The organism is Ahrensia kielensis DSM 5890 (assembly GCF_000374465.1).
Taxonomy (GTDB): domain Bacteria; phylum Pseudomonadota; class Alphaproteobacteria; order Rhizobiales; family Rhizobiaceae; genus Ahrensia; species Ahrensia kielensis.
Genome location: NZ_KB894528.1, coordinates 920,449 through 978,119, shown reverse-complemented (window position 1 = coordinate 978,119; position 57,671 = coordinate 920,449). Strand labels below are relative to the sequence as shown.

At 47.8% G+C, this 57,671-nt stretch carries 55 protein-coding genes (2 of these 55 only partly in view); 32 read left to right on the top strand and 23 right to left on the bottom strand.

All coding sequences use genetic code 11. The features are described from left to right. From mobA to moaA, 6 genes are all read right to left on the bottom strand, one after another. A protein-coding gene (gene mobA, locus C504_RS0104930; protein ID WP_083923138.1) for a molybdenum cofactor guanylyltransferase MobA crosses the window boundary here: on the bottom strand, nucleotides 1-237 show its 5' end (the start). 390 nt of this gene lie to the left of the window's left edge; 237 of the gene's 627 nt are visible here — the first part of the coding sequence; its start codon is at nucleotides 235-237; its stop codon lies beyond the left edge, outside the window. Continuing rightward, a complete protein-coding gene (gene fdhD / locus C504_RS0104925; RefSeq protein WP_018688196.1) occupies nucleotides 230-1,117 on the bottom strand; it encodes a formate dehydrogenase accessory sulfurtransferase FdhD in 888 nt (295 codons plus the stop codon). The genes mobA and fdhD overlap by 8 nt, the downstream gene beginning before the upstream one ends. Nucleotides 1,118-1,156: 39 nt before the next feature. Beyond that, a complete protein-coding gene (locus tag C504_RS0104920; protein ID WP_018688195.1) occupies nucleotides 1,157-2,368 on the bottom strand; it encodes a multidrug effflux MFS transporter in 1,212 nt (403 codons plus the stop codon). A gap of 105 nt (nucleotides 2,369-2,473) precedes the next feature. Then, nucleotides 2,474-3,382, bottom strand: coding sequence for a DMT family transporter (locus C504_RS0104915; RefSeq protein ID WP_018688194.1), 909 nt, complete (start codon nucleotides 3,380-3,382; stop codon nucleotides 2,474-2,476). Beyond that, a complete protein-coding gene (locus C504_RS0104910; RefSeq protein WP_018688193.1) occupies nucleotides 3,383-4,306 on the bottom strand; it encodes a DMT family transporter in 924 nt (307 codons plus the stop codon). 152 nt (nucleotides 4,307-4,458) lie between these two features. Further along, nucleotides 4,459-5,484, bottom strand: coding sequence for a GTP 3',8-cyclase MoaA (moaA, locus tag C504_RS0104905; protein WP_018688192.1), 1,026 nt, complete (start codon nucleotides 5,482-5,484; stop codon nucleotides 4,459-4,461). Between the two features lie 102 nt (nucleotides 5,485-5,586). Between moaA and C504_RS0104900 the strand changes: the two genes are divergently transcribed. Continuing rightward, the gene (locus C504_RS0104900; RefSeq protein WP_026317229.1) at nucleotides 5,587-5,940 is read left to right on the top strand and encodes a gamma-butyrobetaine hydroxylase family protein; all 354 of its coding nucleotides are present in this window, start codon (nucleotides 5,587-5,589) and stop codon (nucleotides 5,938-5,940) included. After that, nucleotides 5,937-6,554, top strand: a complete 618-nt coding sequence (locus C504_RS0104895; RefSeq protein WP_018688190.1) for a pyridoxamine 5'-phosphate oxidase family protein — start codon at nucleotides 5,937-5,939, stop codon at nucleotides 6,552-6,554. Before C504_RS0104900 ends, C504_RS0104895 begins: the two co-directional genes overlap by 4 nt. A gap of 24 nt (nucleotides 6,555-6,578) precedes the next feature. On the opposite strand, the gene C504_RS0104890 is transcribed toward C504_RS0104895, so the two are convergent. The 3 genes from C504_RS0104890 to C504_RS0104880 form a co-directional block, all read right to left on the bottom strand. Then, nucleotides 6,579-8,180, bottom strand: coding sequence for a fumarate hydratase (locus C504_RS0104890; RefSeq protein WP_018688189.1), 1,602 nt, complete (start codon nucleotides 8,178-8,180; stop codon nucleotides 6,579-6,581). 185 nt (nucleotides 8,181-8,365) lie between these two features. Further along, entirely contained in the window at nucleotides 8,366-9,403 is a 1,038-nt protein-coding gene (locus tag C504_RS0104885) for a fatty acid desaturase (RefSeq protein ID WP_018688188.1), read from the bottom strand. Between the two features lie 115 nt (nucleotides 9,404-9,518). Next, entirely contained in the window at nucleotides 9,519-10,199 is a 681-nt protein-coding gene (locus tag C504_RS0104880; RefSeq protein WP_018688187.1) for an HAD family hydrolase, read from the bottom strand. Between the two features lie 168 nt (nucleotides 10,200-10,367). Here C504_RS0104880 and rpiA point away from each other — a divergent pair, with 168 nt between their 5' ends. The 11 genes from rpiA (at nucleotide 10,368) to gltX (ending at nucleotide 21,347) form a co-directional block, all read left to right on the top strand. Continuing rightward, nucleotides 10,368-11,069, top strand: a complete 702-nt coding sequence (gene rpiA, locus C504_RS0104875) for a ribose-5-phosphate isomerase RpiA (RefSeq protein ID WP_041951494.1) — start codon at nucleotides 10,368-10,370, stop codon at nucleotides 11,067-11,069. Nucleotides 11,070-11,112: 43 nt separating this feature from the next. Beyond that, a complete protein-coding gene (locus tag C504_RS0104870; protein ID WP_018688185.1) occupies nucleotides 11,113-11,658 on the top strand; it encodes a DUF2059 domain-containing protein in 546 nt (181 codons plus the stop codon). Between the two features lie 106 nt (nucleotides 11,659-11,764). Then, the gene (gene gor / locus C504_RS0104865; RefSeq protein WP_018688184.1) at nucleotides 11,765-13,156 is read left to right on the top strand and encodes a glutathione-disulfide reductase; all 1,392 of its coding nucleotides are present in this window, start codon (nucleotides 11,765-11,767) and stop codon (nucleotides 13,154-13,156) included. Continuing rightward, on the top strand, nucleotides 13,156-13,773 hold the full coding sequence (locus C504_RS17225) for a gamma-glutamylcyclotransferase family protein (RefSeq protein WP_018688183.1): 618 nt from the start codon (nucleotides 13,156-13,158) through the stop codon (nucleotides 13,771-13,773). Before gor ends, C504_RS17225 begins: the two co-directional genes overlap by 1 nt. A 123-nt stretch (nucleotides 13,774-13,896) precedes the next feature. Beyond that, nucleotides 13,897-15,276 carry a class II 3-deoxy-7-phosphoheptulonate synthase gene (locus tag C504_RS0104855; RefSeq protein ID WP_018688182.1) on the top strand — a complete coding sequence of 460 codons (1,380 nt, stop codon included), beginning with the start codon at nucleotides 13,897-13,899 and terminating at the stop codon, nucleotides 15,274-15,276. A gap of 71 nt (nucleotides 15,277-15,347) precedes the next feature. Continuing rightward, on the top strand, nucleotides 15,348-15,740 hold the full coding sequence (locus C504_RS0104850) for a GFA family protein (RefSeq protein ID WP_018688181.1): 393 nt from the start codon (nucleotides 15,348-15,350) through the stop codon (nucleotides 15,738-15,740). A 4-nt stretch (nucleotides 15,741-15,744) separates the two neighbouring features. Continuing rightward, the gene (locus tag C504_RS0104845) at nucleotides 15,745-16,101 is read left to right on the top strand and encodes a diacylglycerol kinase (RefSeq protein WP_018688180.1); all 357 of its coding nucleotides are present in this window, start codon (nucleotides 15,745-15,747) and stop codon (nucleotides 16,099-16,101) included. A gap of 76 nt (nucleotides 16,102-16,177) precedes the next feature. Then, nucleotides 16,178-16,975 carry a DODA-type extradiol aromatic ring-opening family dioxygenase gene (locus C504_RS0104840; RefSeq protein ID WP_018688179.1) on the top strand — a complete coding sequence of 266 codons (798 nt, stop codon included), beginning with the start codon at nucleotides 16,178-16,180 and terminating at the stop codon, nucleotides 16,973-16,975. Between the two features lie 48 nt (nucleotides 16,976-17,023). Next, nucleotides 17,024-18,703: an NAD+ synthase gene (locus tag C504_RS0104835; RefSeq protein WP_018688178.1), complete on the top strand. Its 1,680-nt coding sequence runs from the start codon at nucleotides 17,024-17,026 to the stop codon at nucleotides 18,701-18,703. Continuing rightward, nucleotides 18,704-19,921: an MFS transporter gene (locus tag C504_RS0104830; RefSeq protein WP_018688177.1), complete on the top strand. Its 1,218-nt coding sequence runs from the start codon at nucleotides 18,704-18,706 to the stop codon at nucleotides 19,919-19,921. Nucleotides 19,922-19,967: 46 nt separating this feature from the next. After that, nucleotides 19,968-21,347 (top strand): glutamate--tRNA ligase, encoded by a 1,380-nt coding sequence (gene gltX / locus C504_RS0104825; RefSeq protein ID WP_018688176.1) that lies wholly within the window; start codon nucleotides 19,968-19,970, stop codon nucleotides 21,345-21,347. Here gltX and C504_RS0104820 read toward each other — a convergent pair. The 4 genes from C504_RS0104820 to dgcA all read right to left on the bottom strand — a co-directional run bounded on the left by C504_RS0104820 (nucleotide 21,265) and on the right by dgcA (nucleotide 26,652). Further along, nucleotides 21,265-22,341, bottom strand: coding sequence for a DUF2865 domain-containing protein (locus tag C504_RS0104820; protein WP_169385081.1), 1,077 nt, complete (start codon nucleotides 22,339-22,341; stop codon nucleotides 21,265-21,267). The genes gltX and C504_RS0104820 overlap by 83 nt on opposite strands. Nucleotides 22,342-22,483: 142 nt before the next feature. Further along, complete coding sequence (locus tag C504_RS0104815) at nucleotides 22,484-24,796, bottom strand: NADP-dependent malic enzyme (RefSeq protein WP_018688174.1); 2,313 nt, start codon at nucleotides 24,794-24,796, stop codon at nucleotides 22,484-22,486. Between the two features lie 89 nt (nucleotides 24,797-24,885). Further along, nucleotides 24,886-25,662 (bottom strand): SDR family oxidoreductase, encoded by a 777-nt coding sequence (locus tag C504_RS0104810; RefSeq protein ID WP_018688173.1) that lies wholly within the window; start codon nucleotides 25,660-25,662, stop codon nucleotides 24,886-24,888. 15 nt (nucleotides 25,663-25,677) lie between these two features. Further along, nucleotides 25,678-26,652 (bottom strand): N-acetyl-D-Glu racemase DgcA, encoded by a 975-nt coding sequence (gene dgcA / locus C504_RS0104805; RefSeq protein WP_018688172.1) that lies wholly within the window; start codon nucleotides 26,650-26,652, stop codon nucleotides 25,678-25,680. A gap of 111 nt (nucleotides 26,653-26,763) precedes the next feature. Between dgcA and C504_RS0104800 the strand changes: the two genes are divergently transcribed. From C504_RS0104800 to C504_RS0104785, 4 genes are all read left to right on the top strand, one after another. After that, nucleotides 26,764-27,966, top strand: a complete 1,203-nt coding sequence (locus C504_RS0104800) for an MlaE family ABC transporter permease (protein ID WP_041951493.1) — start codon at nucleotides 26,764-26,766, stop codon at nucleotides 27,964-27,966. Then, complete coding sequence (locus C504_RS0104795) at nucleotides 27,967-28,788, top strand: ABC transporter ATP-binding protein (RefSeq protein ID WP_018688170.1); 822 nt, start codon at nucleotides 27,967-27,969, stop codon at nucleotides 28,786-28,788. Nucleotide 28,789: 1 nt separating this feature from the next. Further along, nucleotides 28,790-30,166: an MCE family protein gene (locus tag C504_RS0104790; RefSeq protein WP_018688169.1), complete on the top strand. Its 1,377-nt coding sequence runs from the start codon at nucleotides 28,790-28,792 to the stop codon at nucleotides 30,164-30,166. Nucleotides 30,167-30,228: 62 nt separating this feature from the next. Then, entirely contained in the window at nucleotides 30,229-30,843 is a 615-nt protein-coding gene (locus C504_RS0104785; protein ID WP_083923137.1) for an ABC-type transport auxiliary lipoprotein family protein, read from the top strand. A gap of 77 nt (nucleotides 30,844-30,920) precedes the next feature. On the opposite strand, the gene C504_RS0104780 is transcribed toward C504_RS0104785, so the two are convergent. After that, nucleotides 30,921-35,540: an apolipoprotein A-IV repeat region-like domain-containing protein gene (locus C504_RS0104780; protein ID WP_018688167.1), complete on the bottom strand. Its 4,620-nt coding sequence runs from the start codon at nucleotides 35,538-35,540 to the stop codon at nucleotides 30,921-30,923. A 311-nt stretch (nucleotides 35,541-35,851) separates the two neighbouring features. Between C504_RS0104780 and C504_RS0104775 the strand changes: the two genes are divergently transcribed. From C504_RS0104775 to folK, 5 genes are all read left to right on the top strand, one after another. Continuing rightward, the gene (locus C504_RS0104775) at nucleotides 35,852-36,235 is read left to right on the top strand and encodes an Hpt domain-containing protein (RefSeq protein ID WP_081774001.1); all 384 of its coding nucleotides are present in this window, start codon (nucleotides 35,852-35,854) and stop codon (nucleotides 36,233-36,235) included. Between the two features lie 118 nt (nucleotides 36,236-36,353). Further along, nucleotides 36,354-36,674, top strand: a complete 321-nt coding sequence (locus C504_RS0104770; protein ID WP_018688165.1) for a 2Fe-2S iron-sulfur cluster-binding protein — start codon at nucleotides 36,354-36,356, stop codon at nucleotides 36,672-36,674. Between the two features lie 28 nt (nucleotides 36,675-36,702). Continuing rightward, complete coding sequence (folP, locus tag C504_RS0104765) at nucleotides 36,703-37,578, top strand: dihydropteroate synthase (RefSeq protein WP_018688164.1); 876 nt, start codon at nucleotides 36,703-36,705, stop codon at nucleotides 37,576-37,578. Next, the gene (gene folB / locus C504_RS0104760) at nucleotides 37,578-37,937 is read left to right on the top strand and encodes a dihydroneopterin aldolase (RefSeq protein WP_026317225.1); all 360 of its coding nucleotides are present in this window, start codon (nucleotides 37,578-37,580) and stop codon (nucleotides 37,935-37,937) included. The genes folP and folB overlap by 1 nt, the downstream gene beginning before the upstream one ends. Then, nucleotides 37,927-38,445, top strand: a complete 519-nt coding sequence (gene folK, locus C504_RS0104755) for a 2-amino-4-hydroxy-6-hydroxymethyldihydropteridine diphosphokinase (RefSeq protein WP_026317224.1) — start codon at nucleotides 37,927-37,929, stop codon at nucleotides 38,443-38,445. Before folB ends, folK begins: the two co-directional genes overlap by 11 nt. Here the strand turns inward: folK and C504_RS0104750 are convergent. From C504_RS0104750 to C504_RS0104735, 4 genes are all read right to left on the bottom strand, one after another. Continuing rightward, nucleotides 38,438-38,971 (bottom strand): hypothetical protein, encoded by a 534-nt coding sequence (locus C504_RS0104750; protein WP_018688161.1) that lies wholly within the window; start codon nucleotides 38,969-38,971, stop codon nucleotides 38,438-38,440. The genes folK and C504_RS0104750 overlap by 8 nt on opposite strands. Nucleotides 38,972-39,057: 86 nt before the next feature. Continuing rightward, nucleotides 39,058-40,170, bottom strand: a complete 1,113-nt coding sequence (locus C504_RS0104745; RefSeq protein WP_018688160.1) for a YcjF family protein — start codon at nucleotides 40,168-40,170, stop codon at nucleotides 39,058-39,060. Further along, the gene (locus C504_RS0104740; RefSeq protein WP_026317222.1) at nucleotides 40,167-41,615 is read right to left on the bottom strand and encodes a YcjX family GTP-binding protein; all 1,449 of its coding nucleotides are present in this window, start codon (nucleotides 41,613-41,615) and stop codon (nucleotides 40,167-40,169) included. Before C504_RS0104740 ends, C504_RS0104745 begins: the two co-directional genes overlap by 4 nt. Before the next feature lie 98 nt (nucleotides 41,616-41,713). Then, entirely contained in the window at nucleotides 41,714-42,220 is a 507-nt protein-coding gene (locus tag C504_RS0104735; protein ID WP_026317221.1) for a SixA phosphatase family protein, read from the bottom strand. A gap of 195 nt (nucleotides 42,221-42,415) precedes the next feature. Between C504_RS0104735 and dksA the strand changes: the two genes are divergently transcribed. Further along, nucleotides 42,416-42,835: an RNA polymerase-binding protein DksA gene (gene dksA, locus C504_RS0104730; RefSeq protein WP_018688157.1), complete on the top strand. Its 420-nt coding sequence runs from the start codon at nucleotides 42,416-42,418 to the stop codon at nucleotides 42,833-42,835. A 60-nt stretch (nucleotides 42,836-42,895) separates the two neighbouring features. Here the strand turns inward: dksA and C504_RS18275 are convergent, their stop codons facing one another. Further along, on the bottom strand, nucleotides 42,896-43,723 hold the full coding sequence (locus tag C504_RS18275) for a flagellar biosynthetic protein FliO (RefSeq protein ID WP_018688156.1): 828 nt from the start codon (nucleotides 43,721-43,723) through the stop codon (nucleotides 42,896-42,898). A gap of 156 nt (nucleotides 43,724-43,879) precedes the next feature. Here C504_RS18275 and cckA point away from each other — a divergent pair, with 156 nt between their 5' ends. Then, the gene (gene cckA, locus C504_RS0104720) at nucleotides 43,880-46,456 is read left to right on the top strand and encodes a cell cycle histidine kinase CckA (protein ID WP_026317220.1); all 2,577 of its coding nucleotides are present in this window, start codon (nucleotides 43,880-43,882) and stop codon (nucleotides 46,454-46,456) included. A 72-nt stretch (nucleotides 46,457-46,528) separates the two neighbouring features. On the opposite strand, the gene C504_RS18710 is transcribed toward cckA, so the two are convergent. From C504_RS18710 to C504_RS0104700, 4 genes are all read right to left on the bottom strand, one after another. Then, on the bottom strand, nucleotides 46,529-46,684 hold the full coding sequence (locus C504_RS18710; protein WP_018688154.1) for a hypothetical protein: 156 nt from the start codon (nucleotides 46,682-46,684) through the stop codon (nucleotides 46,529-46,531). A gap of 148 nt (nucleotides 46,685-46,832) precedes the next feature. Beyond that, the gene (locus tag C504_RS18500; protein ID WP_018688153.1) at nucleotides 46,833-46,940 is read right to left on the bottom strand and encodes a DUF2474 family protein; all 108 of its coding nucleotides are present in this window, start codon (nucleotides 46,938-46,940) and stop codon (nucleotides 46,833-46,835) included. Then, nucleotides 46,940-47,941 (bottom strand): cytochrome d ubiquinol oxidase subunit II, encoded by a 1,002-nt coding sequence (gene cydB, locus C504_RS0104705; protein WP_018688152.1) that lies wholly within the window; start codon nucleotides 47,939-47,941, stop codon nucleotides 46,940-46,942. The genes C504_RS18500 and cydB overlap by 1 nt, the downstream gene beginning before the upstream one ends. A gap of 11 nt (nucleotides 47,942-47,952) precedes the next feature. Then, the gene (locus C504_RS0104700; protein WP_018688151.1) at nucleotides 47,953-49,362 is read right to left on the bottom strand and encodes a cytochrome ubiquinol oxidase subunit I; all 1,410 of its coding nucleotides are present in this window, start codon (nucleotides 49,360-49,362) and stop codon (nucleotides 47,953-47,955) included. Between the two features lie 275 nt (nucleotides 49,363-49,637). On the opposite strand from C504_RS0104700, the gene C504_RS0104695 reads away from it, so the two are divergent. The 8 genes from C504_RS0104695 to C504_RS0104660 all read left to right on the top strand — a co-directional run. After that, entirely contained in the window at nucleotides 49,638-50,405 is a 768-nt protein-coding gene (locus tag C504_RS0104695) for a DeoR/GlpR family DNA-binding transcription regulator (RefSeq protein WP_018688150.1), read from the top strand. Nucleotides 50,406-50,483: 78 nt separating this feature from the next. Beyond that, nucleotides 50,484-52,034 carry a glycerol-3-phosphate dehydrogenase gene (glpD, locus tag C504_RS0104690; protein WP_041951492.1) on the top strand — a complete coding sequence of 517 codons (1,551 nt, stop codon included), beginning with the start codon at nucleotides 50,484-50,486 and terminating at the stop codon, nucleotides 52,032-52,034. 12 nt (nucleotides 52,035-52,046) lie between these two features. Further along, on the top strand, nucleotides 52,047-53,126 hold the full coding sequence (locus C504_RS0104685; RefSeq protein WP_026317219.1) for an ABC transporter ATP-binding protein: 1,080 nt from the start codon (nucleotides 52,047-52,049) through the stop codon (nucleotides 53,124-53,126). Between the two features lie 2 nt (nucleotides 53,127-53,128). Beyond that, nucleotides 53,129-54,202 carry an ABC transporter ATP-binding protein gene (locus tag C504_RS0104680; protein ID WP_018688147.1) on the top strand — a complete coding sequence of 358 codons (1,074 nt, stop codon included), beginning with the start codon at nucleotides 53,129-53,131 and terminating at the stop codon, nucleotides 54,200-54,202. 2 nt (nucleotides 54,203-54,204) lie between these two features. After that, nucleotides 54,205-55,092: a carbohydrate ABC transporter permease gene (locus C504_RS0104675; RefSeq protein WP_018688146.1), complete on the top strand. Its 888-nt coding sequence runs from the start codon at nucleotides 54,205-54,207 to the stop codon at nucleotides 55,090-55,092. An 86-nt stretch (nucleotides 55,093-55,178) separates the two neighbouring features. Further along, complete coding sequence (locus tag C504_RS0104670; protein ID WP_026317218.1) at nucleotides 55,179-55,988, top strand: carbohydrate ABC transporter permease; 810 nt, start codon at nucleotides 55,179-55,181, stop codon at nucleotides 55,986-55,988. A gap of 12 nt (nucleotides 55,989-56,000) precedes the next feature. Further along, entirely contained in the window at nucleotides 56,001-56,282 is a 282-nt protein-coding gene (locus tag C504_RS0104665; RefSeq protein ID WP_018688144.1) for a DUF2160 domain-containing protein, read from the top strand. 67 nt (nucleotides 56,283-56,349) lie between these two features. Beyond that, nucleotides 56,350-57,671, top strand: the 5' portion of a protein-coding gene (locus C504_RS0104660) for an ABC transporter substrate-binding protein (protein WP_018688143.1). 400 nt of this gene lie beyond the right edge of the window; 1,322 of the gene's 1,722 nt are visible here — the first part of the coding sequence; it begins with the start codon at nucleotides 56,350-56,352; the stop codon falls past the right edge of the window.

Sequence of the window (57,671 nt, the reverse complement as noted above, 5' to 3'; positions counted from 1 at the left end):
CGGGCCTTGAAAGTTAGCAAGCGTGTCTGAAAAGCAAGGTGTAGAGCCAATGTTAAAACGGGGATCCTCCGAATTGGTGTTGATGGCAATATCTTTGACTTGAGCTTCCAATTTGTGATGCACAGCTTGAAGGATTGTTACATCGCCAAGTTTCAAAAGGGATTTATCCCCGCCGCCCATGCGCGTTGAGCGACCACCAGCAATAATGACGCCCGTGATGTTTTCAAGTTCAATCATCTTTGCTGCCTTTGCGCCCATGTTCCGCGGCTTCATGGGCAACTGATGCTAGGTCCAGATCACGGATAATGCGTTGATGACCTGCAAGTGCTGTAAATCGCTTGCCGCGTGCACGCCCGATGAGCGTCAGTCCAGCACGCTGTGCAAGCTCCACGCCCCAAGCTGTAAAGCCTGAACGCGAGACGAGAATAGGGATTTTCATCATCACTGTTTTAATCACCATTTCAGAGGTGAGGCGGCCCGTGGTGTAGAAGATTTTGTTCTCCGCGGGCTCGTTGTTCAAATGCATCCAGCCTGCAATTTTATCGACCGCATTATGACGGCCGACATCTTCCATATAGACCAGTGCTCGCCCGTCTTGGCAGAGCACGCAGCCATGAATAGCACCAGCGCTTAAATATAGGCTGGGCGTCGTGTTGATGGTCTTGGTCAACTGATAAAGGTCAGATGTTTTTAAACGCGCTTCAGGGTTGAGGGCGACATCATCAAACCCATCCATTATGTCGCCAAATATGGTGCCTTGAGCGCAACCAGATGTGCGCACTTTCTTTTTTAAAACTTGTTCGTAATTCGTCTGGCGCTTTGTGCGCACGACCACGACATCCAAATCATCATCATACTCAATGCTGGTGATTTCATCATCTGGTTTGAGCATGTTCTGATTGCGCAAATAGCCGACAGCCAGAAGATCTGGGTGGTCGCCAATTGTCATCATTGTCACGATTTCCTGCGCATTCAGGTAAAGCGTGACCGGTTTTTCAGTCACCACATTGACGGTAACGGGTAGGCCGTTTTCATCATATCCCGAAACATGGGTCGATAGACCTTCAGCTTCAGGGTTAGGCGCTAGCAAATACTGATTTTCATCTGACGTGTTCATGACACTTATATGCCTGAAGATGAGGGCTGACTTCAAATGCTAATTTGCTTCGTATCGGCGCGACATACGCGCCGCCATCAAGGTGATAATTAATGCGGCAAGTCCAAAGCCCACCAATAGGGCGCAAAGCCCATAAGGAGAGCCTGTTTCGCCAACAACGATGCCGCCAATAATCGATGCCAAACCACCGCCGCCAATTTGCAATGAACCGAGCAGACCGGATGCAGCACCAGCTGCTTCTGGTCTCACCGATATGGTCGCAGCCGTGACATTAGGCAGTGTCATGCCATTGCCAAGGCCGATTAGCGAAAGCGGTACGAACAACATCCAGGCAGCAGGTTCTGCCGACAGGTAAAACAAAAGAAGAGAGACGACCGGCCCGATAAAGCTGAAAATAGCACCAAGGGACATCATTTTTTCGAGGCCAACGGCTTCAGAATATCGCCCGGCGATTCCGTTGCCGAATGCATAACCAAGGGCACATAGGGAAAAGTACATTCCATATTCAAAAGGTGTTTGCCCGAAGAATAAGCTGGATACAGCTGGGCCACCGCCAAGGAAAGAAAAGAAGACAGCTGACGTAAACGAAGCCGAGCCGACAAATAGCCAAAATATCGGCATTGTTGCGAGCGAAATATAGCCCTGTATCTGATTGCTGGCGCTTTGGCCGATATTTGTGTTTGTCTCAGGTAACAAAATTAAAGTTGCCAAAAGGGCAATTAAACCAAATGAAGTGAGTAAGCCAAAGGACCATCTCCACCCTGCGACACTGTCTATGTAACCGCCAATAGCAGGGCCAATCATGGGCGCGACTGCCATGCCCATTACGACATAGCCAATCATGCTGGCTGATTTTTCACGTGGATAAACATCGCGCACAATCGCGCGCGATAGCACCATACCTGTTGCACTTGCTGCTTGAATTATACGGCCAATTAGAAATGATGAAGCATTGTCTGCCAGTAGGCAGATGGTGGAGCCGACGAGAAACAAAATAAGCGACCCTACAAGGACGGGCTTTCGTCCGTATTTATCTGACAATGGGCCAGAGAAAAGCGAGATTGCAGCTGTGGCTAATAGGTACATCGATAGGCCCAGCTGCACCGTTGCATAAGGTGCATCAAGATCGAGAGCGATGCTTGGCATAGACGGAACGAATATGTTGATCGCTAAAGGACCGACCGCTGCCAGAACGACCAATATCCAAATTTTTGGCTTTGCTGCCTGATAAATGTCTGCGGAAATCGTCATTGTAGCCTCATGAATAGTACGAGGTCTTAACTTGATGACCCGATACGCTTTGTGTTGTCGCTCTATAGAACTTGTATTGATTGAACGTTATTGATTGCGCTTACATTACTGGGGTTGAGGGTTTAGCTTTTTGAGCTCAAGCGCCCGTATGCGTTCGCGGTAGATCGCATAAATGCCAGAAGCGATAACCAATATTGATCCAATTATCATCATTAGATCTGGGCGCTCTTGTAGGAAGAAATAGCCAATAAAAATTGCGAAAATCAAACGGGTGTATCTAAACGGAGCAATCGTCCCCATCTCTCCTAGTCTGACCGAGTGAACGATACAGTAATAGCCCGCAGGACCGACGAGGCAAGCGGTAAAAAGATACCAAAAGGTTGCGCTATTAATGGGTTGCCATCCGCCCTGAAATTCCATCAGAAAATATGACGGTATCGCTAATGTCAAAAAAGCTATTGCAGACACGACTGCTGTTGAAATGTTGACATCAACGCGCCGTGTTGCCAAATCGCGCAGTGATATGCCGGCAACACCTATAAGGGCGAGAATAGATGCTGCGTTAAAACCAGCCATCCCTGGGCGAATAATAATGATGACGCCGGTGAATCCTATTAGAATAGCCGTCCAGCGACGCCAGCCGACAGGTTCTTTTAAGAAAATTGCAGCGCCAAGGGTTACCATGAGTGGGGTTGCTTGCAAAATTGCCGAAGCATTGGAAAGCGGCATGCGGGTTAGTGCTGTTACAAAGGCAAACGCAGCAATAACTTCACCCAAATTACGCAACACAACGGGTGTTTTGAGCAGTTTAGTTGTGAATAATGTTTCGTTCTGCAGGCGTGCAATAATTGCAAATGAAATAAAGCCCGCAAGTGAAAGAATGAAGAGTATTTGACCTACATCCAGCTTGAGAGAGGAAAACTTTATCATGGCATCTTCGACAGCAAAAAGTGCCATAGACACAACCATTAGGATGATTGCGCGAAGATTATTCTGAATGAGGGCCAATGCCATTTAAGTTCCTCGACCGCCGGGGATTTGGGTTGCTGATTTGCTGATGGCTTGAACGCTTCGGTTGCGTTGATGCTCACGAAAGATAGCGTAAAGGCCGCTGCCAACAACAATGATACTGCCGATAATCGTCCAAAAATCAGGCAGGTCTTCGAAAATTAGATAGCCCAGTAATATTGCCCAAAGTAGAGCGGCATATCGGAAAGGGGCGACAGTTGCGATGTCTCCATCGCGCATTGCAAGAACGATAAAATGATAGCCAACGAATAAAAAACCTGCTGCTATTATAAGCGTGCCCAGTGTTTTTATTGTCATTGGCTGCCAGCCGCCAAATGGGACAATTAATACAGCGCCAAGCAGTGTGACTGCTGCCGCAGCCAGTAACGAGACATAAAAAGGTGATATGTCTTTGTCGAGCATGCGTGTGACAATGTCTCTGCCTGCTGCCAGCACAACAACCACCAACATAACAAGTGAGTAGATATTAAAACCATCAAGGCCCGGGCGAATAATGATCAAGACGCCGGCGAAACCGATCAAGATTGCTGAGACCCTGCGCCAACCTACTGGTTCATTTAAAAACAGAAATGCGCCCAATGTGACAACCAAGGGCAAGGATTGCATGATCGCAGAAGCATTTGCGACAGGCAAATTTGAAAAGCCAATCAAAAAGAATGTGGTCGCCACAGCTTCTAAGACCACACGCAAAAGCATAGGCACACTTGTGGCTTGTCTAACGGTAATGCGTTGTTTCTTATAGATGATTAGTGCGGCGAGCAAAGCAACCATCATTAAGCCACGCACAAACATGACCTGACCTGCATTTATTTCATCGGACAATGTTTTGACGATCACATCATTAATAATGAAGCCGGACATCGCCAACGCCATAAATGCGGCGGCCTTATAATTTGTGGATAGGGTCATATTGATTGTCTTATTTGGATTGATGATATCGCGTTATCATCAAGATGAAGAAACACATAGTGCACTTTGGCTAATCGCGCGCTTCAAGCCGCCTCGGGTCAATTTTATTCGGCCTTTTGTGATTACTTGCCAAGACATACGCCGTTGCAACTTTAGCCACCGGTTACACTCATATGGCGCGATACAGATGGCCGTTTTGTTGTCCGGTCAATAATGAAATCATGCCCTTTTGGTTTGCGACTAATTGCTTCGTCAATTGCTTGGCTGACAAGTTCGTTGCCCTCAGATGCGCGTAGCGGTGTGCGCAAATCAGCGGCATCATCTTGGCCAAGGCACATATAAAGCGTGCCTGTGCATGTGAGGCGTACACGGTTGCAACTCTCGCAGAAATTATGCGTCATGGGCGTGATGAAGCCAATGCGTCCGCCGGTTTCAGCCACTTCAACATAGCGGGCGGGGCCGCCGGTTTTATAGGCGATATCGTTCAGGGTGAATTCCTGCTCTAAATCGCTGCGCACTTGTTTGAGTGGTAAATATTGATCTGTTCGATCTTCATCGATTTCACCCATTGGCATTGTTTCAATGAGCGTGAAATCCATATTATCCATGTGTGCCCAGCGCATCATATCAACGATTTCCATGTCATTGACGCCCTTAAGCGCAACGGCATTGATCTTGACTTTGAGGCCAGCGCTGCGTGCAGCTTCAATGCCGGTCAGCACGCGGTCGAGTGCGCCCCAGCGGGTGATCTTTTTGAATTTGTCACCATCCAGCGTATCCAGTGAAACATTGACACGTTTGACGCCATTATCAGCCAATTGTTGTGCGTATTTGGCCAGTTGGGAACCGTTGGTTGTGAGTGTTAGCTCATCCAGCTCACCTGATTTTAAGTGCCGCGACAATTGCTCAATGAGATGCATGATATTTTTGCGCACTAATGGCTCACCGCCTGTAAGACGCAATCGCTTCACACCCTTGTTGATGAAGGCTGTACAAAGTCGATCAAGCTCTTCAAGCGTTAAAAGCTCTTTCTTGGGCAGAAAGGTCATATGCTCTGACATGCAGTAGACGCAGCGAAAATCACAGCGGTCTGTCACTGAAACGCGCAAATAATCGACCATTCTGCCGAATGGATCAATCATTTCTGGTCCTGTTGTGCTTGCTGTCATTGTTTTCATGTCCTAACGCATATCAGGTGACTGTTGGCTGTAAAGGTCTGTTGGTCAACTCAACTTGCGGTGTTTTTTTGACACTGACACAATAATTAACGGATGCTTCCCATGAGCGAAATATGGCCGACTGAACTAAGGGTTTCAAGCGATAGAAAGCTGCTTTCTGTTCGCTTTGACAATGAAAGCGCATATGATCTTCCTGCAGAGATGCTTCGTGTGATGTCCCCATCGGCAGAGGTGCAAGGTCATTCGCCCGAACAGCGCAAGCTGATGCACGGCAAAAAAGACGTGGAAATTATGAAGATGGAGCCAGTTGGTAATTATGCTGTGCGGATTGTCTTTGATGATATGCACGATACGGGTATTTTTTCTTGGACTTATCTGGCCGAACTTGGCGCTAACAAGCAAGAAAAGTGGTCAGAATATTTAAATGAACTGGCAGAAAAAGGGCTAAGCCGATGAGTTTTGAAGCAGTCAAAGATGTCGCTACGCTTGAAGAATTATACGGCGTTCCGGGCCAAGCATCACAGGTTAAAGTGGCACATTCATTGACCGCTGAATATAGGGCTTTAATTGAAGCTTCTCCGTTTTTTGCCCTTGCAACGGCAGGGCCAGAGGGGCTTGATTGTTCGCCGCGCGGAGAGCTTGGCGGCGCATTTATTATTCATGATGATAAGACGATTATCATTCCTGATAGGCGCGGCAATAACCGCATGGATAGTTTGCGCAATATTGTGCGTAATCCCGAAATTGCGATGTTATTCTTGATCCCTGGCTCGCTGACAACCATTCGTTTGAATGGAACGGCCATTGTTACGACAGATGAAGAACTTCTGAAATCAATGGAGCGTGATGGAAAATTACCACGCTCTGCCGTGGTCGTCAGTCTTCGCGAAATTTACACGCAGTGCGGACGTGCTGTCCTGCGGGCAGGGTTATGGGATCCGGAGACCTATGTTGATCCGGCGGCCATTCCATCGACAGGTGATGTGCTGAAAGCACAAACGCAAGGCGCCTTTGAGGGCAAGGCATATGATGAAGAATGGGCTGGCCGCGCAGAAAAAACGATGTGGTAAAAGCTTTTGATATAGAGTTCAGAATTACATTCCGAACTCTTTGAAAAAGTCATTTCCTTCGCCATCGATGACTATAAAGGCAGGGAAATCCTCAACTTCAATTTTCCAGATCGCTTCCATGCCGAGTTCTGGATATTCCACAACTTCGACTTTTTTGATGCAGTCCTGCGCCAATCTTGCCGCTGGGCCGCCAATCGATCCTAGATAAAAACCACCGTGGGTTTTGCATGCCTCGCGCACTTGGCGTGATCGATTGCCTTTAGCAAGCATCACCATTGAGCCGCCAAAACTTTGGAACTGATCGACATAAGAATCCATGCGTCCCGCCGTTGTTGGGCCGAAGGAGCCGGAAGCCATGCCATCTGGCGTTTTGGCTGGGCCTGCATAATAGATCGGGTGGTTTTTGAAATAATCCGGCATATCTTCGCCTGCTTCAAGCCGTGCACGGATTTTTGAATGCGCCAAATCACGGGCAACGATGATGGTGCCGGTTAGAGAAAGGCGAGTCTTTACAGGGTGTTTGGACAGTTCTTCAAGAATTTGATTCATCGGCTGCGCAAGATCAATTTTGACCACAGCACCGCCCAAATGTTCTTCATCTACATCCGGCATATATTGTGCTGGGTTGGTTTCCAGCTGCTCGATGAATACGCCTTCTTTGTTGATTTTGCCAAGCGCTTGTCTATCTGCTGAGCAGGAAACACCAAGGCCAATTGGCAATGAAGCGCCATGCCGCGGCAAGCGGATAACGCGGACATCATGGCAGAAATACTTGCCGCCAAACTGTGCGCCAATACCCATCTTTTGAGTCATCTCATGGATTTCTTTTTCCATTTCCAAATCGCGATAGGCATTGGCTTCTTCGGAGCCTTCAGTCGGCAACTCATCTAAATAATGCGTCGATGCGAGCTTGACCGTTTTCAGGTTCATTTCGGCCGATGTGCCGCCAATAACGATTGCAAGGTGATAGGGCGGGCACGCCGCTGTGCCGAGCGTTAGAATTTTCTCACGCAAGAATTCTGTCATGCGGTCATGCGTTAGGAGCGATGGCGTGCCTTGATAAAGGAAGGTTTTGTTGGCTGACCCGCCGCCCTTGGCTACGAATAAAAATTCGTACTCATCAACGCCTTCCTCATAAAGGTCGACCTGTGCAGGAAGGTTGTTCTTTGTGTTTTTTTCCTCATACATCGACAAGGGCGCTAGCTGTGAATAGCGCAGGTTTTTCTTCTCATAAGCGTCACGCACACCGCAGCCGAGCGCATCTTCATCGCCGCCTTCGGTCCAAACGTTCCGGCCTTTTTTGCCCATAATGATTGCGGTGCCAGTATCTTGGCACATCGGCAATACGCCGCCAGCGGCAATGTTGGCGTTTTTCAAAAGGTCATAGGCAACGAAATGATCGTTTTCGGTGGCTTCTGGGTCTTCGAGAATTGAGGCCAGCTGCTTTAGGTGGCTGGGGCGCAATAGGTGATTGATATCGGAAAAAGCTTGTTCTGATAACAAACGTAGCGCTTCGGTTTCGACTACCAAGGTTTCCGTACCACGAAAATTGTCAACCGAGACAAATTTGTCTGTTAGCTTGCGCCATTGAGTGGATCGTTTACCCAGCGGGAAGAGCTTGCTCATCTGTTTTTCCTAAAGAATTACGATTGTTTGGTTTGTAAGGATTTGTGCGAAAATCGCAATCGCTCGGATATAGGATTTTCTGCTAAGATTGCGCATTTGGGCAGCAAAGCTTGTCTTTATGGACCTAATCCCAATCCCTAAAAAAGCGGCCCATGAAGGGCCGCTGATTATTCAGTTTCTGCTTGTTATGCTGATCTTGCTTCTGCAAAAGTGACGAGGCGTCGTTTGTCCTCATCCCACAATTGCAGGTTGATGCATTTCAAGCTTTCTAGAAATGTTAAACGGCGAATATCTGCCAAAGCGGGATTATCATTTAACACCTGTGTCAGGCGGTAAAACGGAATGCGGCTATATAGATGGTGCACATGATGGATGCCAATATTGGCTGTTAGCCATCTGAATACCGGCGGCAAATCATAATGTGAACTGCCATAGAGCGCAGCTTCATGAAGCTGCCATTCATCGCCGCTTTCCCAAACCGTCTCTTCAAACTGGTGTTGAATATAGAAAAGCCAAACACCAATGGCGGCCGCCATTGCCGTTGTTGCAAAGAAGATAGTGAAAAATTCAGCAAGGCCCATCGCATAAATGAGGACCGCAGCAATAACGGCAATAGCGACATTCGTTCCCATGGCGCTTACCCAGTATTTTGCACCAGCGGTAAAGAACTGGAACGGCAAACGGTTGTCGAGCATGAAAATATAGACAGGTCCAATAACAAACAGAACCAATGGATTGCGATAGGCACGGTACTGTAAACGTCCCCAAAATCCGCGCTCAGAAAACTCTTTTACAGTCAGCGTTTTAATGTCGCCAATGCCGCGATTGTCCAAATTACCTGAGGAAGCGTGATGCAAAATATGGCTTTGGCGCCAAACATCGTATGGCGTGAGCGTTAGAACGCCAAGGGCACGGCCAACCCAGTCGTTTAATTTCTTGTGCCTGAAAAATGCTCCGTGGCCGCAATCATGTTGGATAGCAAAAAGGCGCACGAGGAAAAAAGCGGCAGGCACGCAAATCAAAACTGAAATTATGGGGCTAATCGAGAACGCAAACCACGCCGCAAGCCACAAACCGATAAACGGCACCAATGTCCATGCTATTTCAAGTGTTGAGCGACCGTGATGCGGGTCTCTATATTTTGCGAGTGTTCGCATCCAGTCAGCAGCTGGTTTTTCGCCATTGTCGACGTCAAACGTCTCTGCACTCGGTCGTTTATTCATATCTTAAGCCCAATTAATTTTGCACTTGATGAACGGCTGAAACAATAAGTGCAATAGACGAATGGTCACAGTTGCGTTTTATCCAGAGTTAAAACCATGAAAAAAGATGGCTTATTTACTTGTTTATCAACGATAAAACCATTTCCGAGTTCATTTCGTTAAAGTGTGAAATTATCTTTTCAGGCTGATAATCTTCAACGGGCGTGTCGCAGTAGCCAAAATCAACCGCAATGACGGGAATCAACGCCGCTTTGGCTGTTGAAAAATCCGTTGGTGTGTCTCCGACCATAATTGACTGTTTGGGGGCTGCGCCTGCCATTTCGATTGTTTTTAGAAGATGATCTGGGTGCGGTTTTCGCACGGAAAATGTATCTTGGCCTGTAATGGCTTCAAACCAATGGTCCATGTTTAAGGCTTTTAGAAGCTTTTTTGCGAGCATTTCTGTCTTGTTGGTACAAACTGCGAATTGAAAGCCAGCTTCTTTAAGGTCCATCATTGCATCCAAGAGACCGTCGAAAGGTTTGGAGTTGCCAGGCATGTTTTGTGCGTATTTTGCAATGAAGTCTGCAACCAGATTATCGAGTTTTTCAGGATTTATATGTTTTCCTGCCATTTGATACGTGCGCGCCAGCATGACACGGCTTCCAAAGCCCACATGTGCACGCATTTCATCCGTATCTACGGCATCCAATCCTTCAGCCGCGATTATTTCGTTAAGCGTGGCAAGAAGGTCAGGAGCCGTGTCGATAAGTGTTCCGTCGAGATCGAACACAATCAGCGGCGAGGGCTTGTTCATAGTTGGTCCTAATGTAACTCTTTTGAAGCTTTAGCTCTTTGACTAATGTAATGTTTGTAAAATTGAAAAGCTATTTGATGTCTTTATAAGGTGTTTTGGCGGTTGGCGGGGTGAATTGCACATGTTATCGGACAATTTGACCTATTATATGAATGAGTGCTGAAATATATGTCCCAACAATCCATGAAAATTGAAGCTGCGCGTGCTGCGCTTGAATATGTTGAAAGTGGTATGCGCCTTGGTATTGGCACTGGCTCAACCGCAGAGGAGTTTGTGAAACTTCTGGCTGAGCGGGTCAATGATGGCCTTGAAATCATTGGTGTTCCAACGTCTGAACGCACGGCCAAGCTTTGCACAGAGCTTGGTGTGCCGCTGTCCTCTTTAGATGAAACGCCGCAGCTTGATCTGACAATTGATGGTGCCGACGAGCTGGACGCGAATCTATCGCTTATAAAAGGCGGGGGCGGTGCATTGCTGCGCGAAAAAATCGTTGCTTTTGCATCTAAGAAAATGATCGTGATTGCGGATGGCAGCAAGGTTGTGGAAAAACTGGGTGCTTTTCCTCTGCCGATTGAAGTCAATATTTTTGGATTGGCAGCGACCAAACAGGCTGTGGAAGATGCCGCTAGTAGATTGAACCTTGTTGGCACGATTAAAATTCGCGAAACCCGCGATGGTGATGAATTTAAAACCGATGGTGGCCATTTGATCCTTGATGCATCATTCGGCCACATTTGCGACCCAGAGGCGTTATCAAATGCGTTGCATGCGATACCAGGTGTTGTTGAACATGGGCTGTTTATTGGCCTGGCTGATGTTGCTGTGGTTGCTCAGGAAAACGGTATTGAGATTAAAACGACTGCATTGTGAACATAACAATGCAGATGGAACAGAGTTATAGGAGTTGGGTAGAATGAAGATAACCAAATGGATTAAAGGTGGCGTACTCGCTATTGCCGTGACAGGCGCAACGATGACAGCATCCATGGCTCAAGAAGTTACTGAAAGCCACTTGGAGGCTGCGCGTAAAGCGATAACGGCTATTGAAGCAACTGCGCGTTTTGATGAGATTCTACCGAATGTAGCTTTGCGTATTACAAGTCAAATGATTGGGAATAATCCTGATTTGGAAACGCAAATTAATGAAATTGTTGACACAGAGACCTTGGCGTTGGTTTCGCGGCGTGCTGACTTGGAAAAAGAAGCTGCGCTTGTTTATGCCAAGTCAATTTCTGAAGCAGATTTGAATGCTATTGCTGCGTTTTATTCATCTGATGCAGGCAAGGCTTTGTTGAATAATGGCGCTATATTGGCCCGTGAGGTTCAACAAGCTGCTGCCGTTTGGCAGCGCGGTATCGAGCGTGACTTGCTAGAAAATGTGAACGAGAAACTTAAAGAAGTCGCGCCGCGCTCGGTTGACGATAAAACCGATGATGCAGCCGAGACTAAGACTGAATAATGCGTGTAATAAACTAAGAGTGATCGTTAATCGGTCCGCTTAGACCTTGTGAAAAGCTGCTTGTAACGCGATATGTTGCAGGCAGCTTTTTTATTTGGATAATATTATGTCTGATTTTGATTTCGACTTCTTTGTAATTGGTGGCGGTTCTGGTGGAGTGCGTGCCGCAAACCGGGTGAGTGCGCTAGGGAAAAAGGTTGGTTTGGCCGAAGAGTACCGCATGGGCGGTACTTGCGTCATTCGCGGCTGTGTTCCCAAAAAACTTTTTGTTTATGCCTCACATTATCCAGAATATTTCGAAGATGCTGCTGGTTATGGCTTTAGCGTTGGTGAGACGTCTTTCGATTGGAAGGTGCTCATGGCTAAAAAAGACGAAGAGATTGCACGGCTAGAAGGACTTTACCGTAAAGGTCTTGAAGGCAATGATGTTGAGATTTTTGACAGCCGCGCGGTTCTTAAAGGACCGCATGAGGTTTATCTTGAAGCCAGCGGCAAGACCGTCACAGCTGCACAAATATTGGTGGCAACTGGTGGCAGCGCGAACACTCATAATGATTTGGATGGACATGAGCATTGCATCACTTCCAATGAGGCGTTGCATCTGGAAGAATTGCCTAAGTCAATTATCATCGCAGGCGGGGGCTATATTGCCGTCGAGTTTGCTAATATTTTCCATGGCTTGGGTGTCGAAACCACGTTGATTTATCGCGGCGTCAAGATTCTTGGCGGTTTTGATGATGATTTGCGCGATCATTTGCAGCAAACGATGATCGACAAAGGCATAAAGGTGATTTTGCATGAGGTCTTTACGAAGGTCGAAAAACGCAGTGACGGGAAGCTTGATGCAACCTTGTCTGGCGGTGATGTGCTGACTGTGGACCAGATTATGCTTGGGTTAGGGCGTCACCCTAATACCAAAGGTCTTGGATTGGAAAATGCAGGCGTAGAAATCAATCAGAAAGGCGCGATCATCGTTGATGATTATTGCCGTACAAATGTGCCACATATTTGGGCCGTGGGCGATGTGATTGACCGCGTTCAATTGACACCGGTTGCTATTCACGAATCCATGTCTTTGCTCCAGACTGCGTTTTTGAATAACCCAACAAAACCAGACTATGATACAATTCCAACGGCAGTGTTCTCACAGCCAGAGATTGGAACTGTTGGTTTGAGCGAAGAGCAGGCGGTTAAAAAATACAGCGCACTTGAAGTGTACAAAACCACATTCCGACCGATGAAAAACATTTTGCCGGGCCGTGATGAAAAAATGATGATGAAGCTCATTGTTGATGCTTCAACACGCATCGTTGTTGGCGCTCATGTGATTGGTCCGGATGCAGGCGAAATGGCTCAATTGCTCGGCATTTCATTAAAAGCGCGTTGTACCAAAGATGATTTTGACGCGACGATGGCCTTGCATCCATCTGCAGCAGAGGAATTTGTGACAATGTATGAGCCAACTTACCGTATTAAAGATGGTGAACGTGTAGGCTAATGATGGAGTGGGAAGCACTTGTTGAACGGGCACGCGGCGGTGATCTGATTGCTTATTTTGGGTATGGCTCGCTCGTAAATCCGGCAACACACCGTACCAATGTTCTGCATTATGAACGCGCGCAGTTGCGTGGTTTTAAGCGTAGTTGGCAGGAAAGGCCGGATGTTGGCACAGAGCCAGTTGCTCTGCTTAGTTCAGCGCCGTCATCGCGTGATGATTTGTTGGACGGTTTGCTGGTCTTTGATTTTAGCGAGAATTTACCTTTGCTCGATGAGCGAGAGTATGGCTATGACCGCCTTAGCGTGACGCCTGAGGATTTGAAGCTATATGATGATAAGGCTCTGCCTGAGATACCGCTTTATGTTTATTCAGGTAGATTGCCGCAAAAAGTCGACGCGCCGCATTATATTTTGCAGAGTTATCTTGATGCCGTAATGCAAGGGTATTTGCATCAATATGGTGAAGAAGGCGTCCGTAATTTCGTGGAACGCACGGCGCGGTTTGATACCAAACTTTTTGCAGACCGCGCATCGCCGCGTTATCCGCGCTATGTTTCTTTGTCAGAGAGTGAGCAGTATTTGTTTGATCAAGTGACCTCATTCATGAGCACAGTTTAAGAACTATCGTTAAAGATACAGGTCTTTCTAAGTCGAATTGCGGGGTGACATAACCATTGGTTATGTTTTATAGGGTCGCAAGTTAATGCCGCATTGGGCGGCGCATTATTAGGTTATAAGATTATGGCAGACAATTGGACACCCGACAGCTGGCGCAGCAAACCCATTTTGCAGGTGCCTAACTATCCGGACCATGCGAAACTTGAAGTCGTTGAAAAGCGCCTTTCATCGTTTCCACCACTTGTTTTTGCAGGCGAGGCACGCTCGCTGAAAAGCCACCTTGCGGATGTTTGCGAAGGCAACGGATTTCTCCTTCAGGGCGGTGACTGCGCTGAATCATTTGCTGAACATGAAGCAGATAATATTCGCGATTTCTTCCGTGTTTTCCTTCAAATGGCGGCAGTGCTGACTTTTGGCGGTTCTAAGCCTGTTGTAAAAATTGGCCGAATTGCAGGTCAGTTTGCCAAGCCACGTTCATCGGACATTGAAAAGAAAAATGATGTGGAATTACCGTCTTACCGCGGCGATATCATTAACGGCATCGATTTTGATGAAGCTTCGCGTATTCCTGATCCAGAACGTCAGATTATGGCATACCGCCAGTCTGCAGCTACATTGAACTTGCTTCGCGCTTTTGCACAGGGCGGTTACGCAAATCTAGAAAATGTGCATCAGTGGACGATGGACTTTGTTGCTGGTAGCCCGCAAGGCGCACGTTATTCAGAACTCGCTGATCGCATTTCTGAGACGATGCAATTCATGTCGTCAATTGGCATCACAGCGGAAAATCATTCTAAGCTTCGTGAAACAGAATTCTTCACGAGCCATGAAGCTCTTTTGCTTGGTTACGAGCAAGCGATGACACGTACCGATTCGACATCTGGGGATTTCTACACCACGTCTGGTCATATGATTTGGATTGGCGACCGTACGCGCCAGCTTGATCATGCGCATGTTGAATTCTGCCGCGGTGTTAAAAACCCAATCGGTTTGAAATGCGGTCCATCGCTTGAAACAGATGATCTTTTGAACTTGATCGATCGTTTGAACCCTGAAAACGAGGCTGGCCGTTTAACACTGATTGCCCGTTTTGGACATGATAAGGTTGAGCAGCATTTGCCACAGCTTATTAGAGCTGTTGAAAAAGAAGGCAAGAAAGTAGTTTGGTCATGTGACCCGATGCATGGAAACACAATTTCTGCAGGCGGTTATAAAACGCGTCCATTCGACCGTGTGCTTGGTGAAGTTCAGTCTTTCTTTGATGTTCACCGTGCAGAAGGTACTTATGCTGGTGGCATGCATGTCGAAATGACTGGCAAAAATGTTACCGAATGTATGGGCGGCGCTAAAGCAATCACGGAAGCTGATTTGCAAGATCGTTACCACACGCATTGTGATCCGCGTCTGAACGCTGATCAGGCTTTGGAATTGTCATTCCTCGTTGCTGAGCTTTTGAAAAAAGATCGTGATAGCGGCACATCGAAAGTGGCTGTTAACGGCTGATACAGTCGCATATTAAACGAATTTATAAGGCCGCAGCTGTTATTCTGCGGCCTTATTTGTTGGAGGTTTTTATGGCTAAAGGTTCATGCCATTGCGGCGCTGTTTCATTTGACGTTTCAGGCGAGCTGCGCAAAGTGATTTATTGCCATTGCGAACAATGCCGCAAGCAAACAGGTCACTTCGTTGCGGCGACCAGTGCGGCAGACAAAGATATTGAGATTCATGGCGGTGAGAGCCTGACATGGTATGCAGCGTCAGAAACCGCTAAACGCGGATTTTGTTCACATTGCGGATCGGCGCTTTTTTGGAAGAGTAATGGCAGCGATAAAACGTCAATAATGGCTGGTAGCCTTGAAAAGCCAACGGGCTTGGTTGCAGATCGTCATATCTATGTTGCTGATAAAGGTGATTATTATGAAATCTGCGATGGCCTGCCTGTTTTTGCGCAATCGGATTTGATCTAGTTTAATGTTGCGACTTGTATCTGCGTTGAAAAATTCTTGGGCTGGTTTGGTGCATTTGCTTCACCATGAGACAGCGTTCAAACAAGAATGCATCATTCTTGTCGCTGCTGTTCCTGCTGCTTACATCATTGCAGCTAGTTTTCAGCAGTATGTTTTACTGATTCTTATGTTGGTCTTTATCATTATTGTTGAAGTGCTGAATACTGCGGTTGAAGCGGTTTGCGATGCCTTGAGCACTGATTTTGATGCTAATATCAAGATTGCGAAGGACTGCGGTTCGCTTGCCGTTTTGCTCTCTGTTTTGATGGCCGCAACGGTGTGGGGCTTTGCTGCCATAGAGTGGCTATTGCGATTTAGTTGACAATGTGTCGTGAAAACCACGGCTTGTGTGAACGATCCTCGCCGCACATTATCTCCTGACTAAGGAGAAAAGTGTGATGTCTAATGAATATCCCGATGCTCTATTTATTTCGCACGGTGCGCCGGACCTTGTTTTGGCTGATACCGCCGCTGCTCGTTTCTTAAAAGAGTTCGGCGCCAATGCAGCAAAACCTAAAGCCTATGTGGTGGCCAGTGCTCATTTTGAGGCTGATCAAGTTTTGTTGTCAGGCGATGCTGAGCCGGAAATGATTTATGATTTTGGTGGTTTTGACCGACGGCTCAACGCCATGGTTTATGCTGCGCCCGGCTTTCCAAGTTTGGCGTCAGATATGGCGCAAGCATTGATAGAAACTGGCTATGATGCGCATGCAATAGATAATCGTGGTTTTGATCACGGCACTTGGGTGCCAATGATGCTCCTCAACGAAGCTGCAGATGTGCCTATTGTTCAAATATCTGTTGCGCCAAATCGCGATGCAAGATGGCATTTCGAATTGGGTAAAGCACTGCGCGCAGCGCTTTCAGATAATATTGCAATCATTGGTTCTGGCTCATTTACCCACAATCTTCGTGCGGTTTTTGGAGCAAATGGTCTGGCAGATCGGAATGCCATTGCGCCTGCATGGGTGACAGAGTTTGAGAATTGGATGACCGAACGATTGGAGAGCGGCGATATTGAAGCGCTTTTGGATTACCGCAATCAAGCACCTTATGCCGAAGAGAATCACCCGACTGAAGAACATATTGCGCCACTTTTTGTTGCTCTGGGCGCTGGTCGTTCGGGCAAAGCCGTGATGTTGCATGAAAGTCATGAGTTTGGGGCGCTGGCGATGAACGCATTTGCGTTTAATTAGGCTCTGGACCCGATTGCACGTCTTTAAAAGCCGCGCTACATCAGCTTTATGGAAAACAATTCGACCCTAGATACATTACGCATCGCTGTTGCTCAGTTAAATCCGACCGTTGGCGATATTGAAGGTAACTTAAAGCTTGCGCTGGAGGCATATCAAGATGCCAAGCGTCAGGGTGCAGACCTTGTGCTTTATCCTGAGCTTTTCATTTCAGGCTATCCGCCTGAAGATCTGGTCATGCGTCCAGCCTTCCTAAATGCTTGTGAGGCTGCGGTCGAAGAGTTTGCCAAGACGACCAGCGAAGATGGGCCGGGCGCTGTGATTGGTGTTCCGCTGGCTCGTGATGGTAAACGCTATAACGCCGTGATGGTGATCGACAAGGGTGCGATCATTGCAGAGCGTTATAAGGTGGATTTGCCCAACTATGGCGAATTCGATGAGAAACGCGTTTTCCATGCGGGCGAAATGCCTGGCCCGGTGAATTTTCGCGGCGTGCGAATAGGTATTCCAATTTGCGAAGATATTTGGGGACATTTGGGTGTTTGCGAAACGCTTGCTGAAAGCGGCGCTGAAATTTTGCTAGTGCCCAATGGCTCGCCTTATTATCGCGGTAAAGTCGATATTCGTCATCAGGTCGTGATCAAGCAGGTTATCGAATCTGAATTGCCTATGGTTTATTGCGCGTTGCTGGGCGGGCAAGATGAGCTTGTGTTTGATGGTGCGTCATTTGCATTTAACGCTGACCGTTCGCTTGCCTTCCAGATGAGCCAGTTTGAAGAGCAAACAAGTATTTCGACTTGGAAGCGTCAAGATGATGTCTGGGTTTGCACTGACGGGCCGCGTTCGAAAATTCCGGAAGCAGAAGAGGCCGATTACCGCGCCTGCATGTTTGGCCTGCGTGATTACGTCAATAAAAACGGTTTTAAAAATGTCGTTCTTGGCATGTCTGGCGGTATCGATAGTGCGATCTGCGCTGCATTAGCGGTTGATGCGCTGGGTGAGGAACGCGTTCGCTGTGTGATGATGCCTTACACTTATACTGCCAAGGATTCGCTCGTTGATGCAGAAGCAGGCGCAAAAGCGCTTGGTTGCCGCTATGATGTGATACCTATTTTTGAACCAGTGCAGGGTTTTACGTCGGCTCTGTCTGATATGTTTGCGGGCACAGATGACGGTGTGACGGAAGAGAACCTTCAAAGCCGTACACGCGGTACGATTTTGATGGCGATATCCAACAAGTTTGGTTCCATGGTCGTAACCACAGGCAACAAGTCTGAAATGTCTGTTGGTTATGCAACGCTTTACGGCGATATGAACGGCGGTTTTAACCCGATTAAAGATCTTTATAAAATGCAGGTCTATGCGCTTGCGCGTTGGCGCAACACGCAGGTGCCGGCAACCGCATTTGGACCGTCGGGCGAAGTTATTCCGCAAAACATTATCGACAAGGCACCGTCTGCTGAATTGAGACCTGATCAAACAGATCAGGATTCCTTGCCGCCTTATCCAGTGCTCGATGACATTTTAGAATGTCTGGTAGAAGGCGAAATGGGCGTTAATGAGATTGTTGAGCGCGGCCATGATCGAGAATTGGTGCACCGTATTGAGCACTTGTTGTACATCGCAGAATATAAGCGGCGCCAATCTGCGCCAGGTGTAAAAATTACCCGCAAACAATTTGGCCGTGACCGTCGCTATCCGATCACAAATAGATTCAGAGATCGGAACTAAGTGTCTGTTTTTAATTTTCTTTCGGACAACGCTCGCTGGATTGGCGGTGCGTTTTTACTGACCTTGTTTTCATCGTTCGGTCAAACGTTTTTCATTTCACTTTCGGCTGGCGAAATTCGAAGTGAATATGGTCTTAGTCATGGGCAATTTGGTTTGCTGTATATGGTGGCGACATTGTGCAGTGCGCTAACTTTGCCTTGGATGGGCAAAATTGTGGACCGGTTTACACCTGCTCAAGTTACAATGATGATTGTGCCAATGTTGGCGCTTGGCGCCGTCGGTATGGCGTTTTCAACACATGTCGCTGCATTGGTTTTGTCTATTTATTTGTTGCGCCTTTTTGGGCAAGCGATGATGACACAAAATGCATTGACGGCGACAGCGCGTTGGTTTGCCGCCAATCGCGGTAAAGCCATTTCGTTTGTTACTATTGGCCATAATGTTGGTGAGGCGGTTCTTCCATTTACATTTGTATTTGTGGCGGGGGCTGTTGGTTGGCGAAATAGCTGGTTGGTGGCAGCAGCTTTGCTTATTGTTTTTGCTTTGCCAGTGATAACAAAACTTGTCGCAAAGGACAGGGAACGGCAGAGTTCTGATCCAGAGCCAAAAGTTGTTGCCGTGCGTGACTGGACGCGACCTGAAGCTTTGCGTGATATTTTCTTTTGGCTTTTGTTGATTGGTATGCTTGCGCCAGCATTCATAGGAACAACAATTTTCTTCCATCAGGTTTATCTTGTTGAGTTGCGCGGTTGGTCACTGACGATCTTTGCTTCGGCCTTTTCTGTGATGGCGATGTTTACGATTGGGTTTGTGCTTGTATCAGGGGCATTGGTGGATAGATTTTCTGCTGTTGCTTTATTGCCGAGTTTTCTCATCCCGCTTTCGCTGGCATGTTTCGTACTTGGTGGTTTTGATGCGCAGTGGTCGGTATTTGTTTTTATGGCGTTGCTTGGTACATCATATGGCTTTTCATCCACTTTGTTTGGTGCTGTGTGGCCTGAAATTTATGGCACAAAATATCTGGGTTCAATCAGAGCGATAACAGTGGCGATGATGGTGTTTGCAACAGCGGCGGGCCCAGGCTTGACGGGATGGCTCATTGATATAGGCGTATCTTATTCAAGCCAGATTATCGTGATGGGGGTATATTGCGTCGTGGCTTGCGGTATTATGACCTTCGTTTCAAAGGGACTATTGCGGCGTAACGCAACCACATAGTCCAATTCTGCTTGCAAAATATTACATCCTTGGTTAGGCGACATTCATGTCAGTTACAGTTAGATTTGCTCCTTCACCCACCGGTTTCATTCATATTGGCAATGTGCGTACAGCATTGTTCAATTGGCTTTATGCGCTTCAAAGCGGCGGCCAGTTTGTTTTGCGCTATGATGACACCGATGTTGCTCGCTCGAAAACAGAATATGCAGAGCAAATTGCCAAGGATTTGCAGTGGCTTGGTATTGAGCCGCACCGCGTTGAATATCAATCAAAACGCATGGCAAGCTATGATGAAGCCGCGCAAAAGCTAAAAGATGCAGGGCTGTTATATCCTTGCTATGAAACAGCCGATGAGTTGGAACGTCGCCGTAAAATTCGCCTTGGCCGAAAACTACCGCCACTTTATGGGCGCGAAGCACTGAAACTCACACAAGAAGAAAAAGCAGCCTTTGATGCTGAAGGTCGCAAGCCACATTGGCGCTTTCTGCTTCCGAACTTCGAGAGCGACCCATTTACGACGAAGCGCACTGAAATCGTGTTTGATGATGCCGTGCGTGGCCGTCAAGCGGTTGATCTTGCGTCTATGTCCGATCCCGTTTTAATCCGTGAAGATGGCACTTATCTTTACACGCTTCCTTCGGTTGTCGATGATATTGAAATGGGCGTAACGCACATTATTCGCGGTGATGACCATGTTACCAATACTGGTGCGCAAATCGCGATTTTTGAAGCGATGGGCGCAAAAGCTCCGCAGTTTGGCCATCACAACTTGCTGACAACGATCAGCGGTGAGGGACTTTCCAAACGCACAGGCGCTTTGTCCATTAAGAGCCTTGAAGAAATCGGTTATGAACCGATGGCAGTTAATTCGCTGGCGGTTCTTATTGGTACATCTGAAAACGTGTTTGCCGTGCCTGACATGGCTGCGTTGTCGGAGCGTTTTGATATTGCGTCAACAACCAAATCAGCGGCAAAATTTGACCCAGCAGAACTTGATGGGCTGAATGAGACATTGGTGCATGCATTGGCATTCGACGATGTTAAAGAGCGCCTTGGCGCAGCTGGTGTTGATATTTCTGATCCGCGTGCTCAGGATTTTTGGACGCTGATCGTCAAGAATTTGAAAAAAGTGACAGATGCTGGTGAGTGGTGGCCTATTATTGCTAGCGCCAAAGCAAATGACGCAACATTAGAAGGTGAAGATCTGGAATTTGCGCGCAGTGCTTTTGATTATCTGCCTGAAGGCGAGATAAACGACCAGACTTGGAAGTCTTGGACGGATACGCTCAAAGAAAAGTTCGGGCGCAAAGGGCGTGGTTTATTTATGCCGATGCGTATTGCGCTTACTGGACGCGCGTGGGGGCCGGAGCTTGCAGATTTATTGCCGCTTCTGGGTCGGGAAGAAATTCTGGCCCGACGACCCTAACATTGCGTTGATTAGCGCTGGCTATAATTTCATCTTTGGTCTTTGGGGCAACAAATTGCTTCATTGTTTGGGCCGTTAGATCGGCCTGCGCATTCAAACGCGATTCTGCATCTGCAAATAGGTTAGGGCGGCTGGTCGGCGCGGGCAGTCGCTTTAAAAGCGGATCGTCCTGTTTCGTTTCAGCTTTTGCAGCTGCCTCTCCGGTAGAAAGCCCTACAGCCGCTGGATCAGCTACACCACAGCTACATGTTGGACTGCGTGTTTGTGTGCGGTATTTAAAAGCCGTTGGTAGCTCTGTATAAGGCTTACCTTCCAGTGAGACCATTTCTTCGCTCTGTGCTTCTGTACTGTTTTTATAAACAAATAAGCGCGATTCAGTTGCTGGGCACAATGCGTTACATATTGCTTCATCACGCTTGAAATCGCGGTTTGATGAAGCATGAGAAACAGGGAAGTAATATCCGTCACATGTACGCACGCACATTGTGCGGTAACCGCCGCCGGTGGCGATGGAAGGCGTTGCTTTGCGTGGTGCCGTTGGGGTCTTGACGATCACTGATTTCTTGCGCGTGGTTTGACCTGAAGAATTGCAATTTAAAGCCGCAAGTTTGCGTTTGATTGATTGTGCTCTACGACCAGAACCACCACTAAAGCTTTCACGCTTGCGAATAAGCGCTTTATAATTTGCATTCATTTTGCGTAGTGTCGCTGTCATGGCCCTGCATTGGCCACTATTGCTTGAATTACAGTTGGCACGGCGCATGTCGCGTTTAACGTACCAGATTTCTGTGCTTTGGCGTTCGGCAGCAGCATCATATTTTGCATAATTGCTTGAACCGCCGCTTAGCGACGACAACTGGTGCTGCAAGCTAGCGCATTGTTGAGGGCTGGCTTGTGCATCGGACATTGAGACCGAAACAAAAGATGCCAATGCTGCAAACAGCGTTGCAGCACGCTTTGGAAATCTGGAAAATGAAGCCTTTGAACCTAGCAATGTACACCACGCCTCAAACATACGATGTGATCAAACTTACGCAACTCATATCAGATAAGAGGCGCTGTTTGATTAAAAATGCGACAAAAAATGCAACAAAGTGTAAAGCTTGATATTAGCGTTAATGTTTTCCTACGTCCGTTTACTTTGCCGCCTTAGCTTGCTGTGCTGCTTCCACAGCTGCAATTGCAGTCATGTTGACCACACCCCTTGACGTCACCGAAGTGGTAATAACATGGGCAGGCCGAGCAACACCAAGCAAAATCGGTCCAACATGAAGTGAGTCTGTCATAGATTTCACAGCATTAAGCGTAATGTTTGCTGCATCCAGATTTGGGAATACAAGCAAGTTCGCTTCACCTTCTAAAACAGAATGCTGGAACACTCTGTCACGGAGCTCTGGCACGAGCGCACTGTCTGAATGCATTTCACCATCGGCCATTATCTCAGGGGCTATTCTGTGGAGAATTTCGGTTGCACGGCGCATTTTAATCGCAGATTCAGACGGGCGAGAGCCAAAATTTGAGTGTGATACCAATGCAGCTTTAGGCTCCACACCGAAACGGCGAATTTCTTCTGCTGCAAGGATTGTCATTTCAGCCAATTCTTCAGCGCATGGATCAAGTGACACATAGGTGTCGGTGTAGAATGTGAGGCCGCGCTGCGAAATCAGAATTGAAAGCGCAGACAAATCTTGCGTGCCTTCCTTCGTGCCGACGATCTCTCGTACCGAGCGCAAGTGACGTTCATAACGTCCCTCAAGGCCGCACAGCATCGCATCGGCATCACCGCGCATCAGCGCAAGCGCTGAAATGGTTGTTGAGTTGGTGCGTACCAACGTGCGCGCGACGAATGGCGTAACGCCTTTTCGTCCACCAATGCGGATCAAATCATCGACATAATCGCGGTAACGTGGATCGCTTTGCGGGTTGATGAGTTCGAAATCGCGGTCAGGACGAATGCGAAGACCGAAACGTTCGAGCCGTGCTGTAATGACTTCCGGGCGGCCGACAAGAATTGGTTGTGCAATCTTATCTTCAATAACGATTTGAGCTGCACGCAATACGCGCTCATCTTCACCCTCTGCATAAATAACGCGCTGCATCGGTGCAGACTGCGCCGCTGCAAAGATTGGCTTCATGGCAAGACCAGATCGGAAGACGAAACGGTTCAGCCCGTCCATATAGGCTTCATGATCCGTAATTGGACGGGTCGCAACGCCGCTGTCTTCCGCAGCTTTTGCAACGGCGGGCGCAATGCGTAAAATCAAGCGCTGGTCGAATGGTGAAGGGATCAAATATTCAGGCCCAAAAATTGGGGTCTCACCGGAATAGGCACGGGCTGCAACATCTGAGGGTTCTTCACGGGCAAGTTGCGCGATGGCGCGCACGGCGGCCATTTTCATTTCTTCATTAATCGCCGTTGCGCCAACATCTAACGCACCGCGGAAAATATACGGGAAGCAAAGAACGTTGTTAACCTGGTTTGGAAAGTCGGAGCGGCCTGTGCATATCATTGCATCAGGGCGTTCTGCTCTTGCTAGATCTGGCATGATCTCTGGTGTCGGGTTTGCCAGCGCCATGATGAGCGGCTTTTCAGCCATTGATTTCAAATATTCAGGCTTCAAAACACCTGCAGCGGAAAGACCGAGGAACACGTCCGCGCCGTCAATCGCTTCTGCCAAAGTGCGTTTTTCGGTTTCTCGCTCGAACAGGCATTTCCATCTATCGCATGGAATAGGACGTCCTTTGTAAACGACACCGTCAATATCCGTGACGATGATATTTTCATAAGGTGCGCCTAAAGCGACGAGTAGGTTTAAGCAGGCAAGGGCTGCTGCACCTGCGCCTGACGTTACGATTTTTGCCGTTGTGATGTCTTTGCCAGCAAGTTCAAGGCCGTTGAGAATAGCTGCAGCAACGATAATAGCTGTGCCGTGCTGATCATCGTGGAAGACTGGAATCTTCATTTGCTTGCGAAGCTGCTCTTCAACCTCGAAACATTCCGGTGACTTGATATCTTCTAGGTTGATGCCGCCGAATGTTGGCTCCAATGCCCTCGTGACCTGCACCATGGTATCGACATCAGCTGCATCGATTTCAATATCAAAAACATCAATGCCTGCAAATTTTTTGAAGAGAACCGCTTTACCTTCCATCACTGGTTTGGAAGCCAGTGCGCCAATATTGCCAAGACCGAGAACCGCTGAACCGTTGGATACAACACCGACGAGGTTGCCGCGCGCTGTATACTCGGCAGCTTTGCTTTCATCTGCTGCAATTGCAAGACAGGGGGCTGCAACACCAGGGGAGTATGCCAGTGCCAAGTCGCGCTGGTTACCCAGCGGCTTTGTGGCTTGAATTTCTAACTTACCAGGCTTTGGATATCGATGATAGAAAAGCGCGCTTTCTTCGAAGTCGGAGAGTTTCTTTTTCTGCTCATCTTTATCTGACATGGCGGCATCCTGAATTCGTTAAAGTAATAGTGTTAATGGAGCTCATTGCTGTGGTGAAGCGTGTTTAGTGCGAAACACTTTATCTGTTTTTAAAAAGCACTTGGGTACACACCGCCGTCTAGTATGATGTTTTGGCCCGTCATATAACCTGCATGGGCAGATGCTAAAAACGCGGCTGTCGCACCAAATTCTTCAATCGTGCCAAAGCGCTTGGCTGGAATTAACGCCATTTGGTTTGCTTTTTCGATATCGATCTCAAGCCCTTTTTTATCGGCTGCAAATACGATTGTATTGCGGATACGGTCGGTGTCAAATTTTCCAGGCAGGATGTTGTTTATGGTAACATTCTTATTGGCAACTGAGCGTGCGATGCCAGCCAAAAACGCTGTTAGGCCAGCGCGGGCACCCGACGATAGATCAAGACCCAAAATTGGATTGTAAACAGACAAGGATGTGATGTTGATGATACGGCCGAACTGGCGCTCTGCCATACCGTCCACAACGCGCTGCATCAACTCAATCGGTGTCACCATGTTTTGTGTTACACCTTGAAGGATTGCATCACGGTCAAGCTCTCTAAAATCTTTCAGGGGCGGGCCGCCATTATTGTTGACCAAAATGTCTGGCTCTGGGCAGGCCTGCAATAACGCATCTTGTGTTTTGTGCTCGGAGACATCGCCTAGTACGACGGTGACTTCTACGCCTTTGGCACGTAATTCGTCGGCGGTTGCCTGAGTGATTTTTTCGTCGCGGCCATTGATTGTTAGGTCAACGCCAGCGTCAGCCAGCATGAGTGCGCAACCTTTGCCAAGACCTCGGCTTGAGGCGCAAATGATTGCCTTACGGCCTTTAATACCTAGATCCATTTTACTCTCCTGGTTCTATCCCCAAAGCGATGGTGTTGGGGGTGATACCGTACTGCCAAAATAGTGCAAGGCTGGACTCCGGTCTTTTGCCAACAATAATGGTCCATCAAGATCAACAAACTCTGCATCCTGTGCCAGCAACACCGCTGGGGCCATTGCAAGCGATGATCCCACCATGCAGCCCACCATAATTCCGAAGCCAAGTTCACGTGCTTTATCGCGTAGTTTTAGAGCTTCTGTTAATCCACCGGTTTTATCCAGCTTTATGTTCACGAAATCATATTTTCCGCGCAAATTACCAAGCTCTTCGCATGTATGAATGCTCTCATCGGCACAGATGGGCACAGGGTGGGGAATATCGAGCAATATATCGTCATCATCAACGGGTAGGGGCTGCTCTATGAGTGCGATTTTCAATCGTGAAGCTTCGCGCATCATTTTAGCAAATATATCGCTGGTCCAAGCCTCATTCGCATCAATGATTATGCGTGAACTTGGCGCATTTGCTGTCACGGCATGCATGCATGCAATATCATTATCACCGCCGAGCTTAATTTTGATAACGGCACGATGCGAAGCTGCGCGTGCTGCATCCGCCATACGGTCCGGTGTATCCAATGAGAGTGTGAATGCGGTTTCCACTGGGCGCGGTGTTATGGCGCAGATTTGGTCAGCAACAGGTTTTCCTATGGACTTAGCCTTCCAATCCCATATCGCGCAGTCAAGTGCGTTGCGCGCAGCACCAGGTTTAAGGCGTGCGACCTGTGTTTCGACTTGATTCATGTCGCCATGCTTGATTGCCGAGATTTGATCAAAAACACTATCCATATTTTCGCCGTATCGACTATATGGTACGCATTCGCCATTACCTATCAAACCATCTTGTTCAATCTGGCATAAAATTACTTCCGCTTGCGTTTTTGCGCCGCGAGAAATCCGGAACTCACCACGAATAGGATAGCTTTGTTTTTCAATTTTTATTTTTAGCATGGTCAACTCGATATCGATTGTTGTGATAATGTTGGAATTTAGTCGAGAACGAATGCAAGTGTGTCTTTCAGGTTGCATACATAGTTTCGTTAATACTTTAAGAACAGCAGCATGACTCGAACTAATAGTACAATATTAAAGAAGGGATCGGCAATTTCATCATTGTCCGATCAAGAAATACGTTTGCCTTCTTTTTCGGAGACAAGCGAGGGCGATACGCACACGATTGTACTCGATGGTGTTTGGGCTACCCATAGTGTGGGTAAGGTAGATAAGAAATTCAAAGCTATCAAGCTGCCAACACAGCCTGTTCGTTATATTATCGACTGCGCTGATATAACCATGCTGGACACAGCCGGAGCGTGGATGATTTCCCGTCTGAAGTTACGGATTCAGGACGATGGTAATGAGGTTGAAGTTTTAAACCTAAGCAAAAATAACGAAATTTTGCTCGATGCAGTAATGCATGCAGTGACCAATGACAAAAGTGAAGTTGTGAAGCCTGCGCAATTCCAATTGTCTGGAATATTGGCAGCAATTGGCAAAATGTCATATTCGTTTGCCGCGGATTTTATGGCTTCGATGAATTTGCTTGGCGCAGCTGTTCGAGGCTCGCATGGGAAAACAGGCCAAGGCCGCCGTATGTCATTTGCGCCGATCGCCAGCCAAATAGATAAAATGGGCGTGGGCGCTATTCCAATCATCGTTCTGATGAGCGTGATTATGGGCGCTATTATTGCGCAGCAGGGCGCCTTTCAGTTGCGTTATTTTGGCGCAGAGATTTTCGTCGTTGATCTCGTCGGTATTTTGGTTTTGCGCGAAATTGGTGTCATTTTGACTGCAATTATGATCGCTGGCCGATCAGGCAGCGCGATTACAGCTGAAATTGGCTCGATGAAAATGCGCGAGGAGGTTGACGCGCTAAAAGTCATTGGCCTCAATCCAATCAGCGTATTGATTTTGCCGCGCTTGGTAGCGTTGGTTATTTCTCTGCCGCTTTTAACGTTTGTTGCGAATATGGCCGCTTTGGGCGGCGCGATGATTGTTGCTCAAACATATTCGGGTATTTCTCCTGATGCCTTTATGACCCGTGTTCGGGAAGCTGTCGATATGACGAGCTTTTTTGCCGGCATCATCAAAGCGCCTTTTATGGCAATTATCATCGGAATTATTGCTTCGGTCGAGGGCATGAAAGTGGAGGGCAGTGCGGAATCGCTGGGTCGCCGCGTCACATCGTCTGTTGTTAAATCCATCTTCGTCGTCATCGTGGTTGATGGCCTTTTTGCAATCTTCTTTGCGGCGGTGGATTTCTAGATGGTTGATGTAAATAACATTGTTTTATCGGTTCGCGATGTTCATGTGCAATTTGGCAATCATGTCGTGCTTCATGATCTTGATCTTGATGTTTATGCGGGTGAGATTCTCGGATTTGTCGGGGGCTCTGGTACAGGTAAATCTGTGCTGATGCGTGCCGTATTAGGTCTCAATCAACGTCAGAATGGTCAGGTCAAGTTTTTTGGCCATGACATCGATACCGCTGATGAAGAAACGCGTTTGGCAATCGATATGCGCATGGGCGTTTTGTTTCAGCATGGCGCATTATTTTCATCGCTTACGGTGGCTGAAAATATTGAAGTGCCGATGCGTGAATATCTTTCAATGCCTAAAAGTCTGATGCGTGAACTTGCGCTTGTTAAGATGGAATTGGTGGGGCTGAAGCGTAGCGATGCCTATAAGCTTCCATCAGAACTGTCTGGCGGTATGATTAAACGCGCAGCATTGGCTCGCGCTTTGGCGCTTGATCCAAATATTGTGTTTTTGGATGAACCAACATCAGGCCTTGACCCTATCGGGGCCGCCGAATTCGATGGTTTGATTGCAAAGCTTCGCGATACGCTTGGCCTGACTGTATATATGGTGACGCATGATCTGGACAGTTTGTTTTCTGTAACAGACCGAATTGCAGTGCTAGGGCAGAAAAAGGTTATTGCTGTTGGTGATCTGCAATATATGCTTGCTCAGGACGATCCGTGGATACAATCCTACTTTAAGGGCGAACGGGCGCGCACTATTCCAGCCTTTGACGAAGCGCAACGTAAAATGAAGAACAATAATTCTAAGTTAGCGAGCCAGTAAGATGGAAACGAAAGCAAATTATACACTTGTTGGTTTGTTCACAGTCGCAGTTTTTGCGGCTTCGTTCGCATTTGTGTTTTGGATCGCAAGATCCGGCGGCGGCGAAGCGCAGACCGACCTTGATGTTGTGATTGAAGGTTCTGTTACAGGCTTGGGCGTTGGCAGCCCAGTGCTGTTCAATGGTATCAATGTTGGCAAGGTTACAAATTTGCGCTTTGACCCAACCAATCCAAGGATCGTGATTGCGCGTTCGCGTGTACGTGACAATTTGCCAATCACACCTTCTACGAAGGCGGTTCTTGGCTTTACTGGTCTTACTGGTATTGCGCATATTGAATTTGAAGGCGGCGATTTTAATGAGGCGACTGTTTTTCAAGCGGCTGAAAATGAGGGCGGCGTTGCCTCGGTTACAGCAGACCCATCTGCGGTGAACAATTTGCTCATTACTGCGCAGGATATTTTTGATCGCACGGACAGTGTTTTGAGCGAATTGGAAGGCTTTGTTGCTGATGCGCGTGGACCGCTGACACAAACCCTCACCAATACGGCTAAGCTGACTGATGCAGCGGCTAAGAACACAGATAAAGTTGAACTCTTTATGAAGAGCATGGGCGATCTTGGTACGACGTTGGAAGCGGTGTCGGGCGATATGAGTACTCTGCTTAATAGTGCGAACGGTTTAGTTGCTTCTATACCGCCTGAAGATTTGCAGGCAATTTTGACGAATGCAAAAGGTGTGACTGAAAACTTTAATAAGTTGTCTGGTGATTTGACCGGCGTTGGAAGCTCTGTAACTGCATTGGTTGACGCATATTCTGGTACAGGACCTAAGGTTGTGCAGATTGTAAGCCAGCTACAAGATATTCTCGGTGCAGTTAAAGCTGAAGACATCGACAGGGCGGTTAGCGGATTTGCCGATGCAGGAACGGAAGTTCAAAAAGCGGCCAAAGAAGTAAGCACGCTGACGGAGGGGCTCGGCGAGCACCGCAAGGATATTGAAACTTTGCTCGCCAATGCGTCGCAAATGGCAGAACGCCTTAATGCGGCATCCGTAAGGGTTGATGGTGTTTTGGCCAAGGTTGATGGTTTCCTCGGCGATAGTTCAGCAGAAAATGTTATGGACAATGTCGATCAAACGCTGGCCTCATTTCGCGCTGTAGCTGATACGCTGAATGCGCGCCTTGGCACGATAACAGCTGGCCTTGAGAGATTTTCGGGCAGGGGATTGCGCGATGTTGAGGCGTTGGTTTCTGAAACGCGTCGCTCTATTAGCCGTATTGAGAGTGCAATCACATCGCTCGAAAGTAACCCACAACGACTACTGTTTGGCGGTGAAGGTGATGTGAAGCGTTTTGACGGCGCACGTCAGCGTCGATAATGTAATTGTCAAAGTGGTGCGGTTATTGACCGCGCGCTTGGTGTAAATGATTGGTTTTTGTAATGGTAAATTTGATCGCAGAAACACGTTTCTTTCGCGGTGCAATCGGTGCAATCGGTTTCGGTTTGCTCAGTGGCTGTGCTGCTATTGGTGGCCAGAAAGCGATTTCTGATACGTTTGAACTATCTGCTGCGGAAGTCACCAATGCACAGTCCGTGCGCCGTGGTTCTCAAATTTTGATCGTTGAACCGGTCGCGCTCAAAGCACTTGATTCCGAGAACATCGTGATTGAGACATCTAATCTCACCATTCAATATCTATCTGAAGCGCAGTGGAGTGATCGTCTCCCGCGTGTGGTTCAGCAAAAGATTGCGACGGCCTTTGATAATTCAAACAAGTTCGCTGGGATTGGTCTGCCTGGACAAGGGCTGGCCATTGACTACCAGTTGATTACTGAAATCCGTGAATTTGGGGTTGTTGCTACTGGTAACCGCGCGAAAGTAACAATCGCTGTGAAACTGCTTAATGACAGAACAGGTAATGTTATTTCCAGCCAAGTGTTCTCCTCGACTGCGAATGCAGGTTCAAGCGTATCAAGCGCTTATGTGCGTGCACTCGATACTGCCTTCAAAGACGTTAGCGAGAAAATGGTTGTTTGGGTTACGACTAAAATTTAACAGCTTTTCATATCGATATAAAAAGGCCGGATTGCATCGCTGCATCCGGCCTTTTTGTTTGGATTATTGACTGCGGTTTACTTTAAGTGGCCGCTTGCATGAGCAAGCATGGTGTACACTTTGCCTGTGTCAGATGTCAGATAGCTAAGTGCCATCGTGCCATCACGATCATTGCGGCTTACATCATCAATTAGTCGTTCAAAATCGGCAATGTAACGATCGACTGTGTCTGCAAATGTTCGGTCGTTATCATAGCGCCGCTTCATTTCCTCAAAGGTTTTCTGCCCACGCAATGTATAAAGACTGCGTGTGAATATGTTGCGTTCACCGCGGCGATAGCGATCCCAGAGCGCAACCGATGCTTCGTGGTCAATTGCCTGAGCGATATCGGCTGACAATGTGTTGAGCGTATCAGCTTTACGCGCATCTGTTGGTTTAGGTGCCCTTGCTGCGCCGGCAGTAGGTAAATCACCTTCTTGCGATGCGCGGCGTAGCAAATCGCTTACCCAGCCATTTGATGCCGTTTTATCACTGCTTGTTGGCGCAGCACTCACTGTGCCTCGTAATTGAGGCTGTTGTGGAGCAGATGTCCGCTGCACCTGTGCAGCAGGACGGTTTGCAACTGGTGCCTCGACTGGCGCTGTTTTAGTAGCGGTCGCCGAGGCCAAGGCCTTTTTTCCGCGGGCTCCCCCGTTCCCGACATCGAAGGCGCGTCCAGAATCTTCAACGATGCGTGAAAGATCTTTCAGTGCTTTGATTTGCTCGGTTACAGCGCGGCGCATAGCGTTTGCGGATTCGCGTGTTTCTTCTGGTAGAGCCATGACACCTTTGCGAACTTCGTCGCGTGTCGTTGCAAGCTCATCGCGCATTTCAGTTGAGACACGGCGCATATCGGTGGTTGCTTCATCAAACCGGCTCATAGCCTCTTCTGCCGTTTGGCGGATAGAATGGGCCAGATTATCGGTTGAAGACAATGCGCGTTTCTCAATTGTATCAAGCGTTGAGGTAATGACGCTTTCAAATGAACGCATCAAACCTTGTATCTCTTCTGATTTTCCAACCAGACCCGCAGACAGATTTTCCAGTGCATCACGGCGCTCTTCAAGCGTAGATGACAGATTGTCTTGGGCAGAACCAAGTAGGTTAGAGGCTTGCTCTAGCACGTGGCCATGTTCGTTGAAGCGCGACGCGATTGAGGCCACGTTTTGCAATGTCTTGGTTGAAACATCATCTAATTTATTGGTGTTGGTTGTAAGTAACGAGACAGATTGAGCAAGATTTTCAGCAACACCGCCTGCTTTTTTCAAGAAGGCTTCTGTGCTTGCATCCAACCGTCCATCAATTGAACCAATGTTAGCTGCTGCATGCTCAATCAATTCACCCAATCGCGAATTAGATGCAGATAGACGTTCAACAAGATCGCCAACATTCTCGCTCAGGTTTTGGTTCATGCCTTCTACAGCATTAACGGCCTGTGCAGTTCGGCTGGTAATCGAGTTGAGCATTCCATCAACATTGCCTTCAAGATTTGAACGCATCGTTTCGACGGTATTTACTGTATCCTGCGTTTTTGCAGTCAATGTACCCATCATGCCATCGACACCGCCTTTGAGGCTGCGCTGCATATCTTCAACAGCTGTCAATGTATCGGCAGTGCGTGTCGCAAGCATATTGACCAGCTCTGCATTTTCCGCACGCAAGCGTTCGGTTGCAGCTTTCGTTGCCACTTCAAGTTCTGCCGCAAGGTTTTGGCCACTGTCAGTCAAGCGATCAACAAGCGGTTTAGCCGAGTTATCAAGAATAGTATTCAGCTCTTGAGTGCGTGCTTCTATCTGGCTTTCATAACGGCTGATTTCAGCTGTTAGGCCTTCCTGATGGCTGCGAAGGACAGCGGCAATACGTTCAGAAATGCCCTCAGAATTGTCACTCGACATTTGCGCAATGCGGTTTGCTTCTTCTTCAATTTCACGGCGTGATTCAATAACTTTGTCACGCAGTGTCGCAGCAAGTTTGCCAGCGCTTTCTTCCAATGTGCGTCTGACATTGTCGACACCCATCGTTAGTGCTTTTTCCATCGTTTCAGTGCGCTCGGTTACGATGCCTGTTTGAGACGTGAATGTCTCATCAAGTGCTGTCGTGCTTGCTTGTACTGAATCAACGGCTGCAGCCGTGCGCTGTTCAACCAGCGCTGACATTTCCATTGCTACTGCGCTTAGGCGTTCACCAAGTTTAGCGCCTTTTGCTTCCAGATCATCTGCTGGTGCACTCAGAGCTGCACCAAGTCGTTCTGTTGTACGGTCAACTGCGCCATAGATTGCATTGGTTCGTGCATCAAGCTGCGAAATGAAGCCTGTCGATGTTTCTTCAATACGCTGCGAGGTTGCTTCTGAAATCGCGGTGAGGCGGGCATCGAGCAACGATAGTTTTTCTTCAAGCGTTGCGCTTTGCAAGTCAAAGGTTTCGCTGAATTTAGCACTGTTATGGCCAATTGAACCGTTGATGGAGTTTGCTTTTTCATCAAGCTGCGCAAGGAAATTACGGCCGTCAGTATCAATGCGGCTATAGGTTTCTTCTGTCACGCGTTTAAAGCGTGCCGCTAGCTCTTCAACCTTGGCATCCATGCCGCCTGTTTGGCCAGCAAGTGCATTGGTCAGTTTTTCAGCGGTATGCTGCACAGAGCCGTAGATAGCCTGTGTTTTCTCATCAAGACGCGCCAAGAGGTCTTCAGAAGTTTCACCCAGCTTGCTGACTGTGTTGGACGTTGCTGCTTCCACGCGGGCAGCCAATTCATCGGCCTTACGGTCAATGTTTTGCGCTTGCGCAGACAGTTTTTCATCAAAGCTGGATGCATTCTTTTGCAATGTTTCGTCTAGTTTTGATGCCTGTGCGCTAAGCGAAGAAGCTAGACGGGCCGTAGTCTGGTCCGTTTTGGTTTCTATTGCATTGGCGCGCTCGTCGAGCACTTTTGCAAATTCATCAGCCTTGGCTGTGAGTGTTGCTGTACGCGAAGTAATAGAGGCGTCGATTTGCGAGCTGCGCTGTTCAAGAGTTTGTTCAAGCTCATTTTTGCTTGCATCCAAGCGTTCGCCTAGTTTGCTTGTTGTATGATCCACGGCACCATAAATGGCCTGCGTTTTTTCATCTGCATGTTGCAGGAATGAGTTTGAACGCTCGCTAATAGAGCCTGAAACCGCGTTCAGTTTTTCTGTGAACGCAGCTGCACGACTTTCAAGTTCTGCTGAAAGTGATGTTGTTATGCTTGCCGCTTGCTCGCCGATGCGGCTTGAGAATGTATCTGCACCACTTGTCATTGTTTCGGCAATTGCGCGTGTGCGTTCAAGAAGTGTCTCGTTTAACTGGCGTGCGCGTGTGTCCAGCGCATTATCAAGGCGCTCAGTACCTGTATTGACGGCTTCTACACGTGTTTGGAACTCATTGAGTAGCGATGTGCCACGTTCGTTCAGAATGCGTTCCATATCTGCCATACGCGTATCAAACTCATTCGTCATAGAGCTTGTTGCGCCGCCGATAAGTGAGACCATGGATGAAGAGCGGGCTTCAAGCGCTTCAGCAAGACGCTGGCTCGCGCTATCGGTTTCCGTCTGTAGGGTTGCGATACGTGTATCAAGCAGGCTTGCAAATGTTTCGCCTGAAGAAAGCAAATTGCCTGAAACTTCCTGCAAACGCTTGGCAATCGATTTATTGATCTCGCCGCCGCTCTCATTAATACGTCCAACCAGCTGTTCGCCAGATTGGTTGAGGGCCATGGTGAGCTGTGTCGATGCGTTCATGACATTATCGCGAATAACATCAGCAGCGCTGGTTAGCTCATCACGAAGCTCTTCGTGTGCGCCAGAAATTGAAGCACGTAAACGCTCTGCGTGGGTGACGATGCCTTCGCGCTCATTGCCAAGGTCTGTGAGCAGCGAGCGTACCCGCACTTCGTTGTCAGAATATGAGCGCTCAAGTTCATTCACTTCGGTCTGCATAAGGGCTTCAAGCTCTGATGCGCGCGCAACAGTGCGCTCAATACCTTCGCCCATTGCAGCGACTTCGCGGCGAATTGCCTGACCAACTGTTGCAACGCGGTCTGATGCCATTTTTTCAGGGGCAGCAAGACGGAAGGCAATTTCGCTCATCGAGCGGGCTGTCATACGCATTTCTTGTGCGCGGCGAATCATGATCGCAAATGAGAAGAACATAAACACAGGCACAATTGTGCCGACCAATACAGCAAGCGCTCCAGGAATTGCCTGTAGCTCTGCAAAGCTGCTCACTTGCCATACTGCAGGTGCATAGAGAGTGTGTGCCAAGAAGATGCCGCCAGCGACCCACAACAAACTAATAAGAGTAGCTACGATGTAGGATGAGCTAGCAGGCTTATTATTAAGGCGCGCAATCATTTGTGCGTATTCACGCTCTGCGTCATCATCATTGGCAGGGCGGAAAGAAGATGTTGGCGCAACAGCTGCTGTTGCGGCCGCCGCCGTCTGGCTCGCAGCCTCCTGAAGAGCAGGCTTGTTATCGCCTTTTAATTCAGTCGCGGCTTCTGCCACCTGATTTTCAAAATCATCAAGTGATAGCTCTTCATCGAGATCTAAATCCAGATCGTCACCTAGATCTTCATCAAGTGCATTTTGAAGAGCTTCTTCCATATCCAGATCAAGATCTGCTAGGTCATTCTTCTTAACTGCCATTTCGCCTCACCTGGCCCGAGAGCCTGTACGCATACTCATTATTTTTAGATGTCACTTATATTGCCTATAAAAAGGCACAATTAGGGTGTCATCACGCTTTGCCCGTATCGTATCGATACAGGCTTGTGAAATAAACAATTGAATCGCGAAACCACTAAAAGTTTAAATATAAAGTTAACGCGCTAGATAAACATCCAGCTATTTATGTCCAAAATCCAGCAATTCCGCCCTTTTGTTAACCGGATGGGCAGGATTTGCTGGCACGATTAATATTGGGAACGGTTTGTGTACGCGTGAAATAAGGTGTTGATATGGGACAAGCAGTTATTAAAGCCGGTCATCCGGTGTTCTCCTCTCCTGCAGGGGAATCACACATGGAGGCGCGCTCGCGTCCTGTAGATTTGGTGCATTTAGCGCGTCAAACAGGCGGCAATCGCAATCTGGAAGAAGAGGTTCTTCAGATGTTCTTGCGCCAAGCCCATAAGCTAACGCGTGAAATGGCGCAGGATTGTGATTGTGAGACGCGTAAACTCGCTGCCCATAATTTAAAAGGCGCTGCGCGTGCCGTTGGCGCATTTAATGTTGCTAATTGCGCAGATGATTTGGAAAATAATCCTTCAGAAGTTTCTTATGTTTCTACATTAACGGCCGAGGTTAACACGACCTGTGATTACATATCCTCATTGCTGCGGTAATCGTTGCACAATATGTAGGTTGTAAAACGCCAATACTTGACAATTGACAGTCAACAGCTAAGCCGCAACTTAGAGACTAGGCGTGAGTAACGCCCAAAGCTTATCAGTTGGAGAAACCATGCCGAAGCTAACTATCGTCGCCTTTGATGGCACCAAATTTGATCTGGATGTAGCCAGCGGTTCAACCGTTATGGAAAATGCCGTCAAAAATTCTGTGCCGGGCGTTGAAGCAGAATGTGGTGGTGCTTGTGCTTGTGCAACCTGCCATGTTTATGTTGATGATGCGTGGAGCGAAAAGGTTGGTACGCCCGGCGTGATGGAAGAAGACATGCTTGATTTTGCTTATGAGCAAAAACCAACATCACGTCTTTCTTGCCAAGTAAAAATGACGGATGATTTGGACGGACTTGTTGTTCATGTCCCTGAACGTCAGGCCTGATATTTTCAAATAATAGTGAGGGGCGGCTATGCTTGACCCGTTCCGCAAAAGACAATGGCATATAGCGTCGGATCAAACTGTAGAGCTTGGTCCGCACGGTCATTTGATGGGCGTTGTGAATGTAACGCCTGATAGCTTTTCTGATGGTGGGCAATTTGCCGACCCGCGTGCTGCGGCAGGCCAAGCACTGAAAATGGTCAATGACGGCGCTTTGATTGTCGATATCGGCGCCGAAAGCACCAAGCCGAACGCAAAATCAGTTGATTGTGATGAAGAGCAAGCGCGCTTAATGCCCGCGCTGAAGGCTATTCTTGACACGTCGCCTGATATTTTGATTTCTCTTGATACATACCGTGCTTCCACGGCTGAAAAAGGCTTGGCTGCCGGCGCTCACATTGTCAACGATGTGTGGGGGCTTCAAAAGGAGCCTGATATTGCACGTGTCGCAGCCGATTATGGTGCGGGCATCGTTATCATGCACACCAATCGCGACAGAACCGTTCTGGATGATGTGATCGAAGATCAAAAGCAATATTTTGACAAGTCTTTAAAGATCGCAGAGCAGGCGGGATTGAATGAAAATCAGATCATGCTTGATCCAGGGTTTGGTTTCGGCAAGGAAACCACTGAAATCAATCTGGAATTGATGGCACGTTTTGATGAATTGCATGTTTTTGGATTGCCGTTTCTGATTGGAACCAGCAGAAAACGTTTTCTAGGGGCGATTACGGGGCGCGAGCCGCAAGATCGTGATATCGCAACGGCGGCAACGACGGCGATTTTACGTAAAAATGGCGCTGCGATCTTTCGCGTCCATGATATAAAAATAAATGCGGATGCATTAAAGCTTGCTGATGCTTTGATTGTTACCGGCCAACGTTCAGCAGGGAGGTTTGAACCTTGATATATGAAATCCGCATGAAAAACTGCGCATTTTTTGCACGCCACGGGGTCTATGATCAGGAAGAATTCCTTGGTCAGCGTTTTTACGTGGATGCTGTTTTGCAAGTTGATCCGGGCAATGCACTGGAAAACGATTCAATTGAAGGCACCGTGGATTACGGGCGTGCATTCATCGAAATTGAAAAAATCATCGCTGGCGAACGGCGCTATTTGATTGAAGCCATTGCTTTGGAAATTGGAAAATCGCTTTGCGATGAGTTTCCGCAAATTAAAGAGGCGGATATTACAGTACGTAAACCCAATGCCCCTGTGCCGGGCGTATTGGATTATGTAGAGGTTCGCGTTGTCTATAAGCCCTGATCGTGCCGAAACATCGGCTCTGATTGGGCTTGGTGGTAATGTTGGTGATGTGTGTGCGTCAATGCAGTTTGCCATTGATACTTTACAGACGAACGCGCAGTGCCGTGTCACTAAAATTTCCAAAATTTATAAGACACCACCTTGGGGCGTGACTGATCAAGACTGGTTTTTTAACGCTTGTGCTGAGATTAAAACGTCGCTTATGCCGGAGGCTTTGCTTGATCAATTGCTCACCGTTGAGCGTTTGCGGGGCAGGGTGCGTGATGTGCGCTGGGGGCCAAGAACGCTTGATCTGGATTTGCTCGTATATGGCGACACAACAGTTGCGACTGAACGGCTAACGGTTCCGCATCCGCGCATGGCGGAACGTTCATTTGTGATTGTGCCATTGATGGATATTGCGGCTGACCGCACCGTTCTGGGCCATACCATTGCTGATTATGCTAAAGAGCTAGATCTTGCGGGCATTGAGGTTGCGGCGCAAGAACTGACGCTGCCTATTACTTAATTGAGCCAACAGCCATATTGTCGATGCGGTTAAGGCTCATGCCGATGACAGGCACAAGGTCTTGTCCAACGCGCACAGAAACAGTGACATTGAGCTTATTGTCGTTTGCAAGACGCGCCAGCATAGCGCCGTTTAAATCCTTGCGTTTCAATGTGAGAACGATCCGGTCGCTGGTTACATTGCCAGCTGTTACATCAAGACCTTCGCCAAGTGCGCCATCCAGAAATGCACCTTTGTAGGTTTTACCCTTGCGGGTAACCGTTGCTTCCATTCTTTGGCTGAAAATACCGACGCGGCATGTGCCTTTAAGTGCCATGCCTAGGTCTTTGTCTGGTGTTGATCCATCAAGGTCACAGGTGAACTTTGTGCCCTTATATTTGCCAGCGACGATTTCGCCTGGGCCGCGCCAAGAGCCTTCAATTTTATTGAGAAATTTTGAATCGCGTTTTGCGTCCGCATGCGCCGGTAGGCTTGTTGTAGCAATGGCGGCGATAGATAGACACGAGGCAACAAAACGAACAAACATTGAAAACTCTTCCTGAATGGATTGGAATCATCATGCAATCATGAACAGAAATGGTTAACGCATCCTTTTTTTAGGCCGTGCGTATGCTATTTATTTGGTTCGTTTTGCTGGGGCTTTAAATTGCTCATGGAGGTGAGGTTCGCGGCGAAATCAGAGATTTTTGGCCTTTCGAGCGCATGAAATGGTGCCGGACGACACACATCGATCGCCGATAAGCCAACTCTTGCGGTCATTAAGCCATTAATAACGCCTTCGCCTAAACGAGCAGATAGTTTGGCGGCCAGTCCATGGCCTAAAAGTTGCTGGATGATACCGTCGCCAATAGCGATAGAGCCTGTGACAGCCAAATGCGCGACGACACGGCGCAGCAAGCTGAATGTGCCGACAAGGCCACTGCGCCCACCATAATGTTCGCACATAACGCGTATCAGCCGAATGTTTTCATAAAGAACATAGCCTATATCGACGATAGCACGCGGAGACACCGCAGTGACAACGGAAACGCGTTTGGCTGAGTTCATCACGATTTGGCGTGCCTCGCGGTCAAGACCTGCAAGGAGTTCGCGTTCGGTCAAGGCATAACGATCTTGTGCATCCATGACCTCATTTTTATTGGCTTTCAAAATGCTGCGGCCATGGGCCGTTTTTGGGTGGCCTTCAAAATGTGATTCAAGTTCTTTTGTTACGTTGTTGATTTCTTTGGGTTTGTTTTCCGACAGGGCAACCTCAATACGCTCGCGCAACTTAGATACGGAGCGGATTTTCCAAATGCCGCGCAGCTCGCGTATTATGAAAGCCAATACGCCCAGCACGAACAAAGCTGCAGCAAGCATGGCTGCACGGCCTAGCCAAAGATTTTGTGCGGCTAAATCGGATATCAAATTTTCAAGCCATAAGCCCAAAGAAGCAGATATGAGAAAGCCAAGCGCTGCCGTTGCGAGGGTACCAAATTTTATACGGCTTTTTCGCAATCGCTTTTGCGGCGGCGGCGGTGCTAATGCATCCAGTTCACCGCGCTCTTCTGCTGCAAAAAAGGCTTCATCAGTCTTTTCATAATTCAGCGTAGGCGAGGCAGGTATGGACCGTGGTTTGCGCGGCTTTGGCTTTGCTTTTTCGACGTCTGGATTGCTTGCCTGATTATCCTCTGCGGGTACAGAAAATGCGCGTGGCTTGCGAGAATCGGAAGGTTGCTTACTCACTGGAGGCGATCTCCCAAGAGGAATTGTAGCGCTTTATCAAGACGAATATGCGGCAATGAAAGCGTTATGCCTTCTGCGGTGCGCTCAACTTTGGGGGGCTTGAAGCGGACAAATCGTTGCTGCGGCATACTTTCCATGCGGAATAATGCTTCTGGGTCATCGGGCAGATCGCCGGGAAAAACGGCGGTTTGGCGGATGCCGTCAAATATTTCATCGCCGATACGTTCGCCTTTGGCCGGTATGCCGACGACGACCGGTAATTTTTCGCCGCCATCATCAATCGTGGCTTCTTCGGTGGCGCGCACGGCAGCCATAGCCACCGTTTCTATTGATGCGTTGGCAAAGCCTGCTGAGACAGTCACATTTTTCACCAGTCGGTCGACGACAGCTTCCAGCCGGTCATGGCTTTCGTGGTGCAAATGGTCGGCTTTTGTTGCGGCAACAAGTATTTTGTCGATGCGTCGCTGCCATAGCGATGTCAGCAAATTACCCGCACCTGGGCGGAAGCAACTCATGATTTCAACTAAGGCACGCTCTAAATCGGCCACGGCATCAGGGCCAGCATTGATCGCTTGCATTGCATCGATCAGAACAATTTGACGATCAAGGCGCGTGATGTGTTCGCGGAAAAATGGTTTAACGACCAGCGTTTTATAAGCTTCATAGCGCCGCTCCATCATTGCTTGAATGGAGCCCGGCTCTGCGTGGTCTGTAACATTGGTGAGGGGTGCAAATGTCAGGGCAGGCGAGCCTTCCATATCTCCTGGCATTAAGAACCGTCCGGGCGGTAATGTGGAAAGCGCTAGCTCATCCTTGCGGCAATTAGCAAGATAGGTTTTGAAGCTGTCTGAAAGTTCTCTGACAGCTGTTTCATCTGCTTCAGCATTTGATTCAAGCTTGTTTGCTAAGTCTAGGAATTCGCTTGCGATTTCAGTGCGTTTCTCACTTTTTGCACGGGCAATGGATTCGCGCGAGAATGTCGCAAAATCTTTGCGCAGCAGTGGCAGATCGAGAAGCCATTCGCCGGGATAATCGACAATGTCCAAATGGAGCTTGTTGCGGGAAAAAAAGCGTCCCCATCCTGATGCGGTTTCATATTCAATTGTTAGGCGTAGCTGCGATACGGCGCGCGTTGATTCAGGCCATATTTGATTTTTAATGAGGTCTTCGATGTGTTTTTCATAGGCAAAGCGCGGCACACCATCATCAGGTTGTGGCTCAAGGTAGGCTTTAGAAATTCGATTGTTATGGGCAGGTTCAAAAAGCGGCATACGCCCGCCATGGATCAAATTGTGTACCAAGGCTGAAATGAATACGGATTTTCCCGCTCTGGATAGGCCCGTAACGCCTAACCGTACATTGGGATAAAAAAAGCTCGTGGCGCGCTCGGAAACCGTGTCCAGCGCGATAAGCGCTTCATCTCCTAGTGAAGTCAGAGAAGCCAAACTATTCAACCTTTGTGCACAAACGTAAAAACAACCTTCTTATAAAGTAGTTACACTATGGGCACATTTCAAAAAGTAATTGCTATAATGATTAAGCGTTACAAATCGCGTGGTCGCAAATAATCTTCCAGCGTCCACTTTGTTTCTTGAATATTACTCATAGGGCCGTCGAATTTTAATATTGCGACGCAGGCTGTGCCAAATCCCATATTGATATGGGTGTAAGCTTCGTCATTGCCTGTTTGACCCAATGCGATGGCAAGATCTTCAAGCATCGGGTTATGGCCGATTAACATCAGATCGCCATCATGTCCCATTTCAGACGCAACTTCCAGATAGCCGGGGGCATCCGTAGAATAGAGTGTGTCTGTGAAGGTGACATTTTCGCGCCAGCCATCATTTTGATCGATAGCGTCAAAGGTTTCACGCGCCCGGTCAGCGGCGGAACAGATAATCTGAGTTGGAATAAGACCACGCTTGCGCAATGCGACACCGATGCGTTGAGCTTCTTCGATGCCTTCTGGCGATAGCTTTCTGTTGAAATCCCGCATGCCAGGCTCAGCCCAACTCGCTTTTGCGTGACGAAACAGAAAGAGTCGGCTCATATGGTTCTTATCCTGCTTAAATTATAGTCAATCGATAGACGTTATAATATCAGATTTCAATTAACATTTGTGAACTGTGACCCGCAAATGTTGTGTGAGAATAAAGCTTAGAATCATTTTCACTCAATCTTCACTTGTTCCATAGCTAAGCTATGAGTATACACCGCCCAATATCGATTTGCTGGGAGTAAGTGAATGGCAGACGAAATTCGCATTGCGGATTATTTCCCCGACGATAAAGAACCGTTCATGAATGATCGGATGCGGGCATATTTTCGAGATAAGTTAGTGAAGTGGCGTGCTGATCTTTTGCGTGAATCACGCGAAACTATAGATCATTTGCAGCGTGAAAGTTCGAATCATCCAGATGTTGCTGATAGAGCATCTTCTGAATCTGATCGGTCTATCGAGCTGCGAGCACGCGACCGTCAACGTAAGCTGATTAATAAAATTGATTCAGCATTGCGACGTATTGATGATGGCACTTACGGCTATTGTGAAGAAACAGGTGATCCGATTGGAGTTAAACGGCTTGATGCTCGTCCAATCGCAACTTTGTCTCTTGAAGCGCAAGAACGCCATGAGCGCCGCGAAAAAGTTTATCGTGACGATTAAGCGTTAGATATTTAGCTAAAAAATAAAGCCCGCTGAATGTTTCGGCGGGCTTTATTATGTTTACTTATCAGAGCTTGTTAGCTTGTTGAGCAAGGCTTCCATTTCATCTTCCATTGGTTCTCGCGCTTCATCATCATTAGCGCGCTCGCTTTTGTCTGAGGGAAAATCCACCGTTGGTTCAAACGTATTGACCGTGCGGGAAGGTTTTTCGATGCCTGCGGTCAAATCACTGGCTGAAATATCAAGGTCGAAATCGTGTTCACTGAACGCTTCATTTGCAGCAACTTCAATCATTGGTTCAAGTTTTTGGGGCTCTTTAACCAGTGGAGCAGGTGGGGTTATGGTTGTTGGTGTCGAAGGTTGGACTTGAGGTTCTATCGTTGGGGGCGCCTCATGGCTTACGTCAGGCACTGAAGTAACAAGTGTTTCAACCGCTGGTTCTGGCTCTTTTGCTCGCGGAGAATTAGAAGCGATAGGTGTCACGGCTGCCGCTGCTGCTGATATAGGCGCTGCCGCAACAGGTGCCGCTTTATTGCTCTCTGGCGAGCGAACTTTAGCGGCTCTCTCTTCGCGCTGCGGTGCAGGCGATGTTTTGCGTTCACCAATGTTGCTTTCAATCAGTACATCGCTCATGCCGCCGATCATCACGAGATGCTCGACATTGTCACGGCGCACCAGAACCAAACGTCTGCGGCTGTCCACAGCTGTTGCATCAACAACAGCAAGGCGGCGCTCACTCTTTGCGCCGTGCACGAAAGTGCCGCCTGACATCGTTTTCCAAATCCAACGAAGGATAAATACCGCAATGATTAGCGCGACAAAAATAACGAAATAATATATAATGAGCGCAGTTTGCTCACCAAATTGCTCGGCTAACCATTCAAACATGAATGAAATCCTTTCTTGCCTGAAGTTCTTAAGTCAGCAATTGCTATCAAGATGTCTGACTGTTTACAAATTTTTATGGATAAGGGGCTTTTGCGCCTCACAGCTTTATGATTCAAGCTATAAGAAATGAATGTGGGTGTTTTGGGGAATTTTATGTTGGGACGTAAATCGACGGTAAAAAGCAGTGAACCGCTTGTTTATCGTAAAAATCAGCCGACCGCGTTCATTCGACTTACAATGTTGGCTGCAGTCCTGCTTATTAGCTTCGGCTTTCTCGCTTTTTTTCGAGATACGATCAATGAAGGGTTTCTCCTAGGTTTGCTGGGTGTTCTGGCGATGATTGGGGTCTTTTTTCTTTTTGCGCTCGTCATCGGTTTGGTCGAATTTGGCGGCTTGAAGCAAAATGACGATATTGGTGACACGTTTCTCAATAGTTTGGATGATGGCATTTGCATCACGGATAGTGATAATTCGATCGTTTATGCCAACTCAGCTTACGGCAAATTAACAGGCGTTACAGAAAGTGTTGACTTAAACACGCTTGAAAATGTTCTTTCGCGCCATGAAGACGCTGCGAATGCCCTTTATCGCTTAGCTAATGACGCCCACAAAACAGTTGATTCTAATGAAGAGTTTCGTCTGCCTGCGAGCCTTGATGGAAAGCAGATGGAAGCTCATTGGTATAGAGCCACTGTTCGTACCATGGCGGCGCCAAATGGAACTGCGATGAAGGTTTGGCGCTTAAGCGATATTTCCAAAGAGCGTGACGCGCAGGAGCAATATTTCCTAGAATTGCAAAAAGCGATTGATCATCTTGATCGTGCGCCTGTCGGTTTCTTTTCATCTGATTCAAATAACCGCGTTCAATATCTAAATGCGACCCTTGCTGAATGGCTTGGTATTGATCTTGTCTCTTTTAGTGCCGGTTCTGTTGGAACAGATGATATTTTGAGTGAAGAGGGGCTTCAGCTTATCAATGCGATTAAAGCTGAGCCTGGCAAAATACGTACCGCTATGCTCGATTTGGATTTGGCGGCTAGCTCCGGCGAGCGTTTGCCTGTTCAACTTATACATAGAGCGCAAACTCATTCAGATGGTGTTGCTGCCCAGTCACGAACGATTGTGATTAATCGAACCGAAGGTGATAACGAATCACAAGATCTACGTAGTGCAGAGCTACGTTTTACACGTTTCTTCAATTCCACCCCGATGGCGATTGCTGCGATTGATGGAGATGGTCGGATTATCAGAACCAATGCTTCTTTTGCCAGCTTGTTTGGCACCGCTGCTGATAGTGATGAGCTGAACCGACGTGTGAAGTTTGAAGAATTTGTGCATGAGCGTGATCAGCTGCGCTTTGAAAAAATCTTTGAAGCGGCACGACAAAACCAAGTTAATATCGAGCCGCTCGACACGGTTCTGACGACTGATAATGCACGGGAAGAAAAGCATATTCGTGTGTTTGTAAATGCGGTGGCGCGCGTTGCTGGCCTTGAGGGGGATCAAGCCAGCGAAGAGGCGGCTATCGTCTATGCGATGGACACGACCGAACAAAAGGCACTTGAGGGCCAAATGGCTCAAAGTCAGAAAATGCAAGCTGTTGGCCAATTGGCAGGTGGTATCGCGCATGACTTTAATAACGTGCTGACCGCTATCATTATGGCTTCGGATTTGTTGCTTACAAACCATCGCCCCACGGACCCGTCTTTCCCAGACATAATGAATATTAAGCAAAATGCGAACCGTGCTGCATCACTGGTGCGCCAATTGCTTGCATTCTCGCGTCGTCAGACTTTGCGTCCAGAAGTTCTGTCTTTGACGGATGTTCTGGCTGATTTGCGTATGCTGTTGTCTCGTCTCATCGGGAACACGATCCATTTGACTATCGATCATGGGCGCGACCTATGGCCGGTTAAAGTTGATCTTGGCCAATTCGAGCAAGTTATTGTCAATTTGACGGTAAACGCGCGTGATGCGATGCCAGATGGTGGTGATCTTACCGTTTCCAGCCGCAATATGAGTGCAGATGAGATTGCTGAACTTGATTATCGCGGACTGGAAACAGATGATTATGTGATGATTGATGTTCGCGATAGCGGCACTGGTATTGATCCTGATGTGCTTGAGAAAATTTTTGAGCCTTTCTTTACAACCAAGGAAGTTGGCAAAGGAACCGGCCTAGGGCTGTCGATGGTCTATGGCATCATCAAGCAAACAGGCGGTTATATCTATGCTGATTCAGAGATAGGCGAGGGAACAACGTTCCGCATCTTCTTGCCACGTTATGTGCCAAGTGAAGAGGAATTGGCTAAGCCTAAACCAGCAGATGCGAAGGCAGAGAAAAAACAAGACCTTTCCGGTTCAGCCACTGTCTTGTTGGTGGAAGATGAAGATGCTGTTCGCATGGGCGGCATTCGTGCCCTGACATCGCGCGGTTATACTGTGCATGAGGCTGGTGATGGTATGGAGGCGCTAGACGTTCTCGAAGAACTGGACGGGAAAGTCGATATCATTGTTTCCGATGTGGTAATGCCAGAGATGGACGGTCCTTCACTCCTGCGTGAAGTGATCAAAGATTATCCAAATGTGAAATTTGTTTTCGTTTCAGGATATGCCGAAGACGCATTCTCGAAAAATCTGCCTGAAGGGGCAAAGTTTGGCTTCTTGCCAAAACCATTCTCGCTCAAGCAGCTTGCGACAGTTGTGAAAGAAACGCTCGAAAGCGATGACTAGCCTTGCTAGCGAATAAAAAAACGCCCGAGGCGTTAACCTCGGGCGTAGTTACTGGAAGTTATTCAAAAATTCTTAGTAGTTGCGGAATTTGCCGCGCGCGATTTCGTTCTGACGGCGTTCCAAATCTGCCAGTGAAATAGAGCGCTCAAGGTAAGAATTCTCTGCCTCATAACGAGTAGGTGTTGAGAATGCACCGGCGATACGGCTAAAAGCTGATTTCAATTTCATGGACCGTTCTCCTGTTTCAGGTGATTGTTTCGTTTCGTTGAAACCTATATAGGCTCATGGCTGTCAATTGTGCAGTGCAATATATGCAAGTTGCTTATGCATAATTGCATGGCCTGCGTAACAGGAGCTGGTACAGATATTTACATATCTACAGGATGACCAGCTTTATTGCGTAAGCGACGACGCTTAAGGCCGCCACACCGCAAAGCCATATGAAGGCAAACCATGCCAGCTTTTTTATGCGGCTACTGGCCATTAATGATAGCCTTCATCAGGATTAACTTTGCCGCGAAACACCCAATATGCGTAAGCTGTATAAGCCAGAATAAGCGGCACCAGAACTACGGTGCCTACTAACGCAAACAGTAGGCTTGAATCAGGAGCCGCTGCTTCAACGATCGTTAGGCTAGGGGGAATTATATTGGGGTAAAAGCTAATACCAATTCCGATGAAGCATAAAACAAACAGACTAAGAGCTGCCAAAAATGGTTGTGCGTCCTTCTTGGTTTTCAGTCCGGAGTAAAGTGCGAATGTTGCTGCGATGAGTGCTGCAGGCATGATGGCGCTGAGCACACTGCCGGGCAAGTTAAACCAACGCTGAAAATATACCGGGTCCTGGAACGGTGTTAAAACGCTAACCAAGCCAATAAAGGCGAGTGTGCCAGCAGCGAGCCAATAGGCGTATCGCTGCATCTGTTCTTGCAGTGGGCCTTCTGTCTTGAGTATGAGCCATGTTGCGCCAAGCAAAGCATAACCGACCACAACGGCAAAGCCTGTTAGGATTGAGAATAGGCTGAGCCAATCCCACCAACCGCCAGCGTAAGCACGGTTTGCGACTTCGACACCTTGAACCAATGCGCCAAGCGCTATGCCTTGCATAAAGGCTGCCAGCAGTGAGCCGCCAAAAAATGCGACATCCCAAACGCGTTTCCAGCGCACGGTTCGCCAGCGATATTCAAAAGCGACACCGCGGAAAATTAATGCAAGCAGCATTAAAGTTATGGGCATGTAGAGCGCAGGCATGACCACGGCATAGGCCAGAGGAAAGACCGCAAAGAGGCCACCACCACCCAGCACCAGCCATGTCTCGTTGCCATCCCAAATCGGCGCGATGGAGTTCATCATCGTGGAACGCTCTTTTTCTCCTTTTGCGAAAGGGAAAAGGATGCCGACACCAAGGTCGAACCCATCAAGGATAACATAAGTCAAAACGGCAAAGGCAATAATACCAGCCCAAATAAATGAAAGCTCAAACATGCTAGGGCTCCTTATGCCTTGGGTTGGTTGTCAGAATTAGATTGCATAACCGGCGTGATACCGGCGCTGCGGATAGGTCCGTCGCGAAGCCCGAGGTGAGCTGTGCCAGCCGGTTTGTTCATCATGCGCAATAGATAGAACGTGCCTGCGCCGAAAACGAAGAAATATACGATAATGAAGGCTGTGAGTGATGCGGCAACAGCAGGCGCTGCAATGGGTGCAAGGCTGTCACTGGTGCGAAGCAAACCATAAACTGTAAATGGTTGGCGGCCGACCTCTGTTGTTACCCAGCCCGCGAGCACTGCGACAAATCCCATTGGACCCATTACAATTGCAGCGCGTTGAAGCCATGCGCCTTCATACAATGTGCCTCTAAATCTGCGCCAAAGGCTCCAGATACCGAGGCCAAGCATTGCAAAGCCAAGCCCAACCATCACACGGAAACTCCAAAAGACAATGGCCACGGGCGGATGGTCTGCCTTTGGTATCGTGTCGAGGCCAGCCAATGGGGCGTTAAGATCGTGCTTTAAGATCAAGCTGGATAGTTTCGGAATTTCAATCGCATAATCAACGCGTTGTTCTTTGGAATTGGGCATGCCAAATAGAATGAGCGGCGCACCGTCTGGATGGCTTTCGAAGTGACCTTCCATTGCCATGACTTTGGCGGGCTGATGCTCCAGCGTATTAAGGCCATGCAGGTCGCCTGCAAATATTTGTATTGGGGCGACAAGAACAAGCATCCACATGGCCATTGAGAACATGCGCCGCGCCGATGCGTCTTTGCGGTTCCGCAGGATATGAAGCGCGCCAACACCGCCAACAACAAGTGCTGTTGTGAGATAAGCTGCAAGCACCATATGGACAAGACGGTATGGGAATGACGGATTAAAGACGATCAACCACCAGTCTTCTGGCACAAATTGCCCAATATCATTGATGCTGTAGCCTGCGGGGGTCTGCATCCAAGAGTTAACGGATAAAATCCAAGTGGCAGACATGAGCGTTCCAAAGGCAACCATAGCGGTTGCGAACATGTGCAGGCCGTTGCCGACACGTTCTCGGCCAAAAAGCATAATCCCGAGAAAGCCTGCCTCAAGGAAAAAGGCTGACAGAACTTCATAGGCCATAAGCGGGCCTAAAATTGGACCGGTCTTGTCAGCGAACACAGACCAGTTCGTGCCGAACTGGTAGGACATGACGATACCGGAAACGACGCCCATGCCGAAGGCAACCGCGAATATTTTCTTCCAATAATTGAATAAGGTTAGATAGATCTCGTCGTTCGTTTTCAACCAAAGTGCGTTCAATACAGCAAGGTAGCTCGCAAGGCCGATTGAGAATGCGGGGAAAATAATATGGAAAGAGATGGTGAATGCAAACTGCACGCGGGCAAGCATTTCTGCTGACAGGTTTTCAAACATTATTTGCTCCAACAACCATAGAGATCAGTGATTGTACTGTGTTTTAAATGCTAATTCGCCAACATTATGCGCTTATTTTGAACAGTACAGCAATGCGGCAACAAGAAGCGTGACCAAAACGCGCAGTTATTTGTCGAGTGTTCTATTTTTAGAAGTGTAACTATTGGGTCTGATAGGGGGATGAGAGTCAATTCAAACCTGCTGCGCATAGACTGCTAGTATGTTTACACTTTTCGTTTTAAAGTGAACCGAAATCACAAGGACAAGGTTTACAAGTGCAGTCACGGCATAGACATCAAAGAATTCTCGATATTCTGAAAACCAATGGTTCGGTATCGGTTGAGCAACTTGTCAAAGAGTTCGATACATCACCGCAAACGATACGCGCTGATTTGAGGGATCTTAGTTCAACCAAGAAGCTTGTTCGGGTTCATGGCGGTGCGCGCAGTATCGACCGACGTGAAAATTTGGAATATGAAGCGCGCAGGCAAATTGCCGCGGATGAAAAGGTCGCTATAGGTAAAGCCGCTGCCAATCTTATTCCCAACAATTCTTCTATGTTTGTGAATATAGGCACGACAACCGAAGCGGTTTGCGCCGCATTGTCCTTGCATAAGAAGCTTCTTGTTATTACCAATAACATCAATGTTGCCAATAGTTTGCGGATATATCCAGAGATTGAAACTGTTATTGCTGGTGGTGCTGTGCGCATTAGCGATGGGGCCATTGTTGGTGAAACGGCTGTTGATTTTATCAAGCAGTTTAAAGTTGACTACGCCATCATCGGTTCATCAGCTTTAGATGTAGATGGTTCTCTTCTGGATTTTGATATTCGTGAGGTGAAGGTAGCGCAGGCAATTATTCAAAACGCTCGAACCGTTGTGCTTGTTGCCGATTCTTCAAAGTTTGATCGTTCGGCACCTGTTCGCATCGGCCATCTCTCACAGGTAGATATCTTTGTTACTGACCGTTTGCCCAACGATGAGATTGGGCAGATTTGTTCTGATTGCGATGTAACTGTGATTGAAATTAGCAAATCTTGAGTGTTTTCCACATTTTCGTTTTCTTTCGTTTGACATTCGTTTAAGTTTCGTATTCTTTGGTGGGAACCGTAATCCTTAATGAGGATTGTGCGGCGATCGGAGGATCTTTTGTCAACAGATTTTGATATATTCGTCATTGGTGGCGGTATTAATGGTTGTGGTATCGCTCGTGATGCTGTGGGCAGGGGCTATTCGGTCTGCCTTGCAGAAATGAACGACCTTGCAAGCGGAACGTCCTCTTGGTCTTCAAAGCTTATTCATGGTGGCTTGCGCTATCTTGAGCATTACGAATTCCGCCTTGTGCGCGAGGCACTGGGTGAGCGCGAGGTTCTTTTAAAATCCGCGCCGCATATTATTTGGCCTTTACGTTTTGTCTTGCCGCATCATAGCGGTTTGCGCCCGGCATGGTTGCTGCGCCTTGGCTTGTTTCTTTATGACAATATTGGCAAGCGCGTGCTTCTTCCTGGGACAAGCACTGTTAATTTGAAAACGGCTGAAGTTGGCAAGTCGCTTAAACCTATTTTTTCTAAAGGCTTTGAGTATTCAGACTGCTGGGTTAATGATGCGCGTCTCGTTGTTTTGAATGCAAAAGATGCGCAAGAGCGCGGCGCTGTTATTGAGACCCGTACGCAGTGCATCTCTGCCAAGCGCGAAAATGATCATTGGTCTGTCACGACGAAAAACCTGAACACCGGTGAGACGCGCACGCGCACAGCTAAGCTTGTTGTGAATGCTGCGGGGCCTTGGGTCGATGAGGTTTTGGGTAATACGTTTGGTAGTAATTCATCTAAAAATGTACGCCTCGTTCAGGGCAGCCACATCGTTGTGCCAAAACTGCATGGCCATGATCGCGCTTATATTTTCCAAAATGCAGATGATCGCATTATTTTCGCACTGCCATATGAGCAAGATTATACGCTGATCGGTACAACTGACAGGGATTATACGGGCGATCCAAAAGATGTAAAAATCACGCCAGAGGAAGTCGATTACCTTTGCGATGCGGCCAGCGAATATTTCAAAGAGCCGGTTAAGGCGGAAGATATCGTCTGGACTTACTCAGGTGTGCGTCCGCTTTTCGATGATGGTGCTTCGGAGGCGCAAGAAGCGACCCGAGATTATGTTCTGCGTGAAGATGGCGGAGGCGATGAGCCGCGTGTCATTAATATTTTTGGCGGCAAAATCACGACATATCGCAAACTTGCTGAATCCATGCTGAAAAAGATCGAGGCGGTTCTTGGCTCTAAGAAGCAAGCTTGGACTGCAAACTCGACCTTAACAGGTGGCGATTTTAAGGTTGGTTCGTTTGACGATCTTGTTGCCGATGTTCAGTCAAAGTACCCATTTTTAGAACCCAAATTGGCATGGCGTTTGGTGCGAGCATACGGCACGCGCGTATGGATGCTTATGGATGGCGCTTCTTCAATTGAAGATATGGGTATTCAATTTGGTGGTTCTTTGAGCGAACGCGAAGTTGATTATTTGATGCAAAATGAATGGGCGCAAGTTGCCGACGATGTCATTTGGCGTCGTTCTAAACTGGGATTGCGTTTGAAAGCTCCCGAAATTGCAACGTTGGAAGAGTGGATGCGAAATAGATTCGCCCAACTTTCACAAGCTGCAGAATAAAGGTTTCTCACAGTGCTTGAATTTAAAAACGTCAGCAAGAAAGTTGGAAACAGTTTCCATATTAAGGATGTATCCTTGAGTATGGAAAAGGGATCTTTGAACGTTCTTTTAGGGCCAACGCTTTCTGGTAAAACTTCCCTGATGCGGCTTATGGCTGGCCTTGATCGTCCTGCCTCTGGTGAGATTCTTATGGATGGTAAGAATGTTGTTGGGATGCCTGTTCAAAAGCGCAATGTGGCGATGGTTTATCAGCAGTTCATCAACTATCCAGCGATGACTGTTTATGAAAATATTGCATCACCAATGCGTGTTGCAAAAGTTGATGCTGCAACAATTGATCGCCGTGTTCGTGAAGCCGCTGAACTCATGAAGCTTGGCCCTTATCTTGACCGCACACCGCTTAATTTGTCTGGTGGTCAGCAGCAACGTACAGCATTGGCGCGTGCGCTCGTTAAGGATGCTGAATTGGTTTTGCTTGATGAGCCGCTTGCGAATTTGGATTATAAATTACGCGAAGAGTTGCGTGTTGAGTTGCCGAAGATTTTTGCCGCGACAGGCGCGATCTTTGTTTATGCAACAACAGAGCCGCAGGAAGCGCTTTTACTTGGCGGTCAAACTGCAACGCTGCACGAAGGCCAGATCACGCAATTTGCCGACACGATTGATATTTATAACCGCCCGATAGATTTGCTCACAGCGCAAACATTTTCCGACCCGCCAATGAATGTCATTACGGTTGAGAAAAAAGGTAAAGTGCTGAATGCTGACGGAGCGCGCGTTGCTGCGCCTAAGCAAATTGCTGATCAGGCCGATGGTACGTATAAAGTGGGTGTGCGGCCGCACCATGCCACATTGTCTGAGCCAGCTGGTGAATCGCTTAAAATTGAGGGCACTGTCACAACGACAGAGATTACCGGTTCTGAAACATTCATTCATATGGATATTGGATCATCTCAAATTGTTGCGCTTATGCACGGTGTTTTCCGCGTCAATATTGGCGACAAATTGCCAGTTTATCTCGAACAGCCCAAATTCTTTGTATTTGATGCGCAAGAGCGACTGATCGCGTCACCTCAAATGGCAGGAGCTTAATCATGGCTAAAATTACGCTCGATGGATTGGCGCATTCCTATTACCCAAATCCGAAAACCGATGCTGATTTCGCTCTTAAAGAGCTTAATTACGAGTGGGATGATGGCGGTGCTTACGCGCTGCTTGGGCCTTCTGGCTGTGGTAAAACAACGCTGCTGAATATCATTTCTGGCCTGCTTGTTCCTTCAAAAGGCAACATTCTGTTTGGCTCGAAAAATGTTACAGAATTGCAACCTGAGCAGCGCAATATTGCGCAGGTTTTCCAGTTCCCTGTGATCTACGATACAATGACGGTGCGCCAGAATTTGGAATTTCCGCTGGTTAATCGTCAGGTTCCTAAAAATGAGATCGACAAGCGCGTTGCGGAAATGATTCAGGTTCTTGACCTTGAAGACAAAGCTGATCGCAAAGCGCGCGGCTTGACGGCCGATGAAAAGCAAAAGATTTCGCTTGGGCGCGGACTTGTGCGCTACGATGTTAACGCGATCCTATTCGATGAGCCGCTGACCGTTATCGACCCGCACATGAAATGGCAGTTGCGCACGAAGCTCAAAGATTTGCACCGCCAGCTTGGTCATACGATGATTTATGTAACACATGATCAGACCGAAGCGCTGACTTTCGCGGATAAAGTGGTTGTTATGTATGAGGGTGACGTTGTGCAGATCGGCACACCTGAAGAGCTGTTTGATGAACCAGCGCATACATTTGTTGGTTATTTCATCGGTTCGCCGGGCATGAATATCCTTTCCTCTGAGGTCAAAGGAAAAACGGCACGCATTGGCAGCCATGAAATTAAGTTGGCTCATGAGTACCACGCACTTGGCGAAACTGCTGAGGTTGGTATCCGGCCGGAATTTGTGACGCTTTCAGGCGGCAAAAAAGGCATGCCGGTAAGCATTAATTCAGTTGAAGATATCGGACGGTTTAAGATCGTTCGCGCTTCGCTTGAAGGCCAAGAACTTAATGCTGTGCTGCCAGAAGGCGCTCCGGTGCCTGCAGATCCAAAAGTATCCTTCGATATGTCGCGGATCAATATTTATGAGAATTCACACTTGGTTAGAAAGGGCGCCTGATCATGGACAAGACCTATAATAACAAGGCGTGGTTTCTCGTTCTTCCTGTGTTTGTATTGGTTGCGCTGAGCGCGATCATTCCGATCATGACAGTGGTGAACTATTCCGTTCAAGATACGTTTGGTAACAACCAATTCTTTTGGGCTGGCACTGAATGGTTTGAAGATGTTTTGAGCTCTGAACGTTTTTGGAATTCGCTAAGCCGCAATTTGCTCTTCTCATTTATCATTTTGAGTATCGAAATTCCACTTGGTATCGGTATCGCGTTGTGTATGCCTAAAAAAGGCCCTTGGGTGCCGGTATGCCTCGTTATGATGGCGCTGCCGCTTCTTATTCCTTGGAACGTTGTTGGTACGATCTGGCAGATTTTTGGGCGTGCTGATATCGGTCTACTTGGCCACACGCTTGAAGCGATCGGCGTTGATTATAATTACACCTCAAACATCTTTGATGCTTGGGTCACGATTATCGTGATGGATGTATGGCATTGGACAAGCCTTGTTGTGCTGCTTTGTTACGCTGGCTTGGTTTCTATACCCGATGCTTACTATCAAGCTGCACGCATTGATGGCGCTTCTAAGTTGTCTGTTTTCCGTTTCATTCAATTGCCAAAGATGCGCGGTGTTTTGATTATCGCATTCTTGTTGCGCTTTATGGACAGCTTCATGATTTATACCGAACCATTCGTTTTAACGGGCGGCGGACCGGGTAACTCAACGACGTTCATGTCTATTGATCTCGTCAAACAAGCCATCGGCCAATTCGACCTTGGACCGGCAGCTGCTATGTCACTGATCTATCAATTGATCATCATCTTGATTTGTTATGTGTTCTTTACAGTCATGAGCCACACGGGCTCAGACAAACCAGAGCAGGGAGCGGGAGAATAATGGCTGATACAATGCTAACACCCTCAACGCCAACGGATGCATCTGGTAATAAGATTGACATCACGCAGGTTCGCACGGCGAATTCGATGAAGCAGCAGCGAAGCCTGAAGTGGCTTGTGCCGACGATTTATATCATTTTGCTTATGTTGCCGATTTATTGGCTTACCAATATGAGCTTTAAGGACAATCAGGAAATCCTGTCTTCATTCTCGCTTTGGCCTGCCAATCCGACGCTTGCCAATTACCGCGTTATTTTTAGCGACCCGTCTTGGTATAATGGTTATATCAACTCGATGATCTATGTGGCTATGAATACGGTGATTTCGATCAGCGTGGCATTGCCTGCTGCTTATGCCTTTTCGCGTTATCGTTTTCTTGGCGATAAGCACATGTTCTTCTGGCTTTTGTCTAACCGTATGGCACCTGCTGCGGTGTTTGTGTTGCCGTTCTTTCAGCTCTATTCCGCGTTTGGATTGATCGACACGCATATTGCTGTTGCGCTTGCACACTGTCTGTTCAACGTTCCGCTTGCTGTGTGGATTTTGGAAGGATTTATGTCTGGCGTGCCAAAGGAAATCGACGAAACTGCCTATATTGACGGCTATTCGTTTCCGAAGTTTTTCATCAAGATTTTCACACCATTGATTGCTTCGGGTATCGGTGTTGCTGCGTTCTTCTGCTTCATGTTCTCATGGGTTGAACTATTGATTGCACGCACGCTGACAACCACAGATGCAAAACCGATTGCCGCTATTATGACGCGTACAGTTGGCGCATCTGGTGTCGACTGGGGCGTACTTGCTGCGGCAGGTGTTTTGACAATTATTCCGGGCGCACTGGTTATCTATTTCGTACGTAATTACATCGCCAAGGGCTTTGCCCTCGGACGGGTTTAGGGGGAGTTTGTCATGGAATTATCATGGATGGCATGGACTGGCCCAACCACACTATTTTGGGCCGGAATTATAAGCTGCCTTATTGCTATGTGCGTGTGGGAATATTTCTCACCGGGCGGCAATCCACGCGTTGGCATTCTACGATTTGAAACAACACGCGGCGACCGGCTTTTTATATCGTTGCTTGGCGCGGCGTTTATCAACCTTGCCTGGTTGGGCCTTGTCGGTCCCAGCCTTTGGTGGGCCATGGGTGTCTCAGTTCTCTACGCAATCGTTGTGTTTAGAACTGTATAGCACTCGACTAAATGAGAGGGGCGACAAGCTCTTTTCAAAACGCATTGAACCTTAGGGAGGATTAATAATGCGAAACTATCTTTTAACAACCAGCGCAGCCAGCGTGCTGATGTTGGCTATGGGCACAGCCGCCCATGCTGACATGGCCGCAGCTGAAAAGTTTCTAGCCGATGAAATCGGTGAGCTTTCAGTGCTGTCTCCAGATGAACAAAAGGCAGAAATGCAATGGTTCATTGATGCAGCCAAGCCATTTGATGGCATGGAAATTAAAGTTGTTTCCGAGACAATCACGACCCATGAATATGAGTCAAAAGTTCTCGCGCCAGCATTTACTGCAATTACCGGCATCAAAGTCACGCATGACTTGATCGGTGAGGGCGATGTGGTTGAAAAGCTACAAACTCAAATGCAGTCTGGTGAAAACATCTATGACGGCTATGTCAACGATTCCGATTTGATCGGTACGCACTGGCGCTACAAGCAGGTTCGTAACCTAACTGACTGGATGGCTGGCGAAGCCAAGGATGTCACAAGCCCAACGCTTGATCTGGAAGACTTCATCGGTACATCGTTTACAACTGCACCAGATGGCAAGCTTTACCAGCTTCCAACACAGCAGTTCGCGAACCTTTACTGGTTCCGCTATGACTGGTTCAACGACGACAAAAACAAAGCCGACTTTAAAGAAAAATACGGCTATGATCTTGGCGTTCCGGTCAACTGGTCTGCTTATGAAGACATCGCAGAATTCTTCACAGGCCGCGATCTTTCGCATATGGGCATTGATAGCAAAGTCTATGGCAATATGGACTATGGTAAAAAAGACCCATCACTAGGATGGCGTTACACTGACGCATGGATGTCTATGGCAGGCATGGGCGATGTGGGCGAACCAAACGGTCTTCCTGTTGATGAATGGGGTATTCGCGTAAACGAAAACTCACAGCCTGTTGGTTCTTGTGTCGCACGTGGCGGCGCAACTAACTCTCCAGCTGCTGTTTATGCTGTTGAAAAAGCAATTGACTGGCTCAACAAATACTCACCACCTGAAGCTATGGGTATGACATTTGGTGAAGCTGGCCCAATTCCTGCGCAGGGTAATGTTGCCCAGCAAATGTTCTGGTACACAGCCTTTACAGCTGACACAGTGAAACCTGGTCTTCCAGTCATGAATGAAGATGGTACGCCAAAATGGCGTATGGCACCTTCACCGCATGGTGTTTACTGGAAAGAAGGCACGAAGATTGGTTATCAGGATGCTGGTTCATGGACACTCATGGAATCAACACCGGTTGACCGTGCAAAAGCTGCTTGGCTCTATGCACAGTTCGTGACGTCAAAAACTGTAGACGTGAAAAAATCTGATGTTGGACTAACATTCATTCGTGA

Bases quoted from the DNA above. Each gene is read 5' to 3' on its own strand.
- fdhD (WP_018688196.1), bottom strand. From the start codon at position 1,117: ATGAACACGTCAGATGAAAATCAGTATTTGCTAGCGCCTAACCCTGAA.
- C504_RS0104920 (WP_018688195.1), bottom strand. From the start codon at position 2,368: ATGACGATTTCCGCAGACATTTATCAGGCAGCAAAGCCAAAAATTTGG.
- C504_RS0104915 (WP_018688194.1), bottom strand. From the start codon at position 3,382: ATGGCATTGGCCCTCATTCAGAATAATCTTCGCGCAATCATCCTAATG.
- C504_RS0104910 (WP_018688193.1), bottom strand. From the start codon at position 4,306: ATGACCCTATCCACAAATTATAAGGCCGCCGCATTTATGGCGTTGGCG.
- moaA (WP_018688192.1), bottom strand. From the start codon at position 5,484: ATGAAAACAATGACAGCAAGCACAACAGGACCAGAAATGATTGATCCA.
- C504_RS0104900 (WP_026317229.1), top strand. From the start codon at position 5,587: ATGAGCGAAATATGGCCGACTGAACTAAGGGTTTCAAGCGATAGAAAG.
- C504_RS0104895 (WP_018688190.1), top strand. From the start codon at position 5,937: ATGAGTTTTGAAGCAGTCAAAGATGTCGCTACGCTTGAAGAATTATAC.
- C504_RS0104890 (WP_018688189.1), bottom strand. From the start codon at position 8,180: ATGAGCAAGCTCTTCCCGCTGGGTAAACGATCCACTCAATGGCGCAAG.
- C504_RS0104885 (WP_018688188.1), bottom strand. From the start codon at position 9,403: ATGAATAAACGACCGAGTGCAGAGACGTTTGACGTCGACAATGGCGAA.
- C504_RS0104880 (WP_018688187.1), bottom strand. From the start codon at position 10,199: ATGAACAAGCCCTCGCCGCTGATTGTGTTCGATCTCGACGGAACACTT.
- rpiA (WP_041951494.1), top strand. From the start codon at position 10,368: ATGTCCCAACAATCCATGAAAATTGAAGCTGCGCGTGCTGCGCTTGAA.
- C504_RS0104870 (WP_018688185.1), top strand. From the start codon at position 11,113: ATGAAGATAACCAAATGGATTAAAGGTGGCGTACTCGCTATTGCCGTG.
- gor (WP_018688184.1), top strand. From the start codon at position 11,765: ATGTCTGATTTTGATTTCGACTTCTTTGTAATTGGTGGCGGTTCTGGT.
- C504_RS17225 (WP_018688183.1), top strand. From the start codon at position 13,156: ATGATGGAGTGGGAAGCACTTGTTGAACGGGCACGCGGCGGTGATCTG.
- C504_RS0104855 (WP_018688182.1), top strand. From the start codon at position 13,897: ATGGCAGACAATTGGACACCCGACAGCTGGCGCAGCAAACCCATTTTG.
- C504_RS0104850 (WP_018688181.1), top strand. From the start codon at position 15,348: ATGGCTAAAGGTTCATGCCATTGCGGCGCTGTTTCATTTGACGTTTCA.
- C504_RS0104845 (WP_018688180.1), top strand. From the start codon at position 15,745: ATGTTGCGACTTGTATCTGCGTTGAAAAATTCTTGGGCTGGTTTGGTG.
- C504_RS0104840 (WP_018688179.1), top strand. From the start codon at position 16,178: ATGTCTAATGAATATCCCGATGCTCTATTTATTTCGCACGGTGCGCCG.
- C504_RS0104835 (WP_018688178.1), top strand. From the start codon at position 17,024: ATGGAAAACAATTCGACCCTAGATACATTACGCATCGCTGTTGCTCAG.
- gltX (WP_018688176.1), top strand. From the start codon at position 19,968: ATGTCAGTTACAGTTAGATTTGCTCCTTCACCCACCGGTTTCATTCAT.
- C504_RS0104815 (WP_018688174.1), bottom strand. From the start codon at position 24,796: ATGTCAGATAAAGATGAGCAGAAAAAGAAACTCTCCGACTTCGAAGAA.
- C504_RS0104810 (WP_018688173.1), bottom strand. From the start codon at position 25,662: ATGGATCTAGGTATTAAAGGCCGTAAGGCAATCATTTGCGCCTCAAGC.
- dgcA (WP_018688172.1), bottom strand. From the start codon at position 26,652: ATGCTAAAAATAAAAATTGAAAAACAAAGCTATCCTATTCGTGGTGAG.
- C504_RS0104800 (WP_041951493.1), top strand. From the start codon at position 26,764: ATGACTCGAACTAATAGTACAATATTAAAGAAGGGATCGGCAATTTCA.
- C504_RS0104795 (WP_018688170.1), top strand. From the start codon at position 27,967: ATGGTTGATGTAAATAACATTGTTTTATCGGTTCGCGATGTTCATGTG.
- C504_RS0104790 (WP_018688169.1), top strand. From the start codon at position 28,790: ATGGAAACGAAAGCAAATTATACACTTGTTGGTTTGTTCACAGTCGCA.
- C504_RS0104785 (WP_083923137.1), top strand. From the start codon at position 30,229: ATGGTAAATTTGATCGCAGAAACACGTTTCTTTCGCGGTGCAATCGGT.
- C504_RS0104780 (WP_018688167.1), bottom strand. From the start codon at position 35,540: ATGGCAGTTAAGAAGAATGACCTAGCAGATCTTGATCTGGATATGGAA.
- C504_RS0104775 (WP_081774001.1), top strand. From the start codon at position 35,852: ATGGGACAAGCAGTTATTAAAGCCGGTCATCCGGTGTTCTCCTCTCCT.
- C504_RS0104770 (WP_018688165.1), top strand. From the start codon at position 36,354: ATGCCGAAGCTAACTATCGTCGCCTTTGATGGCACCAAATTTGATCTG.
- folP (WP_018688164.1), top strand. From the start codon at position 36,703: ATGCTTGACCCGTTCCGCAAAAGACAATGGCATATAGCGTCGGATCAA.
- C504_RS0104750 (WP_018688161.1), bottom strand. From the start codon at position 38,971: ATGTTTGTTCGTTTTGTTGCCTCGTGTCTATCTATCGCCGCCATTGCT.
- C504_RS0104735 (WP_026317221.1), bottom strand. From the start codon at position 42,220: ATGAGCCGACTCTTTCTGTTTCGTCACGCAAAAGCGAGTTGGGCTGAG.
- dksA (WP_018688157.1), top strand. From the start codon at position 42,416: ATGGCAGACGAAATTCGCATTGCGGATTATTTCCCCGACGATAAAGAA.
- C504_RS18275 (WP_018688156.1), bottom strand. From the start codon at position 43,723: ATGTTTGAATGGTTAGCCGAGCAATTTGGTGAGCAAACTGCGCTCATT.
- C504_RS18710 (WP_018688154.1), bottom strand. From the start codon at position 46,684: ATGAAATTGAAATCAGCTTTTAGCCGTATCGCCGGTGCATTCTCAACA.
- C504_RS18500 (WP_018688153.1), bottom strand. From the start codon at position 46,940: ATGGCCAGTAGCCGCATAAAAAAGCTGGCATGGTTTGCCTTCATATGG.
- cydB (WP_018688152.1), bottom strand. From the start codon at position 47,941: ATGTTTGAGCTTTCATTTATTTGGGCTGGTATTATTGCCTTTGCCGTT.
- C504_RS0104700 (WP_018688151.1), bottom strand. From the start codon at position 49,362: ATGTTTGAAAACCTGTCAGCAGAAATGCTTGCCCGCGTGCAGTTTGCA.
- glpD (WP_041951492.1), top strand. From the start codon at position 50,484: ATGAGGATTGTGCGGCGATCGGAGGATCTTTTGTCAACAGATTTTGAT.
- C504_RS0104680 (WP_018688147.1), top strand. From the start codon at position 53,129: ATGGCTAAAATTACGCTCGATGGATTGGCGCATTCCTATTACCCAAAT.
- C504_RS0104675 (WP_018688146.1), top strand. From the start codon at position 54,205: ATGGACAAGACCTATAATAACAAGGCGTGGTTTCTCGTTCTTCCTGTG.
- C504_RS0104670 (WP_026317218.1), top strand. From the start codon at position 55,179: ATGAAGCAGCAGCGAAGCCTGAAGTGGCTTGTGCCGACGATTTATATC.
- C504_RS0104665 (WP_018688144.1), top strand. From the start codon at position 56,001: ATGGAATTATCATGGATGGCATGGACTGGCCCAACCACACTATTTTGG.